General features: G+C 59.6%; 54 protein-coding genes, 3 tRNA genes and 3 pseudogenes (1 of these 60 running past the window's edge). 26 read left to right on the forward strand and 34 right to left on the reverse strand.

The features are described 5' to 3' along the window. Positions 1 to 696: 696 nt before the first annotated feature. A pseudogene (locus EN818_RS33800) lies at positions 697 to 876 on the forward strand (IS3 family transposase); the annotation flags it as partial. Positions 877 to 929: 53 nt separating this feature from the next. Here the strand turns inward: EN818_RS33800 and EN818_RS25110 are convergent. The 3 genes and pseudogenes from EN818_RS25110 to EN818_RS25120 all read right to left on the reverse strand — a co-directional run. Next, positions 930 to 1,622: a hypothetical protein gene (locus tag EN818_RS25110; RefSeq protein ID WP_135905568.1), complete on the reverse strand. Its 693-nt coding sequence runs from the start codon at positions 1,620 to 1,622 to the stop codon at positions 930 to 932. Next, a complete protein-coding gene (locus tag EN818_RS25115; protein WP_245521426.1) occupies positions 1,619 to 2,227 on the reverse strand; it encodes a hypothetical protein in 609 nt (202 codons plus the stop codon). The genes EN818_RS25110 and EN818_RS25115 overlap by 4 nt, the downstream gene beginning before the upstream one ends. A 430-nt stretch (positions 2,228 to 2,657) precedes the next feature. Continuing rightward, positions 2,658 to 3,609 (reverse strand): annotated as a pseudogene (locus tag EN818_RS25120) (integrase arm-type DNA-binding domain-containing protein); the annotation flags it as partial. Positions 3,610 to 3,892: 283 nt separating this feature from the next. On the opposite strand from EN818_RS25120, the pseudogene EN818_RS25125 reads away from it, so the two are divergent. After that, positions 3,893 to 5,084 (forward strand): annotated as a pseudogene (locus EN818_RS25125) (IS481 family transposase). Positions 5,085 to 5,128: 44 nt separating this feature from the next. Here the strand turns inward: EN818_RS25125 and EN818_RS25130 are convergent. The 10 genes from EN818_RS25130 to EN818_RS25175 all read right to left on the reverse strand — a co-directional run bounded on the left by EN818_RS25130 (position 5,129) and on the right by EN818_RS25175 (position 11,454). Further along, positions 5,129 to 5,204: transfer RNA gene (locus EN818_RS25130), tRNA-Phe, on the reverse strand. A 226-nt stretch (positions 5,205 to 5,430) separates the two neighbouring features. Continuing rightward, positions 5,431 to 5,652 (reverse strand): DNA gyrase inhibitor YacG, encoded by a 222-nt coding sequence (yacG, locus tag EN818_RS25135; protein ID WP_095807915.1) that lies wholly within the window; start codon positions 5,650 to 5,652, stop codon positions 5,431 to 5,433. 29 nt (positions 5,653 to 5,681) lie between these two features. Next, positions 5,682 to 6,308: a Maf-like protein gene (locus EN818_RS25140; protein ID WP_135905573.1), complete on the reverse strand. Its 627-nt coding sequence runs from the start codon at positions 6,306 to 6,308 to the stop codon at positions 5,682 to 5,684. 131 nt (positions 6,309 to 6,439) lie between these two features. Further along, entirely contained in the window at positions 6,440 to 6,658 is a 219-nt protein-coding gene (gene infA / locus EN818_RS25145) for a translation initiation factor IF-1 (RefSeq protein ID WP_006200926.1), read from the reverse strand. Positions 6,659 to 6,745: 87 nt separating this feature from the next. Then, the gene (locus EN818_RS25150) at positions 6,746 to 7,198 is read right to left on the reverse strand and encodes a low molecular weight phosphatase family protein (protein WP_281036013.1); all 453 of its coding nucleotides are present in this window, start codon (positions 7,196 to 7,198) and stop codon (positions 6,746 to 6,748) included. A 178-nt stretch (positions 7,199 to 7,376) separates the two neighbouring features. After that, a complete protein-coding gene (locus EN818_RS25155; RefSeq protein WP_095807919.1) occupies positions 7,377 to 7,862 on the reverse strand; it encodes a UPF0262 family protein in 486 nt (161 codons plus the stop codon). A gap of 2 nt (positions 7,863 to 7,864) precedes the next feature. Further along, positions 7,865 to 9,157 (reverse strand): histidinol dehydrogenase, encoded by a 1,293-nt coding sequence (hisD, locus tag EN818_RS25160; protein WP_135905575.1) that lies wholly within the window; start codon positions 9,155 to 9,157, stop codon positions 7,865 to 7,867. Positions 9,158 to 9,166: 9 nt separating this feature from the next. Beyond that, positions 9,167 to 9,601 carry a DUF2948 family protein gene (locus EN818_RS25165; protein ID WP_135905577.1) on the reverse strand — a complete coding sequence of 145 codons (435 nt, stop codon included), beginning with the start codon at positions 9,599 to 9,601 and terminating at the stop codon, positions 9,167 to 9,169. Positions 9,602 to 9,797: 196 nt separating this feature from the next. Then, positions 9,798 to 11,090, reverse strand: a complete 1,293-nt coding sequence (murA, locus tag EN818_RS25170; RefSeq protein WP_135905579.1) for a UDP-N-acetylglucosamine 1-carboxyvinyltransferase — start codon at positions 11,088 to 11,090, stop codon at positions 9,798 to 9,800. Between the two features lie 139 nt (positions 11,091 to 11,229). Further along, positions 11,230 to 11,454: a hypothetical protein gene (locus tag EN818_RS25175; RefSeq protein ID WP_189523836.1), complete on the reverse strand. Its 225-nt coding sequence runs from the start codon at positions 11,452 to 11,454 to the stop codon at positions 11,230 to 11,232. Positions 11,455 to 11,678: 224 nt separating this feature from the next. On the opposite strand from EN818_RS25175, the gene EN818_RS25180 reads away from it, so the two are divergent. The 4 genes from EN818_RS25180 to EN818_RS25195 all read left to right on the forward strand — a co-directional run bounded on the left by EN818_RS25180 (position 11,679) and on the right by EN818_RS25195 (position 15,565). After that, positions 11,679 to 11,753, forward strand: a tRNA-Thr gene (locus EN818_RS25180). Between the two features lie 235 nt (positions 11,754 to 11,988). After that, entirely contained in the window at positions 11,989 to 12,825 is an 837-nt protein-coding gene (locus EN818_RS25185) for a hypothetical protein (RefSeq protein ID WP_135905583.1), read from the forward strand. Positions 12,826 to 13,536: 711 nt separating this feature from the next. After that, positions 13,537 to 14,616 carry a hypothetical protein gene (locus tag EN818_RS25190; protein ID WP_135905585.1) on the forward strand — a complete coding sequence of 360 codons (1,080 nt, stop codon included), beginning with the start codon at positions 13,537 to 13,539 and terminating at the stop codon, positions 14,614 to 14,616. Further along, the gene (locus EN818_RS25195) at positions 14,603 to 15,565 is read left to right on the forward strand and encodes a site-specific integrase (RefSeq protein WP_135905587.1); all 963 of its coding nucleotides are present in this window, start codon (positions 14,603 to 14,605) and stop codon (positions 15,563 to 15,565) included. Before EN818_RS25190 ends, EN818_RS25195 begins: the two co-directional genes overlap by 14 nt. Positions 15,566 to 15,979: 414 nt before the next feature. Here the strand turns inward: EN818_RS25195 and EN818_RS25200 are convergent, their stop codons facing one another. Continuing rightward, positions 15,980 to 16,192: a hypothetical protein gene (locus tag EN818_RS25200; protein WP_135905589.1), complete on the reverse strand. Its 213-nt coding sequence runs from the start codon at positions 16,190 to 16,192 to the stop codon at positions 15,980 to 15,982. Positions 16,193 to 16,502: 310 nt separating this feature from the next. On the opposite strand from EN818_RS25200, the gene EN818_RS25205 reads away from it, so the two are divergent. Further along, positions 16,503 to 18,212 (forward strand): AAA family ATPase, encoded by a 1,710-nt coding sequence (locus tag EN818_RS25205; RefSeq protein WP_135905591.1) that lies wholly within the window; start codon positions 16,503 to 16,505, stop codon positions 18,210 to 18,212. A 16-nt stretch (positions 18,213 to 18,228) separates the two neighbouring features. On the opposite strand, the gene EN818_RS25210 is transcribed toward EN818_RS25205, so the two are convergent. Continuing rightward, positions 18,229 to 19,464, reverse strand: coding sequence for a hypothetical protein (locus EN818_RS25210; protein WP_135905593.1), 1,236 nt, complete (start codon positions 19,462 to 19,464; stop codon positions 18,229 to 18,231). Positions 19,465 to 19,494: 30 nt separating this feature from the next. Between EN818_RS25210 and EN818_RS25215 the strand changes: the two genes are divergently transcribed. Beyond that, a complete protein-coding gene (locus EN818_RS25215) occupies positions 19,495 to 19,836 on the forward strand; it encodes a hypothetical protein (RefSeq protein WP_135905595.1) in 342 nt (113 codons plus the stop codon). A 206-nt stretch (positions 19,837 to 20,042) separates the two neighbouring features. Here the strand turns inward: EN818_RS25215 and EN818_RS25220 are convergent, their stop codons facing one another. Further along, a complete protein-coding gene (locus EN818_RS25220) occupies positions 20,043 to 20,732 on the reverse strand; it encodes a DUF2726 domain-containing protein (RefSeq protein WP_135905597.1) in 690 nt (229 codons plus the stop codon). A 233-nt stretch (positions 20,733 to 20,965) separates the two neighbouring features. On the opposite strand from EN818_RS25220, the gene EN818_RS25225 reads away from it, so the two are divergent. From EN818_RS25225 to EN818_RS25240, 4 genes are all read left to right on the forward strand, one after another. Continuing rightward, on the forward strand, positions 20,966 to 22,399 hold the full coding sequence (locus EN818_RS25225; protein ID WP_135905599.1) for a hypothetical protein: 1,434 nt from the start codon (positions 20,966 to 20,968) through the stop codon (positions 22,397 to 22,399). Between the two features lie 189 nt (positions 22,400 to 22,588). Further along, on the forward strand, positions 22,589 to 26,221 hold the full coding sequence (locus tag EN818_RS25230) for a DNA methyltransferase (protein ID WP_135905601.1): 3,633 nt from the start codon (positions 22,589 to 22,591) through the stop codon (positions 26,219 to 26,221). A gap of 29 nt (positions 26,222 to 26,250) precedes the next feature. Continuing rightward, positions 26,251 to 27,174: an HNH endonuclease gene (locus EN818_RS25235; protein ID WP_135905603.1), complete on the forward strand. Its 924-nt coding sequence runs from the start codon at positions 26,251 to 26,253 to the stop codon at positions 27,172 to 27,174. 14 nt (positions 27,175 to 27,188) lie between these two features. Further along, positions 27,189 to 28,091 carry a hypothetical protein gene (locus EN818_RS25240; protein WP_135905605.1) on the forward strand — a complete coding sequence of 301 codons (903 nt, stop codon included), beginning with the start codon at positions 27,189 to 27,191 and terminating at the stop codon, positions 28,089 to 28,091. 9 nt (positions 28,092 to 28,100) lie between these two features. On the opposite strand, the gene EN818_RS25245 is transcribed toward EN818_RS25240, so the two are convergent. Then, on the reverse strand, positions 28,101 to 28,436 hold the full coding sequence (locus tag EN818_RS25245) for a helix-turn-helix transcriptional regulator (RefSeq protein ID WP_135905607.1): 336 nt from the start codon (positions 28,434 to 28,436) through the stop codon (positions 28,101 to 28,103). 262 nt (positions 28,437 to 28,698) lie between these two features. On the opposite strand from EN818_RS25245, the gene EN818_RS25250 reads away from it, so the two are divergent. The 3 genes from EN818_RS25250 to EN818_RS32485 all read left to right on the forward strand — a co-directional run bounded on the left by EN818_RS25250 (position 28,699) and on the right by EN818_RS32485 (position 31,226). Next, positions 28,699 to 29,205: a hypothetical protein gene (locus EN818_RS25250; RefSeq protein ID WP_135905609.1), complete on the forward strand. Its 507-nt coding sequence runs from the start codon at positions 28,699 to 28,701 to the stop codon at positions 29,203 to 29,205. An 857-nt stretch (positions 29,206 to 30,062) separates the two neighbouring features. Continuing rightward, positions 30,063 to 31,151, forward strand: coding sequence for a site-specific integrase (locus EN818_RS25265; protein ID WP_135905615.1), 1,089 nt, complete (start codon positions 30,063 to 30,065; stop codon positions 31,149 to 31,151). 3 nt (positions 31,152 to 31,154) lie between these two features. Then, positions 31,155 to 31,226, forward strand: a tRNA-OTHER gene (locus tag EN818_RS32485). Between the two features lie 1,486 nt (positions 31,227 to 32,712). Here EN818_RS32485 and EN818_RS25270 read toward each other — a convergent pair. From EN818_RS25270 to EN818_RS25295, 6 genes are all read right to left on the reverse strand, one after another. Then, positions 32,713 to 32,949: an NAD(P)H-dependent oxidoreductase gene (locus EN818_RS25270; protein ID WP_135905617.1), complete on the reverse strand. Its 237-nt coding sequence runs from the start codon at positions 32,947 to 32,949 to the stop codon at positions 32,713 to 32,715. Between the two features lie 26 nt (positions 32,950 to 32,975). Continuing rightward, complete coding sequence (locus EN818_RS25275) at positions 32,976 to 33,452, reverse strand: DoxX family protein (RefSeq protein ID WP_135905619.1); 477 nt, start codon at positions 33,450 to 33,452, stop codon at positions 32,976 to 32,978. An 11-nt stretch (positions 33,453 to 33,463) separates the two neighbouring features. Next, entirely contained in the window at positions 33,464 to 34,249 is a 786-nt protein-coding gene (locus EN818_RS25280) for a DNA-binding domain-containing protein (protein WP_135905620.1), read from the reverse strand. Next, the gene (locus tag EN818_RS25285; protein ID WP_135905622.1) at positions 34,236 to 35,261 is read right to left on the reverse strand and encodes a DUF692 domain-containing protein; all 1,026 of its coding nucleotides are present in this window, start codon (positions 35,259 to 35,261) and stop codon (positions 34,236 to 34,238) included. Before EN818_RS25285 ends, EN818_RS25280 begins: the two co-directional genes overlap by 14 nt. Positions 35,262 to 35,303: 42 nt before the next feature. Further along, positions 35,304 to 35,573 carry a DUF2282 domain-containing protein gene (locus EN818_RS25290; protein WP_135905624.1) on the reverse strand — a complete coding sequence of 90 codons (270 nt, stop codon included), beginning with the start codon at positions 35,571 to 35,573 and terminating at the stop codon, positions 35,304 to 35,306. Between the two features lie 238 nt (positions 35,574 to 35,811). Next, positions 35,812 to 36,666: a hypothetical protein gene (locus EN818_RS25295; protein ID WP_135905626.1), complete on the reverse strand. Its 855-nt coding sequence runs from the start codon at positions 36,664 to 36,666 to the stop codon at positions 35,812 to 35,814. Positions 36,667 to 37,024: 358 nt separating this feature from the next. On the opposite strand from EN818_RS25295, the gene EN818_RS25300 reads away from it, so the two are divergent. The 5 genes from EN818_RS25300 to EN818_RS25320 all read left to right on the forward strand — a co-directional run bounded on the left by EN818_RS25300 (position 37,025) and on the right by EN818_RS25320 (position 40,906). After that, on the forward strand, positions 37,025 to 37,300 hold the full coding sequence (locus EN818_RS25300) for a hypothetical protein (RefSeq protein WP_135905628.1): 276 nt from the start codon (positions 37,025 to 37,027) through the stop codon (positions 37,298 to 37,300). 203 nt (positions 37,301 to 37,503) lie between these two features. Continuing rightward, positions 37,504 to 38,418, forward strand: a complete 915-nt coding sequence (locus tag EN818_RS25305; RefSeq protein ID WP_135905630.1) for a LysR family transcriptional regulator — start codon at positions 37,504 to 37,506, stop codon at positions 38,416 to 38,418. 188 nt (positions 38,419 to 38,606) lie between these two features. Beyond that, on the forward strand, positions 38,607 to 39,107 hold the full coding sequence (locus tag EN818_RS25310) for a cupin (protein WP_135905631.1): 501 nt from the start codon (positions 38,607 to 38,609) through the stop codon (positions 39,105 to 39,107). 89 nt (positions 39,108 to 39,196) lie between these two features. Further along, positions 39,197 to 40,399 (forward strand): MFS transporter, encoded by a 1,203-nt coding sequence (locus tag EN818_RS25315; protein ID WP_135905633.1) that lies wholly within the window; start codon positions 39,197 to 39,199, stop codon positions 40,397 to 40,399. A 42-nt stretch (positions 40,400 to 40,441) separates the two neighbouring features. Next, complete coding sequence (locus EN818_RS25320; RefSeq protein ID WP_135905635.1) at positions 40,442 to 40,906, forward strand: DUF302 domain-containing protein; 465 nt, start codon at positions 40,442 to 40,444, stop codon at positions 40,904 to 40,906. Between the two features lie 57 nt (positions 40,907 to 40,963). On the opposite strand, the gene EN818_RS25325 is transcribed toward EN818_RS25320, so the two are convergent. Then, positions 40,964 to 41,875 (reverse strand): LysR family transcriptional regulator, encoded by a 912-nt coding sequence (locus EN818_RS25325; protein ID WP_135905637.1) that lies wholly within the window; start codon positions 41,873 to 41,875, stop codon positions 40,964 to 40,966. A 254-nt stretch (positions 41,876 to 42,129) separates the two neighbouring features. On the opposite strand from EN818_RS25325, the gene EN818_RS25330 reads away from it, so the two are divergent. From EN818_RS25330 to EN818_RS25350, 4 genes are all read left to right on the forward strand, one after another. Further along, positions 42,130 to 42,912, forward strand: coding sequence for a 3-hydroxybutyrate dehydrogenase (locus EN818_RS25330; protein WP_135905639.1), 783 nt, complete (start codon positions 42,130 to 42,132; stop codon positions 42,910 to 42,912). A gap of 22 nt (positions 42,913 to 42,934) precedes the next feature. Next, positions 42,935 to 44,086, forward strand: coding sequence for a patatin-like phospholipase family protein (locus tag EN818_RS25335; protein ID WP_135905641.1), 1,152 nt, complete (start codon positions 42,935 to 42,937; stop codon positions 44,084 to 44,086). A gap of 107 nt (positions 44,087 to 44,193) precedes the next feature. After that, positions 44,194 to 45,513 carry an NAD(P)/FAD-dependent oxidoreductase gene (locus EN818_RS25340; RefSeq protein ID WP_135905765.1) on the forward strand — a complete coding sequence of 440 codons (1,320 nt, stop codon included), beginning with the start codon at positions 44,194 to 44,196 and terminating at the stop codon, positions 45,511 to 45,513. 606 nt (positions 45,514 to 46,119) lie between these two features. After that, entirely contained in the window at positions 46,120 to 46,821 is a 702-nt protein-coding gene (locus EN818_RS25350) for a peroxiredoxin-like family protein (RefSeq protein ID WP_135905645.1), read from the forward strand. Here the strand turns inward: EN818_RS25350 and EN818_RS25355 are convergent. The 4 genes from EN818_RS25355 to EN818_RS25370 form a co-directional block, all read right to left on the reverse strand. Further along, positions 46,805 to 47,710, reverse strand: a complete 906-nt coding sequence (locus tag EN818_RS25355) for a LysR family transcriptional regulator (protein WP_135905647.1) — start codon at positions 47,708 to 47,710, stop codon at positions 46,805 to 46,807. The genes EN818_RS25350 and EN818_RS25355 overlap by 17 nt on opposite strands. Positions 47,711 to 48,013: 303 nt before the next feature. Further along, entirely contained in the window at positions 48,014 to 48,241 is a 228-nt protein-coding gene (locus tag EN818_RS25360) for a hypothetical protein (RefSeq protein ID WP_135905649.1), read from the reverse strand. A 1,028-nt stretch (positions 48,242 to 49,269) separates the two neighbouring features. Continuing rightward, positions 49,270 to 49,569 carry a hypothetical protein gene (locus tag EN818_RS25365; RefSeq protein ID WP_135905651.1) on the reverse strand — a complete coding sequence of 100 codons (300 nt, stop codon included), beginning with the start codon at positions 49,567 to 49,569 and terminating at the stop codon, positions 49,270 to 49,272. Next, a complete protein-coding gene (locus tag EN818_RS25370; RefSeq protein ID WP_135905653.1) occupies positions 49,566 to 50,303 on the reverse strand; it encodes a hypothetical protein in 738 nt (245 codons plus the stop codon). The genes EN818_RS25365 and EN818_RS25370 overlap by 4 nt, the downstream gene beginning before the upstream one ends. A 140-nt stretch (positions 50,304 to 50,443) precedes the next feature. On the opposite strand from EN818_RS25370, the gene EN818_RS25375 reads away from it, so the two are divergent. Further along, a complete protein-coding gene (locus tag EN818_RS25375; protein ID WP_135905656.1) occupies positions 50,444 to 50,722 on the forward strand; it encodes a helix-turn-helix domain-containing protein in 279 nt (92 codons plus the stop codon). A gap of 25 nt (positions 50,723 to 50,747) precedes the next feature. Here the strand turns inward: EN818_RS25375 and EN818_RS25380 are convergent, their stop codons facing one another. Next, positions 50,748 to 51,494 carry a GGDEF domain-containing protein gene (locus EN818_RS25380; RefSeq protein ID WP_245518870.1) on the reverse strand — a complete coding sequence of 249 codons (747 nt, stop codon included), beginning with the start codon at positions 51,492 to 51,494 and terminating at the stop codon, positions 50,748 to 50,750. A gap of 248 nt (positions 51,495 to 51,742) precedes the next feature. Continuing rightward, on the reverse strand, positions 51,743 to 52,438 hold the full coding sequence (locus tag EN818_RS25385; protein WP_135905658.1) for a thermonuclease family protein: 696 nt from the start codon (positions 52,436 to 52,438) through the stop codon (positions 51,743 to 51,745). Between the two features lie 138 nt (positions 52,439 to 52,576). On the opposite strand from EN818_RS25385, the gene EN818_RS25390 reads away from it, so the two are divergent. Then, a complete protein-coding gene (locus EN818_RS25390) occupies positions 52,577 to 53,113 on the forward strand; it encodes a hypothetical protein (protein ID WP_135905660.1) in 537 nt (178 codons plus the stop codon). A gap of 49 nt (positions 53,114 to 53,162) precedes the next feature. On the opposite strand, the gene EN818_RS25395 is transcribed toward EN818_RS25390, so the two are convergent. The 4 genes in view from EN818_RS25395 to EN818_RS25410 are tightly spaced (each overlapping or abutting the next) and all read right to left on the reverse strand, a layout consistent with a single transcriptional unit that may run on beyond the window. Then, positions 53,163 to 53,696, reverse strand: a complete 534-nt coding sequence (locus tag EN818_RS25395) for a hypothetical protein (protein ID WP_095807928.1) — start codon at positions 53,694 to 53,696, stop codon at positions 53,163 to 53,165. After that, complete coding sequence (locus tag EN818_RS25400) at positions 53,693 to 54,322, reverse strand: L,D-transpeptidase (protein ID WP_135905662.1); 630 nt, start codon at positions 54,320 to 54,322, stop codon at positions 53,693 to 53,695. The genes EN818_RS25395 and EN818_RS25400 overlap by 4 nt, the downstream gene beginning before the upstream one ends. Next, entirely contained in the window at positions 54,309 to 55,472 is a 1,164-nt protein-coding gene (locus tag EN818_RS25405) for an AAA family ATPase (RefSeq protein ID WP_135905664.1), read from the reverse strand. The genes EN818_RS25400 and EN818_RS25405 overlap by 14 nt, the downstream gene beginning before the upstream one ends. Beyond that, on the reverse strand, positions 55,469 to 55,919 hold the 3' portion of the coding sequence (locus EN818_RS25410; RefSeq protein WP_245420480.1) for a TadE/TadG family type IV pilus assembly protein. It continues 149 nt past the right edge of the window; only the last 451 of its 600 coding nucleotides appear in the window; its start codon lies beyond the right edge, outside the window; it ends in the stop codon at positions 55,469 to 55,471. The genes EN818_RS25405 and EN818_RS25410 overlap by 4 nt, the downstream gene beginning before the upstream one ends.

Here is a 55,919-nt window from a genome sequence, read left to right on the forward strand (position 1 = left end):
GCCGAGGAATGGAAACGACCGCCGCGCGAGTGGTTCGAGGCCAAGACCCAGTTCGCCGTCGTCTTCGGCGAAAGGTTCGTCGGCCAGTGACGAAACCGGCCTCGCGCACAGAATTCCTGACAGTCCCCCGATGACCGACGACATGATGAACCTGCGCGCGCTCGTGGAGAAGACCCCCGATGCCGATCTCCTGCGCGATCGCCGCCGACGTGGTCGAGGATCGGACGCACCATCAGCTTCGTCACTGACCGACGCGTCTCGACAGGCAGCGCCTGCCATCGCGGCGCCTCCATCATCATGTCGGTGTCGTTCAACCTGGAGAACAGATCGAACTGGTAAGTCGTGGGCTTGCGCGGCATGGACCTCTCCCCGATTCGAGTCGTGAGAGTCCGATGCTGCGCCGATCTTCTGAGATTGCGACGGCACGCCTGTGTCATGGAGAAGCTCAGCCAAGGCGACAAGCACGGCAAGATCGACCTGCGCGGCAGCCGTGATGCGCCAGCTCACGCCAGCCGATCGGTCGAACATCCACGCCGGAACCTCCAGCCACCGGTCCGACGCTTGGCCGGAAAGGCTGCAGCGGAAAATCGTCACATCACCCTTCTTGATCACTTCATGGGTATGGACCTGCAGCCCGGCCCACGGATGCCACGGATAGCAAAGCTCGCGTTCAATCCCAGTCCCGTGGGTGTTATGTACAACACCGCGCGGCCGCACTCCCAAATCGCCTGGCAGACACCGGCTGAGTTCGCCGCCACCTTCAATCCGCGACGGTCGCTCGCGCTGCGCTATGCCAAAGGCTCCACGCCAGCGACCGTCGCTTCACCCGCCCAGCAGGGCACAACCCACGCCGGAAACGAACTCAAAACTGGATAGAAACTGGGGGCAACGTCAGGCGCTCAGCGGTTAGCAGACCACCCTCATCGCGCCTATCCCTGCCATAAGGGCAATCCACTTTCTGCGGCGAAGTCTCTGTCCTCTGCGTAGATCGGCTCGCCTCTTTGCACCACCCGTCGAAGCAAATCCGCATCTTCTTCGGCATGATATCGAAAGGCGTTTCGGGTGTCATATCCATGCCCTGCTTGGGACAGGGAAAACCCGCTGACCACAACAGGGGTGAAACCAGCGAAACGCGCCAGTATGATCGCGAAGGCTCCGGTGGAGATTTTCCGGTGCCAGCCGCCGGAAAGATGATATTTGCCGCTAAGCCGCCAAACGATGTTGGCTAGCTGCCACTTGGTAAGTGCCTGCAAGGTGTCATAGCGATAATTGAAGGTGCAGCAACTGGCTTTCAGCTTGTCCTCAACCTCCTGCCAGACCGGGATGATCAGATGCTTTGCCTGCCGTCCTTTTAACAAATCACGCTTGTAGATATCCTGCCCACCCGCGCCGATCAAAATGCCGCGGCGGATCAGCGCGATATCAGGAATGGGAAGGCCGAAGGTTTCCGCCAAAAGCTGGGAAGCGTTGACGGTCACAAGTGCCCAATGGGCATCATGTCCCCGCGGGAGGCGAAAATTCGGCGCCGACCCCATCACCAGGGCGGGACCCGTCACTCTGGGCAAGCGAAGAATTGGCTTTGGGAAGATGGGCAAGAGATGATCCGAGAGCGGAATTTTCATCCGGGAATCTGAACCGCATGTTCCTCATAGGCGCGCAGGATCTTTTCTTCTCGGCTCCACAATTCGTCCCATTGCGTCGCGCCCGACCAGCCCGCAAACCAAGGACCGCCGAGCGTGTAGTGCGCCAGCGAGACATCGGCGGGATTGAGTTCCGAAGCCGAAGCCCCTACCAGGTAGTTCCATGCCAGGGGCAATTCCCCGATCTCATGGTCCTCAAGCCATTTGAAGGCGTGGAGGTCACGTCCGGGCAACGTATTAAGCATCTCGTTGGTCAGCCGTTTGTTGGCGGGATGGTCCAGGTTCCACAAAACGACCGACGACCAGTTCTTGCGGCGATAGAACGTCTGCGTTTGTCCGTCCATCTTGACCGCTTCGGATTCGCGCTGCTGGTGCTTAACCGCCATGATCGCGTAGGAAGGATCGACCAGGTCGAGCAGCTTGACCGGGTCCTGCAGAAACAGGACGTCACAATCGCAGAACATGGCCCAGCCGCCTTGCCGCAGAAACGGAACGGCAAAGCGCGATATGGCAAACTCGGTGGCCATGGGTGCCTCGGAAATTGGGCACCAGAGCTTACCATCACGGACCTCGATCGGTCGGTTCATGATTCCCTGGGCTACAAGGTCTTTAAGCACGAGGGGCCGTATCTGCAACGGCGTGCTTGTTCGCCGATAGGCGCTCCATCGTGCTACGTCTAGAACTCGGGATTCGCGCGGATCATACCCGATGTAGATTGGTATCATGGCAATTCTATACTGCTTGTGAAATCTCGGATTAGCATGGTAGCACTGCAAGCGGAAATGGCAGCACCGATCCTGGGAAATGGGCGTGGCCGTCTGCTGAGATTGATCGTGGCTACCGCTTCTGCCGCGCTGCCACTTTTTTCAAAGCACGAACCTGAAAGTATCTGACCCATTGGTTCAGTCAAGGTTTGGCTTCAATTCGCAGGAAGTCGCGCGTGAGCGAACTCCAATTGAGACCGACGAGAGAGACGACGTAGAGGCCTCGGCTTCGGTAACCCCAGCCTCTCTCGCGGCGGCGCAGGGCGGCGTTAAGCGTATTGTCGGAAATCGGACGCGAACCCGATCGAACACTAGGAAACAGCAGCGAACCGCCACCAGAGATTTTCCTAAGTGAGGTTAGGGAGTTAACAGCCTGCCTTGAAAGGGCTATGCGGTGCGGCCGTCGCATTTTCATGCGTGCGTCAGGATGATCCACACCGAGCTTTCGAAATCGAACTCGTCCCATTCGGCCGCACGCAACTCGCCGGGGCGGGGAAACAGCAGCGCCATCAGTTTCAGGGCCGCTCGGGTTGTGGGCTGTCCGTCAAATGCATCGATCGCTCTCAGCAAGCCTCCCAAAGCCTTCGGCTCGGTAATCGCGGCACGTGGCGTGACTGTTGGACTGATGAGTGCACCCCTCAGGGCGATCGTCGGATCTGCCTCGGCGCGAGCGGTCGCGATTGCGTATCGAAACACGCTACCAAGGGTGGAGCGTAGTCGCCTGCCGACTCGTATCGGCCGCGAACCTCCACGCGACGGAGGGCGGTAAGAATCATGGCCCGATCGATCTCCCGAATGCACTTGTCGCCAATTGTCGGGTAGGCAAAGTCGAGCAGCCATTTGACCTTGTTGATCGTCCGGTCGGCACGTCCCTCCTTCTTCTGTTTTTCAACGTATTCGTCCGCGATTGAGCGAAAGGTGTCTTTTGACGAACTAGCTTTCTGGAATTTGCGCTGCTGGGCCGGGTCGGCACCAGCCTTGAGGAGGCGTTTGGCTTCATCGCGTGCTTGGCGGGCATCAGCGAGAGAAATGACAGGATAGCTGCCCAGAGACAGCAGCTTCTGCTTCCCGTCGAACCGGTAGGCGAGGCGCCATAGCCTTGTTCCCGACGGCTGCACCCATAGCTGCAGCCCGCCGCCGTCGGATAGCTTCTGGAGCTTGGACGCGGGCCGGGTGTTGCGGCATTTCACGTCGGAGAGAGCCATTGTGGGACCTCCTGTTTTGGCGCTTCGATACCAACAGGGTCTCAGATACCAACAAAAATACCAACACCTCGCCCCGTTGGACGAAGTTTGCCGAACTGCGATGAAATTCGCCCAAGCGGATCTTTCGTGCCGAAAAAGGAAAGCAGATTCAGCAATTTGCGGGGGCTGAAGCGTAGAAGCTTCGGCGAAAGGGAGCGCCGGGAGAATGAGCGACCTGAGACATAGGTGACGATTTGTACCGGACACATGGGTAACACTTTTCGGTTTTTGCCGGGAGGTGTTGATGCCGTGGAGAGAGTGTTCGGAGATGGAAGAACGTCTTCGCTTTGTGGCTCGCCTTCTGGAGGGAGAAGGCATGAGCCAGGTGTGCCGGGCGTTCGGGATATCGAGGAAGACCGGCTACAAGATCTTCAACCGCTACCAGGATGAAGGATTGGAGGCGCTTTGCGACCGTTCTCGGCGGCCGGTGCGCGACGCCAACCAACTGCCCGACCAGATCGAGCGGCTGATTGTTGAGACCAAGCGGGACAAGCCGCACTGGGGCGCCAGGAAGATCAAGGAACTGCTGATCAGGAAGCTCGCCGGCGATGCGCGCATTCCTGCCAAGAGCACGGTGCATGCGGTTCTCGACCGCCACGGCCTTGTGAGCCAGGCCCCGCAAGAGGAACCGGGCGAACAAGGCCATGGGCACGCCGTTGTCGCAAGCCGTCCAGCCCAATGATCTATGGTGTGCCGACTTCAAGGGCGAGTTCAAGACCGGCGACGGTCGCTACTGTTACCCCCTGACGGTCACCGACCAGGCGTCGCGTTACCTTTTACTGTGCGAAGCGCTTGAATCGACAAAGGAGGCTCCGGTCATCGAAGCCTTCGTGCGGCTCTTCAAGGAACGCGGCCTGCCCGCCGCCATCAGAAGCGATAACGGCCTGCCGTTCGCCTCGCCCAACGGGCTCTACAATCTGTCGCGACTGTCGGTTTGGTGGCTGCGGCTGGGCGTCAGCCTCGAGCGCATCCAGCCGGGCTGTCCACAGCAGAACGGCCGCCATGAGCGCATGCATCTGACGCTGAAGAAAGAGGCTACGCGTCCGCCGGGCATGAACGTATTGCAGCAGCAGGCAAAGTTCGACGACTTCGTGAACGAATTCAATGCCGAAAGGCCGCACGAAGGCATTGCCATGAAGGTGCCGGCCGAGCTCTACACGCCCTCTTCAAGGCCCTACAGCGGACTGCCCGAGCTGATCTATCCCTTCCATGACAAGGACATCATGGTCACCGCTTGCGGCCGCGTCTGCATGCATCGCAAGAAAATCAACATCTCGATCGTGCTCGCCGGCCAGAGGCTCGGCATCACCGAAGTCGACGACGGCATTTGGCTCGTCTCCTTCATGCACTATGATCTCGGATATATCGACCTGGAGCAGAGAACCTTGCAGACCATCGACAACCCGTTCGGCACGAGGTTGTCACCCATGTCTTAGGGACAAGCTGTTACCTATGTCTCCGGGTCGGACAGAAAAGGGGATGGTGCCCAGAGGCGGATTCGAACCACCGACACGCGGATTTTCAGTCCGCTGCTCTACCAACTGAGCTATCTGGGCCTGTACCGGCTAACGGGATCGCGCGCCGGGTTTCTTGGGGCGCCGGGCGGCACCCCTTGAAAGCGCGTGGGTTATAGCACGGGAATTGGGCCTGTCCAGAGCGATTGCAGGAAAAGTGCGCAGCGGTTTTCTGTCCGCAAATGCGTAAAAACAATCACTTAGCTTGGCTGCCGATTTCATCGGGAAAGAAAAATCGCCGCCAAACGGCTGAACGCCGGGTGAGCGCTCACTCCCCGTCTTCAGGCGAGGGGCCTTGCGCCGGGCTGTCGCCCTCTTCCTCCTCGCTGTCACGCCCGGGGATGACGTAGGCGCCCTTCAGCCAGCGATTGAGGTCGATGTCCTTGCAGCGCGCCGAGCAGAACGGATAGTGCTCGCGCGCCGAAGGCTTGCCGCATTCGGGACAGGGCCGCTTCGGCCTGAGCGGCGTCACCTTGTCGTCAAGACTCATGCTGGTCCAGGCTCATGGGTGATCCAGGCTCATGGCCGCGCGGCTTGCCAGTTCCGGTAAGCCTTGAACCCCTCGCCCGAAAGCAGCGCGACGCTTTCATAGAGCGGCAGGCCGACCACATTGGTGTAGGAGCCGACCAGCTTGACCACGAAGGAACCGGCCAGGCCCTGCACCGCGTACCCGCCTGCCTTGCCGCGCCACTCGCCGGAAGCGACATAGGCGTCGATCTCCTCGCGCGGCAGCCGCTTGAAGCGAACCCGCGTCTCCACCAGCTTCTGGCGCAGCTTGCCGCCCGGCGTGATCAAGCAGATGCCGGAATAGACCCGGTGCGAGCGGCCTGAAAGCAGGCCGAGGCAGTTGACGGCGTCATCGATCGTCTCGGCCTTGGGCAGGATGCGCCGCCCGACCGCCACCACCGTATCGGCGGCAAGAATGAAGGCCGGTGCGGCCCCTTCCTCGCTCTTCAGCGATTCCAGCGCTTTCTCGGCCTTGTCCTTGCACAGGCGTTTGGCCAGCGAGCGCGGATGCTCGGCGCGCAGCGGCGTCTCGTCGACATCGGCAGGCAGGATCCGGTCCGGCTCGATGCCGGCCTGCTGCAGCAGTTCGATGCGGCGCGGCGAACCCGAGGCAAGCACGAGCTTCGGCAGGCTGCTCATGGGAGCATGATGCCGAAAATTGTGAAGCGGTTCTCGGAGGACATCATGCTCCACTCTTTGATTTGGAGCCGGATTCAGATTCCAGGCCTGACAGGCCTGAAATCATCCGGCTCCAGATTCCCGCCAGGCTGTTACTTGAAACGATAGGTGATGCGGCCCTTGGTCAGGTCGTAAGGCGTCATCTCGACCAGGACCTTGTCACCGGTCAGCACGCGGATGCGGTTCTTGCGCATGCGGCCGGCCGTATGGGCGATGATCTCGTGTTCGTTTTCGAGCTTCACGCGGAACATCGCATTGGGCAGCAGTTCCGTGACCACACCTGGAAACTCGAGGACTTCTTCCTTCGGCATTCGATACCTTTGCTTGGATGGCGGTTCCGGCGGCCGGCCGGAATTTGCGGCGGAACCTATATGATAATCGCCCGCTTGTGAACAAGCTTAATCGGCTGGGCCATTCACTCCCGTAGCCGCAAAACGCTTGCTGATACGGGCCTTCAGCCGCTCGCGGACATCGCGATAGGCGGCCATGATGTGGTCGCGCGTGCCGCCTGTGTCGGTCGGATCCGGCATCGGCCAGTATTCGACCTCGACGGCGAGAGAGCGCGTTAACTCGAGCGCGGCGTGGTGCGCTTCCGGCGCCAGCGTCACGATCAGGTCGAAATAGTCGTCTTCCAGCTCGTCCAGCGTTCTGGGTTGGCGCCCGCCGAGCGTCAGGCCCTCCTCGGCAAGCACGGCATCGACGAAGGGATCGCGCTCGCCGCCGCGCAGGCCGGCCGAGGCGACGAAGGTGGTGGCGGGCAGCATCCGTCTGGCCAGTTGCTCCGCCATTGGCGAGCGCACGGCGTTCATGCCGCACACAAACAGGATCGAATGAGGCAGCGCGGCCAGCACTAGAGCATGATCCCGAAAAGTGGGAACCGGTTTTCGGAGAAGATCATGCTCCAACAAAACAGCATGATCCCGAACCGGCGGTCAGCGAACGCAAAAAGTGGGAACCGGCTTTCGGAGAAGATCATGCTCCGCCAGAGAGTTAGATCAGGATGGCGGTTCACCGAAAAGTCATCCTGATCTAACCCCGCCAATGCAGCACGCAGACGAGCGTGAACAGCCGGCGCGCGGTGTCGAAGTCGATCTCTATCTTGCCCGCCAGCCGGTCCATCAGCGTCTGCGAGCCTTCGTTGTGCAGGCCTCGCCGGCCCATGTCGATCGCCTCGATATGGCTGGGCGTCGAGGAGCGGATGGCCTCGTAATAGCTCTCGCAGATCAGATAGTAGTCCTTGACGATGCGCCTCAGCGGCGTCAGCGACAGAATATGGGTGACCACGTCGGCGCCGTCCTCGCGGCTGACGGCAAAGACAAGGCGCGACTCGGCCAGCGACAGCTTGAGCCTGTATGGGCCGGCCCCATCGTCGTTGAGCGGGCGAAAACTGTTCTCCTCGATCAGGTCGAAGATCGCCACCGCCCGCTCGTGCTCGACATCGGGCGTCGAACGGCCGATCGTCTCGTCGAGCTCGACGTCGATGAGCCTGTCGCGGTTTTGATGATGGCCGGACATCGCTACATGTTCAACCGTATGCCGACGGACCGCCCATGCGCCTCGAGCCCTTCCGCCTTGGCGAGCGCGATCGCCGCCGGCGCCAGCAGCTTGAGCTGCTCCGGGCCGAGCTTCAGGATGGAGGTGCGCTTGACGAAGTCGAGCACCGACAGCCCCGAGGAGAACCTCGCCGAGCGTGCCGTCGGCAGCACGTGGTTGGAGCCGCCGACATAGTCGCCGATGACTTCCGGCGTGTGCCGGCCGACAAACACGGCGCCGGCATTGCGCATTCTGGCGAGGAAGCTCTCCGCGTCGTCGATTGCGAGCTCGACATGCTCGGCCGCGATGCGGTCGACCAGCGGCAGCGAGGCCTCGAGCGTCGGCACCAGGATCACGGCGCCGAAATCGCGCCAGCTCGCCGCCGCCGTCTCGGCGCGCGGCAGGCTCTTCAGCTGGCGCTCGACCGCTTGCTCCACCGCCTTGCCGAACCCGGCGCTGTCGGTGATCAGGATCGACTGCGCCGACACATCATGCTCGGCCTGGGCCAGCAGGTCGGCGGCGATCCAGTCCGGGTCGTTGTCGGCGTCGGCCACCACCAGCACTTCCGACGGCCCGGCGATCATGTCGATGCCGACGGTGCCGAACACCTGGCGCTTCGCCGCCGCGACATAGGCGTTGCCGGGCCCGACGATCTTGGCGACCGGCCTGATCGTCTCGGTGCCATAGGCCAGCGCCGCAATCGCCTGCGCGCCGCCGACGCGATAGATCTCGGATACGCCGGCCAGATCGGCCGCCACCAGCACCAGCGGATTGATGACGCCGTTCGGCGCCGGCACCACGATGACGATCCGCTCGACCCCGGCGACCTTGGCCGGCACCGCGTTCATCAGCACCGAGCTTGGATAGCTGGCTGTTCCGCCCGGCACGTAGAGTCCGACCGCCTCGATCGCCGTCCAGCGTGAGCCGAGCTCGACGCCCGCGGCGTCGGTGTAGCGGTCGTCCCTGGGTTTCTGCCGCTCGTGATGGGAGCGGATGCGGTCGCGTGCGAATGTGAGCGCCTCGATTGTGGCCGGGTCGGCGGCTGCGTAGGCACCGGCGATGTCGCTGCTGGAAACGGCGACGCCGAGCTTGCCGAGATCGGCCTTGTCGAAGCGGAGCGTGTAGTCGGCGAGCGCCTTGTCGCCTTCGCCGCGCACGCGGGCGATGATATCGCGCACGGCGGCGTCGACATCAGCCGAAACTTCGCGCTTGGTCGACAGGAAGGCCGAGAAGCGCTGCTCGAAATCGGGATCTTGCTGATTGAGTGTGATGGCCATTTGATACGCTCAGGCCCTGTGGAGGGGACGTGACGTGGCTTCCCAGGCGCCACCCACATCGGCAAGCCTGGCTTCGATGCACTCGACGTCGAGCATGATTGCGCCGCCGCCCGCAAACACCAGCTCGATGATGCCGGCCGGTCTGCTGATGGCGACGAAGCTGATGGCCAGCAGCGACAGCACCTCGTCTGGCTTGTTGCGCGCAATGCCGCTGGTCTTGACGCCGAGCACGCGGTCGAAATGCAGCACGCTGCGCCGCCGCTCGTTGTGCTGGCGCAGAAAGCCGGACTTCGCCTCCCAGACGAAGCGGTTCATGGTCAGCACGAAGCGCTTGGCTGCCGGCAGGTATTCGAGGTCGGACACCTTCATCACGGCGTCCTGGACATGGGCCGAGACAATGCCCAGGTCCTGGTCGTCGAGCGCGATGAGCTTGAGAGCGGCCATGCGGAATGCGCACCTGAAGGTTGGTGGTTCAAGCCTCTGTTAGAGCATCATCCCGAAAAGTGGAAACCGGTTTTTCGGCAAAAGATCACGCCCAAACAAAAAGCCGGAGCCTTTTGCTCTCGTTTGATCGAGACGAAAACGCTCTAGGAGGTCTTTGCCGCTGGTGCAACCTGCCCGAAATGGGTGCGGCGAAGCGTCAGCCGGAAATCCGTTCGATCACCGCGCCGCAGCCGGAGAGCTTCTCCTCCAGCCGCTCGAAGCCGCGGTCGAGGTGATAGACGCGGTTGACCGTGGTCTCGCCTTCCGCGGCAAGGCCTGCAATCACCAGCGATACCGAGGCGCGCAGGTCGGTCGCCATCACCGGTGCGCCCTTCAGCTTGGCGACGCCGTCGACGATTGCCGTCTGTCCGGAGAGCGTGATGTGGGCGCCGAGGCGGGCGAGTTCCTGCACATGCATGAAGCGGTTCTCGAAAATCGTCTCGGTGATGCGCGACTTGCCCTTGGCCATCGTCATCAGCCCCATGAACTGCGCCTGCAGGTCGGTCGGGAAGGCGGGGAAGGGCGCGGTCGTCACGTCGACCGGGGAGATCCCGGCACCGTTTCGCTGCACCCGGATGCCGGCGTTGGTCGGCGTGATCTCGGCGCCGGTCTCGGCGATGATGTCGAGCGCGGACTGCAGCAGGTCGGGCCGGGCGCCTTCGAGCACGACGTCGCCGCCGGTCATGGCCACCGCCATGGCATAGGTGCCGGTCTCGATCCGGTCCGGTATGACGCGGACACGCGCGCCGGACAAGGCCTCGACGCCCTGGATGGTGATGGTGGAGGTGCCGGCGCCATCGATCTTGGCGCCCATGGCGACCAGGCATTCGGCGAGATTGACGATCTCGGGCTCGCGGGCGGCGTTCTCGAGCACCGTTTCGCCCTTGGCGAGCGACGCCGCCATCATCAGCACATGCGTGGCGCCGACCGATACTTTCGGAAAGACGAAGCGGTTGCCCTCCAGGCGGCCGTTCTTCGTCTTGGCCATGATGTAGCCATTGTCGACGTCGAGTTCGGCGCCAAGCGCCTGCAGGCCTTCGAGAAACAGGTCGACCGGACGCGTGCCGATGGCGCAGCCGCCGGGCAGCGAGACCTTGGCCTGTCCCATGCGGGCAAGCAGCGGGCCGATCACCCAGAACGAAGCGCGCATTTTCGACACCAGCTCGTAAGGCGCGGTGGTGTCGACGATGTTGCGGGCCGAGAAATTGATAGTGCGGGAATAGCCTTCCTGCTGCTTTTCGCGCCGGCCGTTGACCGAATAGTCGACGCCATGGTTGCCGAGGATGCGGATCAGCTGCTCGACATCGGCCAGATGCGGCACGTTCTCCAGCGTCAGCGTGTCGTCGGTGAGCAGCGATGCGATCATCAGCGGCAGCGCCGCGTTTTTCGCGCCCGAGATCGGAATGCTTCCGGCGAGCTTGTTGCCGCCGACAATTCTGATGCGATCCATGAAACAGGTCCCCTCGGCCGAATGGCCGACTTCAAATCGGTTGAGTATGTCCGGCTCTAGACGATTGGCCGGCATGGTTCAAGAAATAGGATTTCCCCGCTGCCCGGCCAGCGTGGCCGTTCAGTGTGGCTGATTTGAGTTAGTCTTTCTGCATTTTTTCAGCAGTCGGCAGCCCCTCCGGCCGTTTGTCGGCGTCACCGGCGCGCTGCCTTTCAGCGTCACCGGCGCGGTGCCTTTCAGCGTCGCCGGCGCTCCGCGAGCGCGCCTGCGCCTTGCGTTTTTGCAGATTTGCGCGCAACGCCTCGGCGAGCCGCTCCTTGCGCCCGTCGCCACTGTTTTTCTGTGGATTTGCCTTGTCGTTCATCGTCCCGTCCAGATCGGCGGCCAGCCGGCAGCGGCTCAGGGATAGCCAACATTGTGGCGCGGCCATGTCGCAAAGCTGGCTGGGAGCGGCTTTCAGGGCCGCTGCATTCCCATGCGGACCACCCAGAAACCGTGCAGTCGTTCAGGACCGCGGCATGCGACGCTTTGGGTTTTTCTTGGCCTTGCGCTTGCCGGTTCGATATGGCAGAAGCGCCGCCATCGCAGGCTGCGGTAGCTCAGTGGTAGAGCACTCCCTTGGTAAGGGAGAGGTCGAGAGTTCAATCCTCTCTCGCAGCACCAGCTTTCCCTTATTTTTCAATGGTGTGGAAGCTAACCACTCCCTTTTCCCCACGGGTCGAACACAGAACATTCCCCGCGTTTTCCCCAACAATACGGGGAAAATCGGGGGAGAACGTTCATGGACCGTTCTTGGCAATTCGTTCCTAGGCCAGTGCGGAAGGTTGCAACCTGACGGTTCCCGACGAGTGAAATCAATTTCAGAAGGGGGCTAGTCTCTATGACCTGCAGCCCGAATGTGACAGCCCTCAAAAAGCTGATCGCGTCCAATATCGCCAAAGACCCCTACAACTTTGATGGGTTCCTGTGGTGCAGCATGTCCCACCGCGAACGCGGCCAAGCGTTGGGAGTTGATGAGAGGACTATCCGCAGGCTGATCAAGGACAAGTCGTTCGTCTTCGATACTACGGGGAACATAACTCTGGTTCGCATCGCGGAACCGGGAGAGAAACCGACGCCACGCACCTATGCCAAGAAGATGGTTGCGTTCGTTCGCCGATATCTGGCGAAACACGTGCCCGAACAGCGCACGAAGCTACAGGTCGAAAAGAAGGCGCTCAGCGATGCCTTGGATGGCCCGGCAGACGTTGCGAGGTTGAACAAAGCCCTAAGCTTGTCTCTCACCCCCGAAGAGCTTCACGACCTGCCGGATGATGGGAAGTTGGAAATGGTTGAGGCCAGATTGGTCAAGGTCCTCAAATGGATACCCAATTTACGCGAACGCGAAACCCGCGATGATTTCGGCTGTTTGATCGGATTGGCCAAAGTCTGGCCCGAGGGCGTGCAGGTGGAGATTTTGGAAATCGTCTTCGCCAACTGGAGGGAATTTATGAGCGGAGTGAAGCTAGTGCAGCACCTCGAACGCGAAGCGAACCGGAAGATAAAGAAGGCAGACCCAACGGCGAAAGTGACCGAGGTGCGGGGGCTGTTCTTCGAATATCCCCACATCCCGACTATACGAAAATACTGGAAGGTCGCGCTGGACATGGTAACCACCCACTATCAGAACACAGGGAAGAACCCCCCGCCGAGCTTCAAGGCTCTCAATCCGGGCCTTTGGAAGCACTTGAAATGAGGCCGGGGCGCGGAATGTCCGTTTCTTCCTTCTCCAGTATATAGAACTGTTAGATGGTCAAATTAGATCATTACATATTATACAGGGGACTAGAAAAAGAAACGGACATATGTAGTGATCTAAGTTCCCGTCTCGCCAAGGCTCACGGGAACCACCATCACCCGAACACAAACCAGATTTCGGGAAGAAGGTCGCTTCGCTCCCTGCCTCCCCGTTGGGTCGGCCTTCCTCACCCCATAGCCCCTAGGTTTCACCAACGCTCGGGGGATGTAGCCAGAGACATTGCAATGGCCCGAAATGGTTTCGGGAGACATCTCCGGGAAAGCACGTTTTACCTCACGGCAGAAATCAGCAACCCCAAACAGGGAAAGGTAATTCATGTCGTTGTGGGAAACCGAACTGCGTATGTCCCGCGCGAACGAATGCGGGCAGGAGGCTAGGGACATGCCGAGCAACAATTGCGGTCCCGAAGGTAATGTTCCCCTGTGGTGTGAAATCAATTTCACATGATGACCCGATCAGTGTCTGACCAGTAGTTCCTTGCAGAAAGACTATGCATTTCTGACGGGCATCGACTTCAACCTTTCCGACCGTTTACCAACGGGTGCTGGAAGCAAAAAAGCTGAAATAATAGTTCGCATGCTCTGGCTTTGTTCCCCACGCTGGCAAGCGGGGCCAAGGTTCTGGCCTCCCCGAAACAGGGAGACCGAAATGTTCCAGCCGCTATTCGACGCCACCGATCCGACCTTCCGAGCGCTCGCATCCGACCATAAAGCTCCGACAGTCGAACCGCTCCCCATATCGCCATGGGTAGCAATGTCCGCAATGCAGAAGGGGATCAGACGCGGTGATGTCGAACTCGCGTTGAGCGCCGCCATGACGCTTCTGCGCTCCGATCCGGCGAAGCTTTGGCGGCGTTTGGCCGGGATCGCGGTGGAAGACGTGGGATTGGCCAACCTCGATTGCGTTGCGTTGGTATTCGCTGGCACGTTGGGCAAGACCTTTCGCCAGTCGTTCGGCGGAGAATGGGCCGTGGCGTCGCTGTTGGTGAAGCAGGCATGCCTATCAAGAAAATGCCGTGCGGCTGATGACCTCCTAATCGCCCTGTCGCATCATCACGAGCTTGACGATCTACGGAGCACTCTGGCGCGCGAAGACTTGTCGGAGCACCTTTCCCGCATCGAAGGTCGCGGAGCGCTTCTGGGGGCCTCTCTGGCGGCGCTACACGCGTCTGGTGTCAGGTGGACGGGACAGGCAGCGAGCCAGAAGGCAGACCCCAAGGCGCTGTTCGCCACCATAAGGTCTGCCGGGATCGACCACGAGATTACGGGGCTGGCCGAGCAGGGATGGCGTCGAACACGGGAAGCGCTTCCGGTCCTGCTGCCACTTCTGACCCTAGCCCTTCCATTCGGGAAGCTCCCTGTCCAAGACGACGAACTCCCGTATATAGTGACCACTCGCAGCGGTCTGCCGACTTATTGCTATGATGGCTTTAGCCGTGAAGGCCTGACAACGCTGGCTCGCTTCCTGAAACGGGATACGACCACCGGGCGATGGTTCCGAAAGCATGTCCCCGCTCAGTACCGTGTGGGAGTGTTGCATGGCGCTGTATTCAGGGTCGAGGGCGGACTGGTTCGGCAGCGTGTCCAGTGGCCTTGCGCCGTCACGCTAAGGCGTCTGGCCGACAGCGGGTATCACGGCATGAAGCTGCCCGACCCTGATGCGTTGCTCGACATGATCCGGGACGACCTTCCCGTGCTGGACGAGGAGCGCGCCGATGTACAAAGTTGAACGCCATACCGACACCGGAACGGTGCCGCACGTCCTCACGAACCAAAACGCGTTGCCGCTCGCTGCAGATGTGCAGCGCTTCGTCACGGCTTCACTGGCCGACGCGAGCAAGCGGGCTTACCGACTGGACATCGCACACTTTGAGGCTACTGGCAGACGGCTCCCCGCGACCCCGGAAACGGTCGCAGCATATCTGGCCGAAGGCGCGGAGACCCATGCCGTCGCGACCTTACAGCGGCGGCTGGCCTCGATCAGCAAAGCCCATCGTGCCATCAACGCCGATGACCCGACCAAGAGCGAGTTGGTACGGGCGACATTGCGCGGTGTGCGCCGGACCATCGGGGTCAAGCAACGGCAGGCACAGGCCCTTCTCCGCAATGACCTGTTCGCGATCCTCGACCGTCTGGGAGACCGCACCAAGGATATCAGGGACCGCGCTCTGCTGTTGTTAGGTTGGGCTTGTGCCTTGCGCCGCTCCGAATTGGTTGCGCTGGATGTGCAGGATATCGCGTTCACAGGCCAAGGCGCACTGGTGACGATCCGAAAAAGCAAGACTGATCAAGAGGGCGCAGGACGTGAAATTGCTATGCCATTCGGGCGCACGAGGCATTGCCCTATTGCCGCTCTGAAAGCATGGCTTGAGGTCGCGGGCATAGAGACCGGCCCGATCTTCCTCGGCATGGACAAGCACGGCCACATCCTTCCCGAGCGCATATCCGGCGAAGCGGTAAGCGATGTCGTCAAGCTTCGTGTCAGTGAAGCCGGTTACGATCCTGCCGTTTTCTCCGCTCACTCCCTGCGGAGCGGCTTTGCGACCTCCGCCGCAATGGCGGGAGCGACTAACTACAAGATCAGGCAGGTGACGGGGCATCGCAGCGAGGCTGGCCTTGCGCCTTACCTTCGCACTGTTGATTTGTTCACGGACGCAGCCCTTGAGCGGGTTCTGTAGCGTCAAGTGATACCTTGAGCTTGTCGTTCAGGCCAATATGGGCGGGACATAGGTAGCCTATCGCGTAAGCTTCAAGAAGCGCGCGCAGGCGTGGGTTTTCAATTTCCAGATATCGGAAGCAGCAGCCGTTTCGAAGTTGAGTTCGGTCGCCCACGAAATACAAGTTTACAAATGAGGACTGCCCCGCCAAATGGTTCACAAGACGCTGGCGAAGTCCCTGCCTCCCTCTGCTCGACTTGCCAACATGGAGGGCCAAGCCGTCTGACGCATAAATCACGTAAACGCCATGACCTGACGGGGCATCAAGGGAGTTCCTGCTCAGCGGGAATTGGTGGAGGGTCGAAGAAACCAACTGGTTGAAAAGAGCCAAGATTTGGCCTCGCTCACCGGTTCCCTCAGGGATGCCTTTTGCAGTCACTGGGCCAGTTCGCAACGTAAAAGCCGACCGAGATGGGCGACCTGCAGCGCTTGCGAGCGCTCAAGCACGACAAGTATTTCACGCGACTTTTCAAGAGGCAGATTGAGGCCGCCGAGCCTGTTGATTAGCGCTCGCTGCCGGTCAAGCGTAACTTTCCCTTCCCGGATATGCTGCTCGACCATTTGCTGCACTGTCTCGCCGTACTGCATCCGAAATGGATATCAGCTTTCTCACGCTTGTGATAGCGAGCAGCGGACACGGCTCAATCAAGTGCGCGATGTGCGTCTCAAACAGTCGAGCCTCATCCGGGATAACAACAATTATCCAGAGCTAGAACTAACACCGAAACATGCCTTCCTTAAGCGATAGCCAGTACGGGAGTGGCGGATTTTTCGCTAGTCCAAGGATAGGCAGCCGCGGACAGCCGATTAGGGCAGTTGCAAGTCATATGATTGGTGATTGATGGAGATGGGTTTCAAGATAGTCTAGAGCTTGTATTCGCTATGTAGGGGCGAGCACATGAGCACCACGACGGTCAGCTTTCGGTTGAGTGAAATCCAGCTCTACGATTTTCGCGGGGCAGACAGGCTTAAGGTCGAGTTTCCATTAATGCAACCGCTCTACCTCGTAGGGGCGAACAACGCAGGAAAATCGACGGTGTTGGATGCTATCGCATTGGCGCTCAAGGGAGGCGGCTTCCATACGTTTTCTCCAGATGGCTATGACTTCCATCACGGGGCAGACAGCGGACGGGCGGAGGAGTTCCATATTTATCTCAGGTTCGAGGCTGATAGAGGCAAGCTGCCTGCCGTCCAAGGGATGGGTTCACCAGCTTTCGTTCATGGCGTCCATGTCCAAGGCCGAATAACTAGGAAGGGGCCGGAGCACAGTCATTACCTCATAGACGATGCTGGCAAGACGATCTCATTTTCGAGGACTACCCCGGTGAAGGGTGAGGCAAAGGACGCATTTGCAGGGACGGGAGTGGGGTTCCGTCCCGTAAACGCTCGATTGGATGACATTCGAGATTTTCTTCCCGAAGTCTGGGTGCTTAGGCCCAACCAAATTGACGCATCTCTTTACGAATGGAAGACTGGCCCGCTACGTCGCTTGGCGACCCTGCTGTCAAAGAGATTTCTGGAAGCCGATTGGAACTTCAATTGGCGAGGCGGGACCCGATCCATGCCAGCTGGCATTCAGCACGCCCACCAATTCCTAACCGACGCGGTTAGAGAGTTTCCGTTTTGGAAGGACGATCTGAGACCCAAGCTTGAGAAAGCGCTGGGCCATTATCTCGGTGATCGCTCGTCCTTTGCTCTTACGCCTGATTTGGCGTCGATTGAGGAGTGGCTTGTTCAGCAGCTGACTGTTGCCTTTGCAGTGGAGGCCAACGCGCCGTCGATCCCGATTAGTCGCATGGGGGACGGTGTGCAGAGCTTGGTGCGGTTGGCCGCTCTGGACGTTATAAGCCAATATCCTGAAATGATGAGAAATGAGCGTGTTGTCATTCTCTTCGAGGAACCCGAAACTCACCTTCATCCTCATCTTCGCCGCAAGCTACGTGTGACCCTTGAGCAACTGGCTGAGCGCGGTTACCAGATCGTGGTGACAACACACTCGTCCGAGTTCATTTCCTTTGCCGACAAACAGCGAATTGCCCGTCTCTCGCGAACACCGGACGGCGTCAGATTGCACCCGCTTCTGCCTAGCAACATCAAACAGGAGATCAAGCAGCAAGAGCGCTTGGAGCGCGGACGAGCTACGCTGGAAATCCCCTTCTCTCGACGTGTTTTGATGTCGGAGGGCAAGACCGATGAGCTTGCGTTTCGTCTGGCGTTCGCAGCGCTCGGCTTTGATGCCGACGGATGCTCCCTTGCCATCGTAAGAGCCGATGGGGCAGCCGGCCTTCCTCCACTTGCAGAACTCACGCGGGCTTTTGGCCTCCCATGGTTCGCAGTAATTGATGACGACTTGTTACCCGACGGGACCAAGAAGCCGGCGACCGACAAGGCCACGTTAGAACTCGAAAAATTGCGCACCGAGGTTGATAGGGTTCAGCAGATGAAAGGCGCACTGGAAGGAGCTTTGAACTTGTCGCGTCACGGCGACAGCGCAGAAGTCTACAATCGCTTAAAGGGCATCAGCGAAGAGGTAATGAGACGGGAGTACGCGGCGTTTGCGGCGCTATGTGATAACGTTCGCAATTGGTGCTTGGCAACCTCTTCATAATACGCAACCCACACCGTCATTTTTGGCTTAGATTTCCCAAGATGTCGTCCATTATGAAATCTTTGGGATTTGTCCAACTGCGCTCCATAAGGACGCGCTTGATTAGTTTGCCCAGTGCTTTCAAAAAGCGTTCCTCCGACGCAAAGTGGTGGCTGAATGCGTGAAAGGATGAGTAGTCAAAGGTCATTCCACCCCCCTTTAAATGAGCAAGGGTTTCGCAGGCTTCGACGTATGGTTCGCTCGTGTCATCAAACAATTCTTTCACAACGGCGATGCCAACAAGCGGTCTTGGTCCGATTGAAAGCTCCGCCTCATGTCCTCCGATCAGCAACTTGGCGGGTTGGGTTTTTAAGAGATACCGTGCAGCTCCACCAATCTGACGAACCGCATCATCTATTTGAGAAAGCGATTTGCGCCGCTTACGGTCCAGCTTAGTCCGACTGGCTTTTTCTGTATTCGGACTGTCTTTCGCTTGGATCAATAGGATGTGGCTGTCCGCTATCACAAGCACATCCAAAATCTCCTTGTTTGTGTCGGGCCGCAGGGGGTTGATTACAATCTGATCTCGCTTGAAAACGCGCCGCAGTGCCGACGCGATGTCGCGCTCTTGGAAGTAACCGGGTTCTTCGCGAGTGAGACTGTCGCGTCGGTATCCGGCGCTACCGAGATAATCGTTGTGTTCGGGTGTCGCGTCCATGACAAAGATGTCCTCAGGCGCAAGCGCCTCCTCAAACTTCACCTTGATGGAACGCCGGTCGTCAAGTGGCGTCCGATTTCCAAACCACGAATGTAGATTGTCCAAGATGCTGCGTGCGGTCGCGGGATGGTATTCTAGCAACTTGAACTTTTGCTTCCTCTTCAGGCAGCTCCCCTCGTCGTGGAGAGTGACGCGGTAGCTCATCCATTCGCGGCTGTGCTCATCGAAAAAGAAAACGTCAGCCTCTTTGTATGTGAGGAGCTCCAATAGGTCTAAGCTGTGCTGGTCGTTGGCGAACAAGCCAGTCGCTATGACAAGGGGTTCGTCCTCATCATCAAAGAATGCGGTCATAAGCGAGACCGTTCCCCCCGTGGTGGACTTCATTGGTGCGAGGTAAAATGAGAACCCGCCATTCGTTCTGGCGGCTAAAATCGCCTCCTTTGAAACCTTAACTACCAGCGAAAGTTTGCCCGTCTCCGCCTGCCTGATCGGCAACAGACCGGCTGCGAAGGACTTTATGGCCGGGAGAACGTGGGGATGCAGTATAGAAAGCATACGAGTTTTCAACCATTGTGTAGAGAAAACATGAACGACACGCGCCCCGTTTCACCCTGCATTGACCAGACCCAAGAGGATATCGAAACCTACTATCGGAACGCTGAAATCGGACAAATCGCTGTAGTTCGGCACACCCAGCATCATATACTCTTATATCGAGTTTTGGAGATTGAAAGCCGCGATCCTCCCTGCATCTACGTCCGTAATGCGGGTGCGTTCTACATGAAAAGTGGGAAGAACCGCCATCACCCGACAGGGCAGACCTCGCTTGTCGTCCCCACTCATGAAGTATTGGCATGGGCCAATGAGCATCCGCGCGGCGAGCTTGGGTATTCGGTCTACCGTCCGGTCGGGTTCTTCGGGAGGTGAAATCTTTTCATCACGCGTCCGACCCGTAGCTTGCCGCAGTAGTGGCAGGAGCAAGCGGATTTTTGAAGGCCTAAGCCAACCGCCGTCATGGCAGGGGCGAGTAGCTGGGGAAATTTTTGGAAATTTGTCGCTGGTTTTGACAGCTACAGCCCCGACTTGCTTATAGCCATCGAAGCACCCAATTCGCTCGGCTTGTGAAATCAATTTCACAGGTCGCCGTGGGCGGTCCGCTCACTTTCGGGAGGCACTGGTCTATGGACGAGTTTTTCGACTAGTCGCCTAAGCTCCGATGGGGTGGTGTGACCGCCTATAATCTCGTGATATCCGATCCCAGCCCGTCGTAGCGCTTCCTTCTTAACCGCATCACGCGCCGCTGCCGAACTCTGATGGTGGGCATGTCCTTGATATTCGAGAGCATGTCGAGGGTGGCAGTTCTCGTCGACAAGAAGAAGGTCAACCCGCTTCGCATTGATGCAGCTATACGCGTCTGCATCCGTGCTGCGAAGTATCTCACCCAATGACACTTGGGCCATCACCTGCCATCCCGGATTGCAACTGATCACCATACGGTCAAGCTCTTTGAAGACGCGCACCTCGCTCCTATTAAGGAGTGGCTGAATGGTGAATTGTGCTGTCATAACAATCCGCAACTGGTCTGCAGGATCAATTATTTTCGGCGGCGTGGAAACAGGCTTCGGTGTGGGCCGCAGGCCGCTAAGGATATCATCGCCTCCGCTGCGCTCTCTCGCCCAGCGCTTGCGCTTCCTTTCCCTCCATACTCGTCTACGCATCGTTGAACGGAAGCGCTCCAAGGCCATACCCACGAGGATACCGGCTAACAGAATGCCGAATAGCGGAAGAATTTGCTGCGCTTGCTCACTAAGTTGGGATGGCATGCCGGAAAGCTACCTCCGCGATGTAGGACATTCATTGGCACCGGGAGTTCGACTATAGCAGCAAAGGATCAGGCGGTGTGAAAGTCCACGTCCTCGGCATTCCCGGCGGGAGCACGCGTCTTGCGGCTCCAATACGCATATAGTTCGTGGACTAACGACAGTTGTCATCTATAGCCTATTGCCGTAGCACCCAAGATCTCGCAGAGTGATCAAAAGGTCATGGGGGGCCTTAAATGACCACGTTCTCAAATCCTTTGCTGTTCTCACAGCACTTCAACATCGACCCTGCGGCTTTGGCAGCGGCTGGCCTGATCGATCCATTCCTGACAGTTGATACGCAGCTGTTCATTGATCCGATCCTTTTGGACAAATCCGGCAATAAGCTGATCCGAGAAGATGCATACCAAACCTTTTGTACTCATTTTCAGCGGGTCGTCCGTTTGCTGGCGATATGCAAACGGGAAGGCGATCCTGCTTGGAAAGCTGCTCAGTGGCAGATGAGCTTACGTGAAGCGCCCGCGAACGGCCTCGGCTACGGCACGAGTGACCGTCCCGGAAATTCGCGCCCCGAAGAACTACGCGACGCGATGCTCCGCACTGCAAAGGAGATTGTGGAACTCGGAGCGGAAGACCCCGAAATGATTTCGCTTATGGGCTTTTTCGAGGAAGACGTTGGACCTGACACGATAAGCGACCTGACGTCCCGCGTAATCCAGCCGCAACTTGCCAAACTTACAAGCGAGTTCTGCGGTCCACTCGGCATCCCTATGAGGACTTCTGAGGCAACCCCGGACATCGCGTTGCCTCATTACACCAATGCGAACGGAAATGAGCGGGCGATTGTACTTGTGCCTTCCGACATTGTTCGGGAGCTACCTATTGCTAGAAGCTGGGACGACATTGAAGCTGCGATCAACGCGAACACATTGATCCGGCAGCGTGTAAATGCCCTGCTTGCAAGCATTGCCCAGCCAACAGTGGCTGACCGCAAGGACGCTTTACGCAGTGCCGCGATGCAGTCGAAGGATGTCTTTGAGGCTTTTATAGCAGCTGTAAAAGAGAACGCGACCTACTACGACCCAAATATCGACGCGCTCGGCTACTACAAGCTCAAAGAGATACTGCAAAGCGGTCAAGACACCTTTAAAAGTGAGCGGAAATACGATGTTGCCGAGGGGATCGATGAAATCAAGAAGGTTGTCCGCGATACCATCGAACGCTTCGCTCATCACATTGAGAAGGGCAATCTATGGGAAGCGCTTTGGATTGGTGACAAGCCTAAGAAGGAGAGAGCTGCGCAGCTGATCTATTTTGCGATGTCGGACTGCTTTTGCGAGGCAAACGACATCGACATCTCGCCGGAAGCGAATATGGGCGGCGGACCTATCGACTTCAAATATTCCAAGGGATACCACGCTCGCGTCCTTGTCGAGATGAAGCGTTCGTCAGGAACGGTCGTTCATGGCTACGAAAAGCAGCTGGAAATTTACAAGGACGCCTCCCGCACCAATCACGGCTTTTTCGTAGTGCTTGACTATGGAGGTCTCGGCAAGAAGCTCGATACCATTCAAAATATCCGCAATGAGCGCTTGGCACGCGGAGAGCCAGCTTCTGAAATTGTGGTGATTGACGCGAGCAAAAAAGCTTCAGCTAGCAAGAGAGAGTAGACAACTGCTGCCTCGCCATGGGGTTGCCATGTCAGCAATGCAGATCAGATCGCGCTACCCATTTACGTTTGGCGGATTTTCGGCGCAGGGCGGAACCAGACGCCGAACAGCCGCAGCCCCCGGCCTCCCCATCGCGGCAACGAGTGATTTGCATTGCCATCCACGGATCGCGACGGGTAGTTTGCCGTAATGGGGGAAATTCAGATCGACACCGAAAAACTTAATGCTCTGATCGCTGAGGCACGTGCCTCTGGCGGCTCTGAGCTGGCCAACTATCAGCTTTTCATTGAGCGCCTATGCGTCGCGCTTAATCTGCCGCGCCCCGCCATGGCGCAGGAGCAGAACGAACTAAACGACTACGTCTTCGAGCGCCGGGTTGATTTCAAGCATCCCAATGGAACGCGCTCGGCGGGGCGGATCGACTGCTATCGACGAGGATGTTTCATCCTAGAAGCAAAGCAATCCGGTAAGCGTCAGGGTGCCAAGATCGATCCCGGCCAGCTGCTGCTGATCCCGGAAGACGCAACCCAGCGCAAGCCCGGTCAGGCCAAACGGGGCACCCGTGGCTGGGATGTGGTCATGCTGGCTGCTCGCAAGCAGGCCGAGGACTATGCCCGCGCCTTGCCCATCGAGCATGGCTATCCGCCTTTCCTGCTGGTGGTTGATGTCGGTCACACAATCGAGGTTTTCGCCGACTTCTCCGGTCAGGGGAAAAACTATGCCCATTTTCCCGACCGTCAAACCTTTCGCATAGGCATGGATGATCTTCGCGACGGGAAAGTTCAGGCGCGGCTGCGAGCCATTTGGACCGATCCGCTGTCACTCGACCCGACCCGCATATCGGCGGAGGTCACGCGCGATATAGCGGAACGGTTGGCCAAGATCGCCAAGCGGCTGGAGGGTAAGCACGACGCGAAGGATGTCGCCGAGTTCCTCATGCGCTGCCTGTTCACAATGTTTGCGGAGGACGTGAAGCTCATCCCGGAGAAGGGCTTTCAAAAGCTGCTGGGGCAGATGAAGGATACGCCCGAACACTTTGTGGCGGCGCTAGAGAGCCTATGGGCGGTTATGGATGGTGGCGGCTACGCGCCGCACCTCAACGCCACCTTGAAGAAATTCAACGGCTCACTTTTTAAGAAGCGGGCAGCGCTTCCGCTAGACAAAAGCGAAATCAACGAACTCTGGATCGCGGCAAGCAAGGACTGGTCGAACGTCGAGCCTGCTATCTTCGGCACGCTGCTTGAGCGAGCACTTGATCCGCGCGAACGGTCTAAACTCGGAGCGCATTACACGCCACGTGCCTATGTCGAACGTCTGGTAGTCCCCACGATCATCGAACCGTTACGCGCGGATTGGGAGCTGGTTAAGGGCCAAGTAAAGGAGTTGCGCGACAAAAGTGACCACGCCGGAGCTTTGGCGGCAGTCAAGGCGTACCACCACACACTCTGCACGACACGTGTGCTGGACCCCGCCTGTGGCACCGGCAACTTCCTCTATGTCAGCCTTGAGCTGATGAAGCGGCTCGAAGGTGAGGTGCTAGAGGCGTTGGACGATCTTGGCGAGGACCAAGCGCGGTTCGCCATGGAGGGTGAGACTGTCAGTCCGCGCCAATACTACGGGTTGGAACTGAACCCGCGCGCGGTGCCAATCGCCGATCTTGTGCTGTGGATTGGCTATTTGAAATGGCAGCTCAAGACCGCCGGTCTTATGTCGATCACCGAGCCAATCTTGCATGCCTACGGCACCATCAAGCAGCAGGATGCAGTTCTATCCTATGACCGACAGGAGCTATTGCGAGACGCAGATGGGCGGCCCCTATCGCGCTGGGATGGGGTGACCAAGAAGCACCACCCAATCTCGGGGGAAGAAATCCCCGATCCCGATGCGACCGTCCCCCTCTACACCTATGTGAACCCGAAGTGTGCGCCATGGCCGGAAGTCGAGTTCATTGTTGGCAACCCGCCCTTCATCGGCGGCAAGGATATGAGGCATGAGCTTGGCGACGGCTACGCCGAAGCCTGTTGGGCGGCCCGACCTCACTTGCCGGGCGGCGCGGATTTTGTGATGCATTTCTGGGACGAGGCCGCGTCGCGACTTCTTCGGAAGCCTCTCAAAGACCAGACGAACCCGCTAAGGCGCTTTGGTTTCATTACCACCAACTCCATTACCCAGACCTTCTCCCGGCGTGTCATCGAGCGCCACATGGCGGCCAAGGAACCCCTGTCACTGGTTTTCGCAGTTCCGAACCATCCGTGGATGAAGGCGACGGACAAAGCTGCCGTTCGTATCGCCATGACAGTGGCAGTGCGAGGGGAGCATGAGGGCGTGTTGGCCGAGGTTGTGTCGGAGGCGGAGCTGAACACTGATACTCCGCTGGTGGTGCTTGAAGTGCATGAAGGCAGGTTGCGTTCAAACCTCAACTTGGGCGTGAGTTTAGCAGTCCTACTTCCGCTCTCAGCTAATGCTGAGCTGGGCATCAAGGGCTTCATGCCCTATGGCCGCGGCTTCATGATCAGCGCGAACGTCGCGCAGTCGCTTCAAGCTGATGATCCCCACATAATCGGTCAATACATTCGGAAATATGTGAACGGACGCGACCTCAATCAGAAGAGCAGGCAAAGCTTCGTGATCGATTTCCATGGTCTGGGGATTGATCAAATCCGCACGTCCTATCCGCGAACTTATCAACACCTTTTGCAGAATGTGAAGCCAGAGCGAGATCAAAATCCGATGGACTATCGGAGGGAAAAGTGGTGGCTGTTTGGCCGTCCGGGCAACCAGTTGCGTGACGGATTGGCTGGACTTGATCGCTATATCGGCACCACGGAGACTAGCCGCCATCGGCTGTTTCGCTTTGTGGACGGCGACACGGCCCCTGATCAAAAAGTTCGTGTCGTGGCCTCTCCTCGCGCAGACATCCTTGCGGTTCTGTCATCCCGTGTTCACGTAACGTTTGCGCTTGCCCGTGGGGGTTGGCAGGGCGTCGGTAACGACCCTGTCTACAGCCATACGACTTGCTTCGACCCCTTTCCGTTTCCGCTCACTGTAGAACGTGGGCCTCTTGGGGACGACTTTCGTTTCGCCCAGCATGAACGCATTGGTGAACTAGGTCAGCAATTGGACACTTTCCGCAAGCAGCAGCTCACCGAGCACTCATTCCTCACCATGACAGCTCTGTATAATACGCTAGAGCGGGTTCGAGAGTTGGAAAACGTCAGCGACGTGCCGCCGCTGACTGACGCAGAGCGAGAGGTTCATCAGGCCGGGCTGGTCTCGGTGCTCGCGGAAATTCACGACGACATAGACCGCGCTGTGCTTACGGCCTACGGTTGGGGTGACCTCATCCCGACACTGGTCGGAAAACCCGGTGCGACGCTCCCTTCTCTTCACAAGACAGAAGCGCAGGAGCAGGCTGAGGAGGATCTGCTTACGCGGCTTGTCGTGCTCAATCAGGAACGGGCAGCAGAGGAGAGACGTGGGCTAGTGCGTTGGCTGCGCCCCGACTACCAGATACCGAAGCTGGGCGTAAAAGCGCCGAAGGTGGAGGGCGAACACGTCGGCACGCTCGACATCGAACTACCCGACAAGGTGGACCGCCCGAAATGGCCGACAGACGGTCTGGAGCAGATCAGGCTGGTTCGGGACCTTCTCGCGAAGGCCCCAGCACCAAGCCCGTCCGAAGCCATCGCCACGGTGTTCGATGGAAGGAACACTGCGAAGCGTCGCGACCGGATTGAGGAGGTTCTGGAGACGCTGGTCGCGACCGGCCTTGCCCGAACCGGCGAACACGAGGGGCAACGGAGATACTTCCTGCCGAGATAGTTGAAAGCGTGGTGTAAAGCGGAGGCATAGTGGCCATTAGGATCGTAGTAGCGGTGACAGATGGCGACTGGTTCACCCAGTTGCGTCGCCAATCCGATCTCGCCGAGGTCAACTTTTGGTCTCCTTCGCCGAAGTCCTTCCGAGCGCTGCAGCCCGGCGAGTTGTTCTTGTTCAAGCTCCATGCTCCAATCAACATGATTGTTGGCGGCGGGGTCTTCGCCTCATCGACGATCATGCCTCTGTCGCTTGCATGGGAAGCATTTGGGATCGCCAACGGCGTTACCAGCCTCACAGAGATGCGGTCTCGCATCCTGCGATATCGCAAGGTCGATCCCGCGACAGCAGTACCGATAGAGATCGGGTGCCGTATCCTTACACAGCCCTTCTTCTTCCCTGAAAGCCAGTGGTTTTCTCCGCCAGCATCGTGGTCACCCAACATCGTCAGCCTTCGTGGCTATGACACTGCGGACCCAGATGGGAAAGCGCTGTGGGAGGCCGTACAAGCCGCTATGGCCCCTTCGGTTGGTCCACATTCGCTTGCAGAGGAGCAAGCGCGTTACGGTGAACCGACGTTGATCCGCCCACGCCTTGGCCAAGGAGCATTCCGCCTCGTCGTCACAGACCTCTATGGGCGACGGTGCGCGATCACCAAGGAGCGCACCCTACCAGCTTTGGAAGCTGCCCACATACGGCCATACGCGGAAGGCGGAGAGCATTCCCCGAGCAACGGCATCCTTATGCGACGGGACATCCATAGCCTCTTTGATCAAGGCTATGTAACGATCACCACTGATCACCGTTTCGAGGTCAGCCGCCGCATCCGAGAAGAGTTCGAGAATGGGCAGCATTACTACGAACTGCATGGATCGGAGATAGCATTGCCGAGAGATCACGTAGCCTTGCCTGAAAAATCTGCCCTGCGATGGCACAACGAGAGCCGGTATCTGGGCTGAAGGCTTGGCATCTAATGACCCCTGACGATATCCCCGATGAAGATCTCCTCTACATCGTAGGGCAAGCCGACAAAGAGCTGTGTCAAGCTGGGATAGACATCAAGCACCGAATTCTGGAAGTGCCAAGGCTGGTGATGAAACGCTTCGGCTATCCGGGCTACGTGATAGCCGGTCGAGGGAAGCCGAAAATTCTGGAACGGATCGACAGAGCGTTTGCGTCTATCTACCGGAAGCAAGACCTTGCTGTCGGCGGCCATATTGGCGTGTTCATGTATCGCGACATCTTCGCTCGCATTGCAGTTCCGCACGTGTTTGGAACTGTAAGCATAAACCCGTTTGAGTGTATCGATTTGACACCCGTCCAACTCCGCATCATTCAATCCGAGCCTGAAGAGATGGAGGTACTTATTGATCAATTCTCGGACGTGGCCGACATTCAGTACGGAACGCAGGAAATCAAAAGCACTTTCGCGAAGATTGAACTCGTCTCACGTTTTATAGGGCTGGCAAGGCTTCATCTCCACGCCGCGTCAGCCGTCCTTACCGGAGGCTATGATTATAGAGGAGCTGTCCAAAGTTCCCTGCTCGCAAATGAACTTGCCTTGAAAGCTGGCGCAGCGGCGAATGGACTGAGCGAGAGCCAAATCAAAAGGAAGTTTAATCACGATGCGAGCAGCGCGGCCCAGTTCATAGCTGCCCATTGGTCGTCATTCGATCTTGGTCGCGTGCTACGAGTGATTGCCATGCAGCCCCAATACGTTCTCAACCGATATGCCGCCACCCAGCCACAAAGGAGGGATGTGGGCCATCTTGTAATGGGCGTGCAATACATCGTCAGCGAAGTGGTTCGCCACCTGTCGGATCGGGATTTTAGGAAAGATATTCGACCACCTTTTGCGCGCCGATATCCGGCCTAACGTGGCCGCCTAGCTCTTGTTTCGGAGCGCGGCCTCGACCACGCCGCTGATCCAGCGAAGCTCATTTGCCGACAGCCCGGCCAAGCGAGTTGTCAATTCAACCAGCGGACCGCGCCTTAATGCCCCAGTGGGGATTTCGGGGCTGAATAGCTCGGCGGGATCGACCTGTAGCGCCTCAGCGATCCTTTCGATCATAGGAAAGCGAGCGCCCGTTGCACCGACCTCTATCTTGGAGATCGTGTCGATGCTGACGCCAGCCCTTTCGGCCAGTTGCTCCTGTGTGTATCCGGCGCGCTTGCGGTGCGCCATTACCAGCCGTCCGAACCGCTTCCGAAGGTCTTCCATCCGCTTCTCCACACCGTCAGGTGTAGAGGTGGCTGAACGCTCGCTTTAGGGACGATTGCCCTTAGTTTTCTGAAAACTTGCAATCTGTTTGCAAGAAACGGCAAGTCAGCTACTATTTTGCCGGGTTCAGTAATTTCGGTTGGGTTTGCGCGGAGGGATTTCCCAAGCGCCTAGCGTGGTGGGGCACGCCGAAATGGGTCAGCTAGCGATTTGGGATTACCTAGTCATGCTAGTCCTTGGGGCCCTTCCACTAGCGCTTGTGGTGCTGGCGATAGTCAAACCGCGTGCTTTTGGGAAGGTTGTTCTAATAGGGGCAATTGGCTCTGCCGGGCCGATCTCTTTTGCAGCGGTTAGTTTCATCGCCAAGCTATTGCCCGCCAGCCAACCCGTCGCGGATGCTGATACCGCGTCTGCTTCAACCGATGCTTCAGTGGCCGTGTCAAGAAAGACCGTTTCGGTAGCCGACCCCACCCCTCCAAAACCTTCCCCTCCACACCCATCCAACCCATTCGCTAAGGTCGCTAAGGAAGACGCTCCAGCCTGCCTACTGCCGGGCGACGTTGATAAGTTTGATAGTCTCAGATGGGCCAATCGCGACGATCTGGCGCTTAAGCTCGATTGCGTCATCATCCCGCAAGGCGCGGAAGTCATACCCCTCGATAGCTTTGCCGACTTGCAGCAAGTTATCTGGGAAAAGGATGGAAAGACCATCGAGCTTTGGTCTCGAAAGTACAACTTCAGATACAACTTCACTCGCAAGTCGGATTAGGCATCAGCGGTAAACGCTCCTAAGGGCGTCTTTGGTGTTCGAGCCGGGTGAAATCAATTTCACTTCTTCCGTCTCGGCAACAGGTGTTCAGTCCGGGCATTGATATCGTGGACAGTCCGAGCCAGCATCCGAACTTGCGATTTCAGGTCGGCTAGGTCACTTTCCACGCTACTAGTTGGCTCGCCTACCGTGAGCTTAGCTTCGGCGTCGAACGACGCCCTCAACCGGGCGACAATCTCCGCCGTCATCGTCCTTTGGTTAGACCTTGCAGCCGCGCCGATCTCATCCCGCATGCCATCCGGCAGTCGGACGATGACCCTGTCCCTGTCGGGGCTTGGCGGTCTTCCCATGGTCTCACCTATGGACTGTCTAGGGGCAATTTGACTTGCCGACTGATCTGGATATCGTATGCCAATGTGACATACAAAACTCATGAGAGGCAAGACAGTGAACGTGTCGAAGCAGCCGAAAACGATCTTTCGAACCCCGCCCGATCTAAAGCAGTGGCTAGTCGCTCGGGCAGAGCGGAACGGACGGTCCATGACCTCCGAACTCATTCAAATTCTTAAGGCCGCCCAACAAGCCGACCGACGCGGGACGAAGGCTTCGCGATATGCGTGAGCGCGTATTTTTTGCAGCAGCACTTTGGTCATCGAGAGGGTAGGCTAAATGGGGCTTAGTGTGATCGTCAAAGGACCAAAGTTCCGAACGGCCAAACAACTTGTGGCGGACGGAACTTTTCCCGTCTCCGAAGCCACCCTCCTGAAACTGGCGAAAGAACACGGCATAGGGCGCAAAATGGGCCGCACCATTGTGTTCTCGACCGAAGATGTAACCAAGCTGTACGAGGCACTCCCATGTCCCTCAAACTCGTCCGCCGCCCCAAAAGCCCCAACTGGATCATGCGCGGCACCATCAGGGGACAGAGTGTTGAAGAAACTACAGGCACTTCTAACAAAGAAGCCGCCGAGGCCATCCGGGTCCAAAGGGAAAACCAAATCCTAACGGAAAGCATTTACGGCAAGAAGGCAACGGTTACCTTCGCCGAGGCCGCGCTCGACTATTTGGAACATGGCAGGGGGGAAAAGCGGTTTCTGAAACCGCTTGTGGATCACTTCCGAACGACCGTGCTTCGGGATATCGAACAGCATGCCCTAGATGTTGCCGCGAAGAAGCTTTATCCGAGGGCGGGACCGGCCACGCTCAATCGGCAGGTTTATACGCCCATGGCGGCAATTCTCCGCCATGCTGCCCGCAAGGGGTGGTGTGCGATCCCGACGCTGGAGCGTCCCAAACAGCCCAAGGGAAAGGTGAGGTGGATGAAGCCCTACGAAGCCGACCGGCTCATCGACGCTTGCGCCCCGCACCTTCGTCCTCTTGTCGTCTTCATGCTCTACACGGGAGCAAGGGCAGGCGAAGCCGTATGGCTGGATTGGTCAAATGTCGATCTAATCAAACGACAGGTGACATTCCCGAAGACCAAGAACGGGGAGCCGCGCAGCGTTCCGTTGCATCCCCGCGTTGTCGAGGAACTTCGCAAATCGAACCGCCGCAAGGGCGCGGTGTTCGTCACCCATAAGGGCGTGCCCTACGAGCGCCCCGACCCTGACAAGGATACCGACACGTCCGCAGGAACGCGTATTGGCGGTGCCTTCTTCGGGGCATGCAAGCGAGCTGGCCTTGGTTGGACGCTCCCGGGCAAGGATGGGAAGCCGGTCTTCAAAACGGACATCACCCCGCACGTCTGCCGCCACACATGGGCGTCGTGGCATTATCAGGCGAACCGAGACTTCACAAAGCTGCAAGAACTTGGTGGATGGAAGACCCTCGTAATGGTGATGCGCTACGCTCACACCAACGTGGAGACGCATTCGGAAAGCATCAACGCCTTGCCTTGGGGAAAATCCGGGGACCAGATTGGCAAGAAGCCGAAAAAGGCCGCGTGATGAATACTTTACTTGTGATCCCCAGTTCCCTTGGTAAGGGAGAGGTCGAGAGTTCAATCCTCTCTCGCAGCACCAGATTTCCTATAAAATCAATTGGTGCGGATGTGGGGCGTCTAGTGGCTCTGCTCGGTTGAACTTGTGCCCCTCGGCGCGAAGAAACATGTCCACGCGACTCTCTGATAAGTCTCGAACTTCATATAAGGAACGATCGTTCGATGGAGTGTCACTAGCCGCTCACAGATGTGATATCGATCATCCGGCGCGGCCTGGACACGTTCTCTGGGAATAGACCACTCTGCCCCTTGTGTCTCGTTCACGTAGGCGGGGGGTGGCAGCCTGACAAAATAGCCGTCTTTAGTCTCCCTGACGTCCCTTGAATCAATAGGGTGGCAATCTTTGTCGCCGCAGCAATCAAAGTGGAGAACCGGGTCAGTCGTGCCAGTGTACCAATCGTGAGCGTGCGCCTGGCCGGCCAGGACAAGCCATATCAATGCAACAGGCCTTCTGAACTGCGCCATGGGATATGCCCCTCGCATTTGCCTAGCACATTAGTGAATGCTAATCTACGAGATGAGATCGCGTCGACCGGCAGACGTCCAACGGGTCACCTGACGTGAACGCGAAGGGCGCCGTGGCGGTGACGGCTAACGGGCGGGCACCTCGATGCATGTGGTGAGCACGCGACAGCGCGCAGGGCTAGCAAGCGTGGTGGCCGCGGCTGCAGCCCTTGAGAGTGGTATTGCCCTACCCCACAGCACCGATCGGAGCTGGACCTATCCGCCAGCATGCTGTCATGGCGATGCAGTCACTGGCGAATGCGCCAAGATTCCTGCCAGCACGGTGACGCCGCGGCCGGACGGCTATTTCATCATTCTGCGGCCGGGCGATCGAGCCGGCCCGGCGGTCCATCAGCCTGCTGCACATGCAAATCGGCTGATCTATAAAGCCATGGTGTGATCGCGCAGGCGCTTGGCAAGCTTTATGCTCCGTCTTTTTTGTGGTCGGCAGTAGGATTGACCCCACCGCAGTCCCGGGTGCACTTCTGCAACAGCCGCAAATCATTTAGCGGTCCCTAACATTGGTTAATGCGTCCTGAGAGACAAAGCCGAAGTTTTGGCAAGTCACCCACGCGGCGGGCATGGGTGAGGCCCGACCTGCAGCCCTTTGCGCAGTCCTCTGCCGCATGGGCGCAAGTCGGGCTTTTTTGACAAGCTCGGAGAGCCTCCGACGGGATTGCAGACGAGAGCTACTCTCGCCGGCGGCGATACTGGCCGGCCGGCGGCGGTCTTGTCGCGGGTGAGGCTGTTGGCATGGTTCACCTCGCCCAACAAGCAGTGAAGGTTTCATGCTGCAGCTGCAGCAATTCTTCCGTGCGGACGCCCCGCTTTGTGTTCATGGTCTCCTCAGGAAGTCTCGCCTTGGCGCTCGGGGCCGGTGCGAAGCAACGGCCATTCGATCTCACATCATGCCCATTGGAGCCGGGACGAGCAGTTTGTCTCGGCGGACATCGTTCCGCTGTGAGACATCATCCCGTCCTGGGCCATCATTTCGCCTTGCGACATCATTCACCTGGGGCTGCTTTCACGCAGGTCATCACGGCGACGGTGATGGTTCCTGCATTGTCAAGATCGTCCGTGGGAAGCTTCATTCGAACTCGCGCCTCAATGTTACAAAACGCGCAAAGATCGGAGACGACCACCTCGTGTCCTGCCGCAGACAGCGCGCCCTGCAGCGCGCGGGTCAAAGCGCCATTGAGGCTGTTGGGCTCGGGCTGGGCGTCAATGATGAAGATGCGCACCGTCCTTTCCCCACCCGGACAGAAATTCATTTCCCAGATGCCGAAAGGGTTCGCTCGGCGAGATAGTCGAGCGAGAAAACACCTGCGCCGCGGGCCAGCACCAAAAGCAACAGCGAGGCCCAGAGCAGATGCTCCGCCCAGTTCTCCGGATAGACAAAGATCTGGATGACGCAGACGACACCGAGAAGCATCAGCGCCCCCAAACGCGAGAAGGCTCCAAAAAAAAGCAGCACCGAGCCGGTGATTTCGGCCGTCGTCGCCAGTGGCGCTGCGATCGACGGATCGATGAACGGCAGGTTGTATTCGCTGGCGAAGAGCTGCAGCGTGACCGGCCAGGACGCCAGCTTGCTCTGTGCCGATTGCCAGAAGACATGCGCAACAGCGACGCGCGCGGCGAGTTGGACCAGCGAGAGCGGGATGTGTTCGGGCAGCTTGATCACACGCCTGTAGAAACCGACCAAACCGGCCTGGCTGATCGAGGAAGGCTCTGAAATAGCGGTCATGATCGTCTCCATCAGTTTGAGAGGGAATGCATGGTGATGCGCACGTTTGTGACGAGCCCGTCGGCAAACAGGCGCACGAGCGCGGACACGAGGTCGAAGTTCGGTTCGAGCGCATTCGCGCGGCTTGCAGCATGTTCAAGGCCGAAGCCGTGCTTGAGAGAATGGCGGAAGGCGAAGTCTGCGCGATCGAGAAGGACGAGTCGAACGTTGTTCCCGGCCCGCCACACTGCCACGCGTTCAGGGCGTCTCGTCCAAGTGCAATGCTCGTCGACTGCCGGGCCCTGCTGGTGCGCCGTCCACACCGACAGGATCGACCAGTGTGAAACGATCAGCCTGAGCGACGGCTGCAGCAGGATATCGGGCGAAGGCCCCAGGTCGATTTTGTCGTAGTCCGCAAGGGTGCGAGGTGGCAGCGAAGTCGTATCGAGCGCCTCGGCGATGGCCCATTCGAGCCGAGCCGTTTCGGCGACGATCGGTAAGTCGGACAGCGTGTCGATCGTCTTGAGGAAGCGTGGGAATCCGGCGCCATAGCGCGCAAGGCGCGTTTCAACCGGCGGATGGCGTCGAATGAACTCGCTCGCCACGTATCGGAAGAACCGTTCGTCCACAAGGCGAACCGTGACCGGAAAGACCGCCATCAGCACTGCGGTGAGCGAACTGCGTGTGTTGTTCTGGTAGATGCGCAGGCGGGCCAGTGGATCGGCCTTGCCGGCGGTCAGCATTTTCGCGGAGACCAATGGTTCGATGGCAAGCACCGAACGCGCCATGGTGGTCTGCAGGTGTTCAAGCGGCAACATCGTATCTTCCCTCCAGCGGCGTTAAGGCGTTGGACAACAAAGGTCCGGCCTTGGCGGCAGCGAATGCTGCAAGCACAGGCATGCTGGTCCTCACATCCGCAAAGGGGGTAGGAAAGGCGGGCCGGGGCTTGGCTGCCGCGGCCTGCCTTGCAGTCTGCCTGCGGTTGAACATGATCGAAGCGGTCAGCATGTCGGCCCACATTGCCTCGCCAAGCAGCACGTCGAGAACCGGAACGTCGGTATCCCATTCGATCAGGGTGGGGCGCGGCCCGAGCCGGGTTATGGCGTGCTCGTAGAGCGTCCAGACCGCTGGCGGAACCCGGGAGCCGTGATCATCGATGAGCACCGTATCGGCTCCGACCTGATTGATCGCATGCCCGGCGAGATGGATTTCGCCGATGGCCTCGGCCGGCAGCGCATCAATGAAGGCTTTGGCGTCATACTGCAGATTGTGCCCCGAAACATGGACGTTGTTCACGTCCAGCAACAGGCCGCATCCGGTTCGCCTCACGAGCTCGGCCAGAAACTCGGCCTCGTTCATCGAGGAATCGGCAAAGGCGAGATAGGCCGACAGGTTCTCGATGAGAACACGTCGGCCCAGCGTGTCCTGGACGGTCTCGACATTGCGAGTCACGATCGCCAGCGCCTCTTCGTCATAGCGCAGCGGCAGCAGATCGTTCAGATAGGCGTTGTCGGCGACGCTCCAGGCGAGATGTTCGGAGACCAGATCCGGTTGGAAGCGCTCGCACACCTTGCGCAGCCTCTCCAGATGATCGCGATCCAATCCTCGTGCGCTGCCGAGCGAAAGGCCGACGCCGTGTACCGACAGCGGATAGGTCTCGCGTAGTCTTTCCAAAGCCTCGACGCCGGCGCCGCCGCCCATGTAGTTCTCGGCATGAACCTCGAGCCATCCGGCGGAGGGACGCCTGGTCAGCATCTCTGCGATATGGGGCGAACGGAGACCGATGCCCGCCGATGCGGGAATTGCGAGGGGCAAGAATACGGCGGACATCGTCTTCTCCGTTCTGGTTGGTTGGCTCGATCTGTGGATTGCCTAGGCTTTCGGCTTGTCGCTGCCGCCGGCAATCTTTGCGCAGGAGCCGGCCGGCACGTAGAGCCAGGAATCCGGCTGGTTGTCCGCCGTCGACGTGCCGGCACATGAGTGGGATGCGGTCTGGCAGTCGTTCTGGCCGGCCTTGACCACGCCGTAGCACTTCTCAAAAGCGAAGCTCGGCTGCGCGGCAGGGCCGCTATGAGCGGCGGAGGCGGCGAGCGAAGTGGCAGCCGCGAGAGCCGATCCGATGAGGGTCTTGGTGTTGATCACAGGCTTGTCTCCTGGTTGGTGTTTCGAGAAAAAAGACCGGCCCCGGGGCCCGTCTGGAAATCAGTGTCCCCGATCGGGATGCAGAGCTGAAATGCTGTCTCGGCATGGAATTGATACGCAGCCACTATGTCCTGGAGGTCGACGCGAAAAAGCCCTCCGGCCGGGCACCGGAGGGCTTGGCGCCTGCATTCGGGAGTAGCGAAGCAGACCGCTGCCAGACGGGAGGAGACGCCTAGACCTAGCGGCTTGCGCAGGTGATGGTCGGACACTCGTCGATGCCCCAAAGATCGGCCGCAAGCCAGTCGCCCGCTCGCTGCCGCCCGCGGTCACGCATGTCCGTCAGTTCGCCCCAGTCGACCCACGGTCTAAGGAAAAGCGTTGCCCCTCTTCGGTGCTGAGTATCGAATATCGTATGGACCGGAGCGCACTCGATCGCGCAGCCATTGGTGGCGCGATCGTGATCCGGGCATGGCGCCGTGAATACCGACGGCCTGGCGGAAATGATCAGCTGATGTCGCGCTTCGGCCGCCTGGGCGGCCGGCATTTGCGAGAGATCGCAATCGCCCCAATAGCTGTCGCCATCGACCTCAACTGCCGGAAAGAGGAAAGGGACGGTCATCGCAGCCACAATCGCGTTGATCGACAATCCTTTGCCGCAGAAGGCTCTCAAGGCATCCGTCCGGGCATTGGTTGCTAGAATGCTGAGCATCACCGGACAGCTTCGGCTGCGGATACGCTCGATATCTGTGGATTGTTCCAGTATCGACCGAAGCAGACTGCTCCTGTCAATATGGGACATCGAGGCGTGGCTGACCCGTCGCCAGAAATTGGCGAGCGCCATCTGCGCGCCGCGCGTGCCGCCGATGGCCAGCCCATAGGCCAGGACCGCTGCCTCGGCCGCTCCGAAACCGGACGCGGTAATGGCGCTCAAGCTGACATTCGGGTCGTCCAGCAGGCGGTCGAGCACGCCCCAGGCGAACGCGCCGTGCGCATCGCCTGCAAGGACAATGTCGACAGGAAGGCGGTCATTCGAGCGAGAATTTGGCTTGGCAAAGTGGACCTGCCGAGTTTCTGCTGCGGACTGGACGGGCATAGCTTGGTCTCCATCCCGAAATCGCCGGCTGGGCGACTGGCGGAGAGAGTGCCGCAGCTTCTTCTAGGGACAAAATGCCGAGGTGGCATGAAGTCCATAGGCAGATTGCATCGGCTACCTATCCTCATGCGCCGGATGCTTCGCTCCCCATGATGACGCAGGTTCCATCAAGAAGATCGAACAAACATCTCGGGATGCAGCACCGGCATAAACTCCATACGCACACGGCATAGGCGAGACATCTCACGGTTGCAGCAAGTTCACCTCGGCAAGGAGGAACCACAGCGTTTCAAACTCCTGCAGACCACCAGCGACGTCGACGATCGGGCGTTGCTCAACTCCAGAGAAGGATCTTTCCATGAACATCAAAGCTATCTGCCTCGGCGCCTTTGCACTTTCCGTTCTTGGCGGTGTTGCGTTCGCCGGCGCACTTGATGAACCCTCCAATATGCAGCCCTTCTACACCGACGCCGGCATGAAGACGATGAAACCCAAAGCCGAATTCAAGGCGGCCTGGGATGCCATGGCCAAGGACAAGCAGGACGCGATGATGAAGGAGTGTCAGGATGCCGCGATGAGCAAGCCCTACGCCGAATTCTGCGCCAACCTTCAGGCGCTCGGCGGCGCCAACTGAGGGGCCTGCGGCGTCCGCATTGACGTGATGGCGGGCGTAACGCTCGCCATCACTCTTCTCTGGGTGGCCACCGCATGCCGCGGCAGCGGCGCCATGACCGATCGCTATCGACTTCATAGCCGCAGTGCATTGGCAGCCGCAGAGTCTTTGCGGCAGGGTCCACAGTCACGAAAGGCCTCGTTTGCAATTCGGGACAAATCGCCATGGACATTCATCACATCCGCTATTTTCTCGCCGTCTGCGACACTCGCAATTTCACGCGCGCCGGCGAAAAGTGCAACGTCACCCAGCCCGCGCTGTCGCGCGCGATCCAGCAGTTGGAGGATGAGGTCGGCGGATTGCTGTTTCGCCGAGAGCGGAACCTGACCCACCTTACGGATCTGGGCGCTCTTCTACGGCCGCGGTTTCAACAGATCCTCGATGAAGTGACCGGTGTTCGACAGGAGGCATCGAGGTTCCTCTGCCTCGAAAACGCGAATCTAAAGGTCGGCGTCATGTGCACCATCGGCCCGCGCCGGTTCACCGGCCTGCTGGCCGACTTCAACCGGCGCCAGCAGGGCATACAACTGCAATTGGTGGAAGGCGTGCCCGCCTCGCTTTCGCAATTGCTGGAGGCTGGTGAAATCGACGTCGCCATCATGGCGTCCAGCAGCAGCTTCCCGGAGCGGTTCGATGTCACGCCACTCTATCGCGAGCGTTTTGTCCTGGCCTTCCCCAATGGCCATCGGCTGGCCCGCAACGACAATGTCGCCATCTCCGAGCTTGACGGCGAGAACTATCTCAGGCGGCTGAATTGCGAGTATCGCGATCACCTCGCCGGCCTCTGCACCGATCGCGGCGTCAAGCTCAGGATCTCATATGCGAGCGAACGCGAGGATTGGATTCAGAACATGGTTTCGGGCGGACTGGGCATCTGTTTCATTCCGGAATTCAGCGCGGTTATCCCAGGCCTGCAGGTCAGGCCCGTTGTCGATCCCGAAGTTTGGCGCGAGGTCTCCCTGGTCGTTGTGGCGGGACGCCGGTTCTCGCCGGCGACCTCCACCTTCGTCAACAGCGTGAAGGCGCATAGCTGGCCGGAAAGCGGCATCGATCTGTCGGTGAGGAAAACGGCTGCATAGCAAATTGAAGAAAAGAACCGAGGCCATGACCTATGTCGTGCGCGCACTCCTTCGCCAGTATGATGATCCACCATAGCTTTCAGGTATCGAATTAAGAGCCAGTCAGCATTTCTCTTTCTTCGAGGCTGCCGTCACTCTCCTCCTATGCCCCGCTTCCGCGATTGGGCACCGACAAAGGAGAAATCGACATGGCTTCCAAGACTATTGCATTGCGGGTGCCGCTGAAGCTGGCGCTGACACTCGGACTTCTCACGGCGACCGCCGCGTTTTCGGTGGCCCCGGTTTTCGCCGGCGACTGCCCTGCCGGCCAAGCCGCCACCACGGACATCCAGGAACATCCGAGCAAGCCCGTCGGCGTGACGGACACGGTCCTTTCGGCGATCGACCTCAGCCCGAAGGGCGAAGCCTGGAAGGGCAACATGCTGCGTCTGCGCAAGCTGGTCGTTCAGCCGGGCGGCGTGGTGCCGTGGCATGAGCACACGGTTCGCCCCGCCAACATTATCGTCGTCGAAGGCTCCATCACCGAATACGCCAGCACCTGCAAGGTCGGCATCGAGCATCCGGCCGGCGACGTGACCGCCGAGTTCGGCCAGCTCGCCCACTGGTGGAAGAACAACGGGAAGGTTCCGGCGGTGCTCTACTCAGCCGACGTTCTGCCGCCGGCGATGCATAACGATCACATGATGTGAGCTGCTTTCGCGACCAGCGGATCCAAACAGCAGCAACAAACAGCGCGTCCTCAGGCGATCGCCCGAGGACGCATGGCCAGGAGTCTGTGATGACGACCAGTGAACATACCGAACTAATGGGGCTCCGCAGGGTGGCTGCGGAGAGCTGGCGCTTTGGGCTGATCGCCCTGATCGCGTTCCTGACGCTCGTCGACCTGTTCGCCACCCAGGCCATCTTGCCTTCGCTGGTGGTTAAATTCGGCGTCAGCCGCGCCACGATGGGCTTCGCCGTCAACGCCAGCACCTTCGGCATGGCGGTGGCCGGTATTGCCGTCGCTCTCTTCGGGCGCGGCATCGATCGCCGCAACGGCATCTGGATCAGCCTGGCCATCCTAGCGATTCCGACGACGTTGCTTTCGCAGACGGACAATATTGTGGTCTTCGCCCTGCTGCGTGTAGCCCAAGGCCTGTGCATGTCGACTGCGTTCACGCTTACCATGGCCTACCTCGCGGAGCATTTTTCGGCGCGGAAGACGACGAGCGCGCTTGCGGCGTATGTGACGGGCAATGTTGGCAGCAACTTTTTCGGCCGATTGATGTCGGCTGCCGTCGCCGACATGTTCGGCATCTCCACCAACTTCCTGACCTTCGCCGCCCTCAATCTGTCCGGCGCGGCTCTTGTCTGGTTCACGCTGCAGAAGACCTCGGCAATGATGCATGCCGACGCGGAGGGCCGGCCTGCCCGCGCGGCTTGGAGAGTTCCGCTGCAAAACGCTGAGCTGCGTGCCTGTTTCGAGATCGGCTTCCTGATCCTCTTCGTCTTCATCGGCACGTTCACCTATGTGAACTTCCAGCTCGTCGCGGCGCCGCTGTCGCTGACGCCGATGGCACTGGGCGCGGTCTACTTCGTCTTTTTGCCATCAATGCTGACCACTCCGCTCGCGGGGCGCGTGGCCTCAAGCCTCGGTCCGAGAATGGGGGTCGGCGCAACGCTTGGACTGGCGATCATCGGTTTGCTTCTGCTGCTTGTGCCAAATCTTCCGATCGTTCTCGCCGGGATGGCGCTGGTTGCCATTGGCACCTTCCTGGCCCAGGCGATAGCCACAGGACATGTCAGCCGGACCGCGTCGCGCGATCGCGCCGCTGCGAGCGGTATCTACCTCGCGTCCTACTATGCGGGCGGGCTCGCCGGCAGCTTCCTCATCGGACAGATCTACGACGGTGTCGGCTGGACGGCATGCGTGGCCGTGCTGGCCGCGGTTCTCGCCGGTGCGATCGCGATCGCGCGCGTGCTGCGAACGCCCAAGCCCTGAAACCTAAAACCGCAACTCAGTTATCCAACCAAGGAGACCGACATGACCAACCATCTCAAAACTCTGCTTGCAGGCGTCGCCATGCTGATGGCTGTTGCCCTGCCGGCTGCCGCTTCGGACGGCGTCGTCACGGTGAAGAGCGACTATTCCGTCGCCGAAACCGTCGCCCGCATCAAGAAGGATGTGCTCAAGAAAGGCATCAAGTTCTTCGGTGTCATCGACCAGGCTCAGCTTGGCAAGAATGCGGGCAACGACGTAAGGCCGTCGCGGCTCGTCATGTTCGGCAATCCGGCACTCGGCACGACGTTCATCACATCCAACCCCGAGGCCGGGCTCGACTGGCCGGTGCGCGTGCTGGTCTACCAGACCGCCGACGGGTCGGTTTACGCCGCCTACAGCGATTTCGACTGGATCGCCAGGCGGCATGGCATCACGGATCGACCCGCACAGTTCAAAATGGCGACCGAGGTCATTCAGTCGGTGACTTCAACCGTCAAGAAGAACTGACGGACGGAAACGTAGCCGGATATCGAATAGGCATTCGACGATGCTGCCCCGAGAAATCTATTCGGCGGCGGACAATGCCCTTGCCCGCTCGCCGAACCATTTCTTCTGCGTTGCTTCGCGGACTAGCGCGCCAACCGCGGGCGAATGCCTGCGGCCGCGCACCGTAACGAGATTGACGTCACGCCAGAATTCCGGCTCCGTGATCGGCAATGCCGCCACGCCCGGGTGCTTGGCGGTGTGCTCCGGCATGAATCCGAAACCGAGGCCGGCAGCGATCATGGCGAGCGTCCAGTCGTCGCGATCGCTCCAGTAGACCGGGCTGACGGTAACGCCCTGGTGGGAAAGGATGGCGTCCGCGTAGCCGGCGAATTCGCAGTTGTTGCGGTGGATGTAGCTTTCGTTGCTCATGTCCTTCACCCGCACAACGCGCTGGTTGGCAAGGCGATGGGCCAGGTGAACAGCCATCACCATCTGCTCCTGGAATAGCGGCAGGGAGTGCACTTCTTCGTCGGGAACCTCTGAGGGCAACGCGTAGATGGCAGCCTCGAGCTCGCCCTCGAGCAGCCTTTTCCTGAGGCTCACCGCGTCGGCATCGCAAAGATGCAACTCGACCCCAGGGTGGTGCGCGCGCACAGCCGCGATGAGCTCGATGATTTCGTCCGGAGCGATCGTGCTCATGATGCCGACCTTGAGCGGCATCTTCTTCAGGGTCACATATTGCTCGGCAATCTGCTTTGCTTGGCGAGAGTTCTCGAAGACGCCATCGAGATAGGTCTCAACCATGCGGCCGAGCTCGGTGAGGTGGGTGAAGCGGCGCTCACGGTGGAAAAGTGGCCCACCGAATTCATCTTCCAAAAGCTTGATGGCGCGCGACAGCGCCGGCTGCGTGACATTGCACTGCTCGGCCGCCCTGGTGAAATTCAGCTCCTTGGCGACAGCCAAGAAGTATCGGACCTGGCTGATCTCCACTGCACGCTTCCCTCACTGGTCGCGCATACGGCACCGCCCGCGTTGCAGCGCAATCTTACTAGCTGCCGTTACGTCAAACAACCCGACCGGACGATCGACGTCCGAGCTTCGAGCCAACGATCTGACCGTCAGCTATCGAATCCATGTCTCAACGGCATTTCCGCAGCTTGCGGCGGCTCCCCATACTGTTCCGCAGATCCAGAGCCCGGCCCGCAATTAGTTTGCGCCTGGGGGTCAAACACAAGGAAACAACGATGCTCCAAGGCAAGACAGCACTCATCACAGGCTCGACCAGCGGCATCGGGCAAGGCATTGCCGAAGCCTTCGCGGCGAAAGGCTGCAACATCGTTCTCAACGGCTTTGGCGACGCCGCCGAGATCGAACGTCTGAGGACCAAGCTCGCGGCCGATCATCGGGTCGTCGTTCGATACGACAATGCTGACATGAGCAAGGGCGACGCGATCACCTCGATGATGGACAAGGCCATCGCGGAGTTCGGCGCCGTCGACATATTGGTCAACAATGCCGGCATTCAGCATGTCGCGCCGATCGATGACTTCCCGGTCGAGAAATGGGAAGCCGTCGTGGCGATCGATCTCATGTCCTCGTTTTATACGATCCGGCGCGCCTTGCAGGCGATGAAGGCGCGCAAATGGGGTCGCATCATCAACGTGGCCTCGGCGCACGCGCTCGTCGCCTCTCCCTACAAGTCCGCCTATGTCGCGGCTAAGCACGGTGTTGCCGGCCTGACCAAGACCGTCGCGCTGGAGGTTGCCGAACAAGGTATCACGGTCAACGCTGTTTGCCCCGGCTACGTGCTCACGCCGCTCGTCGAGAAGCAGATACCGGACACGGCCAAGGCCCGCGGGATCACCGAGCAGCAGGTGATCAAGGATGTTCTGTTGGCTGCTCAACCCACCAAGCAGTTCGTCAGCGTCGAGCAGGTTGCCGCGCTCTGTCTGTTCCTGGCGTCGGACGACGCGGCCTCGATCACGGGCGCCGTGTTGCCGATCGAAGGCGGTTGGACCGCCCACTAGACCTGCACGAGGAGCGAACGCCATGAACAAGATCACGCAGAATCTCTCCGCCTCGCAAGCAGAACCGGCGACTGGACACCAGAGCGACGTCAAGCGTCAGACCGTCCTTGTCCTTCAAGGCGGCGGCGCGCTTGGCGCCTATCAGGCCGGGGTCTACCAGGCGCTGGTCGAGGGCGGCATCGAACCGGACTGGGTCATAGGCACGTCCATCGGCGCCATCAACGCCGCGCTGATTGCCGGAAACCAGCCCGGCGATCGTCTGCCCAGGCTTCAGGAATTCTGGGATGGCGTCAGCCGGAGCAGTCCATTCGATGAGTTTTTCCGGATGATGGTTCCGAGCAACATCTTTGCCAACATGGGCACGGTGATGCGCGGCATCCCGGGGTTCTTCGAACCGAATCCGAGCGCCATGTTTGGAGTAAACCGCGAGGTCGGTGTCGAGAATGCCTCCTATTACACGACGGATCCGCTCAAACGGACCCTGAACAACCTGGTCGACTTCGACTACCTCAACGGTCGCCACACACGGCTGACGATCGGTGCGGTCAACGTCAACACCAGCGAGCTCAAATACTTCGATACGCGCGAGATGATTCTGTCGGCGGCGCACATCATGGCGTCGGGCGCTTTGCCGCCGGCGTTTCCGGCGGCCTGCATCGACGGTGAGCCCTACTGGGATGGCGGCATTTATTCGAACACGCCAATCGAGGTCGTGCTGGACGAGCGTCCGCGGCGCGACGCACTGATCTTTGCCGTCAACATGTGGCAGCCCCGCGCCACCGAGCCGAAATCGATCTGGCAGGTCATGGGCCGGCAGAAGGACCTACAATACGCCAGCCGCGGCCGGAGCCACGTTGCTCGGCAGGAGCAACTGCATCGATTGCGGCATGTCGTGCGCGAGATGGGAAAACTCGTCCCGGAGGAACGACGCGACGATCCAATGTTCAAGGAACTCGCCTCTTATGGCTGCCCGTCGGTCATGCACCTCGTCCGCCTGCTTTCGCCGCGACTGGACGGCGAGGACCACACCAAGGACATCGACTTCACCCGCTCGGGCATCCGCACCCGCTGGCAGGCCGGATACGAGCACGGGCAGCGCGTCCTCATCGATAAGCCCTGGGAATGCGAAGTCGACATGCTTCAGGGCATCGTGATCCACGAATCCCAAGAGTGATGCGCCGCGCCGAGGAAGATACGGAGACACCGATGCAGATCATCATCCCCGGCATGCGGTTGATCCCGGAAGCCGTGCTCGCCAACGACGCGGCGCTCTTCCGCACGATCCCGGAGACCCCCTCGCACGCGGACAAGTCACTGCATCGCGTGGTCATTGTGGGCGGCGGCGCCGGCGGCCTGGAACTGGCGACACGCCTCGGCCGCAAATTCCGCAACCGGCGGCTTTCCGTCACGCTTGTCGACCGGAACCGCACCCATATCTGGAAGCCGCTTCTGCATGAGGTGGCATCCGGCGCCTTGAGCGCATCGCATGACGCGGTTGAATACATCGCCCATGCCAGCCGCCACGGCTACCGCTACCGCATTGGCGAGGTCGTCGGCATCGATCGCGCCAAGCGCCAGGTCTTTGTCGCGCCCAGCTTCGACGATGACGGTCGCCAGGTCATCCCGCCGCGCGTCCTGGGTTACGACACACTCGTCATGGCAGTCGGCAGCGTCAGCAATGATTTCGGCACGCCGGGCGCCGCGCGCCACGCCATTTCGCTTGACACCGCCGACCAAGCCGCCCGGTTCAACAAGCGCATGATCGACGCATGTCTGCGCGCCAGCGCGCAATACGAGCAGCTTTCACCAGGCCAGCTCCATTGCGTCATCGTCGGTGCCGGAGCCACTGGCGTCGAGCTGGCAGCCGAACTGCACAGATCGATGCGGGAAATTGCGTCGCACAATCTCGACAACATCGATTTCGAGAGATTGATCCGCATCACCATCGTCGAGGCCGGACCACGAATCCTGCCTGCTCTTCCGGATCACGTCGCACGCGCTTCGGCGCGACTGCTCGTCAAGCTGGGTGTGCAGATACGATGCGGGATCAAAGTGACCGAGGTGACGGAGGATGGCGTCCGGCTCGGCGAAAACCTGTTCGTGCCGGCCGAACTCGTCGTGTGGGCCGCGGGCATCAAGGCGCCGGACCTGCTTGAAAATTTCGATGGGCTTGAGACCGATCGGATCAATCGGCTGATCGTCGACGACACATTGCGTGCGGCCGCAGATGAAAAAGTGTTCGCGATTGGAGACTGCGCGCACTGCCGCCTGCCAGGCGAAGACAAAGCTTTGCCGCCCCGTGCCCAGACAGCTCATCAACAGGCTGGCCATATGGTGAAGGTGGTCGCTGCGCGAATGGCGGGACGGGCCGCGCCGGCATTCCGCTACCGCGACTACGGCTCCCTCGTTTCACTCGCCGATTACGGTGCGTTCGGCAGCTTGATCGGCGGACTGAAAATTGAGGGCCTGCTTGCGAGACTTGTTTATCGCTCGCTGCACCGGATGCATCTCGCGACGGTCCATGGGCTCGCGAGGACGGCATTGGCTTCGATCGGCCAGATGATATCCAGGCGTGCAAGGCCCCGGATCAAACTTCACTAGCGGGTGGAAGGGGAGCTGCAATGGAAAATATGATGTTGTGATCCTGGGCGAGGCAATGCTGGAACATTGCCACAGCGGGAATGCTCCAGAGCGAGGCTGGAATATGACTGTAGTCGGGTCGATGCCTCCGCCCATCGACGACGTTGCGGCCGACAACGCCACCTTCATAGGCGTCGGCCTGACCGGAGCCAGGGCAAAGAGCAGGGTCTTTCCGTCAGGGTTCATGTGAACGACATGCGAGGTTGGCTCTCCGCGAGAACCTTTGCCGAGGCGGTCGCATGGTCGAAGGTCATTGTCGAGGAGCCGACGTATCGGATCGTCGGAGCACATCTGGTAGGCGATGCCGGCGAGGAGTTGATCCACATCTTCGCGCTTGCCAGGAAACATGGCATACCCGCACGGAGTCTGTCGGAAATGGTGGATGGCTTCCCCACCGGTTTCGTCGGATATCGGAAGCACGATGTAACGCGCCGGTCTCGGACGGCGAATGGAACATGAATCTGGCCTCCGCCGATGCTCGTGATGCATCGAGACGATGCAGGAAAAGCATGGCATTCGGCCGGGGGTCTCTGTGGTAGGCTGCATGCTGGGTGTGAAAGTGCGGAAATGGCCGCCGATGACCAGGTAAAATTCGAAGAGTCCGTCCAGGCTGCCATCGAACTTGATGCGCCTCTCAATGAACGTCTGGCGGTAGTCGCCGCGGCGGTCCGGCGTCTGAACGCTGAATTCGCGGACGCCGTGGACCGGCTGGTGGATCGCCTGGAGAGACAGGGGGCCGGCGCCATGGCGCCGGCTGCGGGCGAGTTGATGCCGCCTTTCCTGCTGCCTGATGATGAGGGGAAGCTGGTCAGCTTGGCCGAGATCCTTGCAAAGGGCCCGGCGGTCATCACTTTCCAGCGCGGGCACTGGTGCCCCTACTGCCGCTTGAATGCCATCGGAATTGTGGAGGTGCAGCGCGAGATTTCGGAGCTGAACGGGCAGGTTGTCGTGATCATGCCGGAGCGGCGCAAATTTGCCAGAGCCATGAAGGCCGCGGTCGCCGCGCAGTTTCCGTTCCTGATCGACATGGACAACGGCTACGCCCTTTCGCTCAACCTCGCGATCTGGGTCGGGGCGGAGATGGAGCGATTGATGGGCCTGGGCTTCGATATTCCCAATTATCAGGGCAACAGCAGCTGGTTTTTGCCGATCCCAGCCACCTTTGTTGTCGGAATGGACGGGATAATCACGGATCGCTTCGTTGATCCGGATTACCGCAGGCGGATGGACATTGACGACTTGATCTCGGCGCTCAGGCGGGCTCGGTAACGCCAAAGGACGACCAGTCGGCCGACCGCAGCAGGTTGAGCAGCGTCGTCGCGACCGGCGAACGTTGCCTGCCGGCAACCGCGTAGACGGAAACGATACGCGAAACGTCGAGATCGCGAAGCTTGAGCCGGCGGGTGTTCGAGGATCGCGGTGCCGTTAGCGACACGAAGCCCACCCCGGCGTTGGCTTCAAGCAGAGCCAGAAGGTCCTGATCGGTCTCGACTTCATGCGCGGTTCGAGGCGTAAGACCCTTGGCGAACAGGGAGTGCGACAGTTCCTCGCCCGTCTCCCAATCGATCCGACTGAGCACGGGTTCGGCGGCAAGCTGAGCCAACGCGACGTCGGCCTCGTTGCGCCGGGCCAGCGGATGATCGGCATTTACAGCGAGTTCAATCTCTTCCCGAAACAGCGGCCATGTGTCCAGGCGATCCCAGGCCTGTCCCAGGGGGCCCGCAATTGCCAACTCGACGTCGCCACTCTTCAACGCGTCGACGACAGCAGCGGGCGAACCACGATTGATCTTGAGGTGGGCACCGGGATAGGCTCGAAAAAGCTCCGTGAAGGGCGAAACCAGCAGCGCTATGTTGATGCTGTTGGATATGGTGACGTTGAGGGGTGCCACGTCACTGCTTTGCACCGCCTTGGCAAGCGACTTGGCGGAAGAGGCGGCATCGTAACACTGTTGCAGCAGGGGCAGCATTCGCCGCCCAAGCTCGGTAAGGTGCGAGTGCTGACGCTCGCGCCGCAGGAGCTCCCCGCCAAGTTCCTCTTCAAGCGTCTTGATCGCGCGCGTAAGAGCCGGCTGAGTGACGTTGCATTCCTCGGCCGCTCTCGTGAAATTCAACGTGTTAGACAGGGCCAAGAAATAGCGGACCTGCTGCATCTCCATGAGATTTCGCCCCCTCCGCGAAATTCGATTCTTCAGGCACAGCCAATTTCGGCCATGCTATCGCAACAGGAGGCGAAGGCAAAGGCGCGCCGTTTCGAGGGAACTCACCGTCCGTGGTCGAGCGGCATGGTCTTTTCACTGGACGTCACAACGTTACAAATTGAGCCTAACGTGTTGTTATAGTTATCTAGATTTCAATCCTTCTCTCGCAGCACCAGCTGATTCCTTGCGCAAATGGTTTCGTGAGTGCCTGGATCCAAGTGCAGCTTTGAGGTGAGTTGGGGTTCCTCAGGTGCGAGTTAGTCAGTGGTAGCGGTCGCTCGGGATCTCCATAACTGCGACGTGGTCGAGGTTGGCGTATCGCGCCCTGTAGTAGCCGTCGCCCTCAATTTCAGCGAAAGTGTGCGGCGGAACCCGAAAGATCGCAGCCGCCTTCATTGCGAAGAAAGTATTAGCGGCTTCTTGGTCCAAGAAGTTCCACTCATCCTCTCCCTCGTCGTACGTGACACGCACAAAGGAGACCATGCGCATGGCTTTTTCCTCGCCATATCTGCGATTATAGCCTCACAATCCTTCCTCAGATTTTCAGGAGCCTCGCCTGTCTCAAACTCGTCTAAAGCTCGATAGACTTCCTGAGGATAATATACCGGCATTGCCTCAACGTCATCACCAACCAAGTCAAGGATTTGATGTATCGAATATTGATAAGAACAAGTTTATTATCAAGGGTAGAGCAATAAATCCAATCATATATTTATGGCGTCTGCGGAAAGAAATCAGATTTTGTAGCTGATCCAGAAGGGGTAAGCGTGCACTTTCAGCTATTTGATATTTTCGAATACCGGAAGCCGTTCGCAGACTCAGGGTTCCATATCTTGTCTCCATATCGAAAGCTGTAAACGGTCTCATGCGGCACTCCTCTTCATAGGGACGCTCCTCATTATAGAGCGGATGTTCAATTGAGCTGTTCTCGTTTCGCACCGGCGACCATAAGGGACACCTCCTCGTCGCCATTGATCTGAGCTGCTCCATCAAAGAGGTCGCGCCGAGCATCAAACGTCCATCTTACGACCAGCACCGAAACGCTTTCAGGCCATTTAGTCCGCTCCGGTTGTTGGCGAGAGCGCATTTTGACTGCCCGCCTGATGGTACAATTCGGACGGGACATACCTGCGATCGGTGACCCCGTGATGCACAGATTGTAGTGAAGGGCGCTCCTAAAGATCCGCGAAGTATTCCTTGTTTCGGGCAAATCCGGAATGACCTTTACGCCGCCTTTTGCCGCCGTTTCTACTCAGACAGGCGGATTGCCGCGGCCATGTGCGATGCACCCGGTTCGTCGCACCATTTTATTTCTGCAGCCGCTGAAAGCAGATGCCGATGGATCGGGCAAGCTGGGCACGCCGGCGAGACATCCGACTCAACGCGGACTGTCACTATCTGCCCACCAACATGATGATCGGCAGGGTGAAGGCCACTCTCGATTTTGGGCTCGCCACGCCTAGACGTGGCGGGCGCCTCGGTTCTAAAGCTGCCCGTCAATGCTGCATCCATTGACGTTAATGGAAGGGATGCTGGTGACCGCCTTCCACCATGCGTTGCAAATCTGACTGGGATGGGTCAGCCTCAAGGCGCTTAAAAACTTCTAACCAAAAACGATACTCGCACGTATCTCCCTCACAGTGCGCCGACAGGGCGGACCAGGCAACAACCGTTGCAGCCCCCTCGCACCAAAATTCTTTTGCCACCTCGACGGCTTCGGCGACGGACCAATGTAGGAACGACGCGGACACTGCTTTCCCGCCCGTGTGGCGAGAACTTTTGATTACGATGGGCAATTTGTCGTCTCGTTTCTTCATGCTGCGTCCCCTTTCGCTCCGTTTGAGATGCCAATAATGCACCCTCTTCGCCGACCGCATTTTGAAGTGCCCAGCCTGTTCGTAAGTATCTGCTCCGGCATAACCTCTTGCCCGATACGGATCACATCCCCGAGCACAGAGCGAATGTGCGGCCAAGGAAACTCAGCACAGGCTTCCGCCGGTTCCCCTTCGCTCAGCACGGCATCAAGCTTGGCCGCCACACCCGCAAGTGAAGCAGCCGGTGTCTCCAGCAATAGCTGAAGCAGGTTCTCCGCTTGGTCCGCCGCCTCGCCTTCAGCGATCAACGCTGCCGAATAACCAATTTCCCTATCAGCGGCTTCCCAGCGCTGTTGATGGGTCTCCAAGTCAGCCTTGGACTTTGCGCGGACCGCCTCGTCTTCTGGTCCTGAGCCGAGTACTTCGTTTAGCGCCTGGATTGAATGGAGTCTGACGCTCGTGCCGTCGTGCAGCGGAATCGTTGCGCAAGGAAATCCAATAGTTTCCACAAGATTTCGCTCCAGGCGCTGCTGCTGATGGCACAGCCGCTCAACCTCTTTGTGAGCTATTAGCCATTCGCGCCACGCCGCCACTGCAGGATCGGCTGATTGAACGGCTTCCGCATGGTCGCCGACAAGCTTCTTTGGCTGTCTTCCCTCTTTTGCGTTTGCCGTTATCGCAAGTACCCCCCTACGGGTGACGCGGGGCAAAGTCGTGGTATTGTCGGAATCAGCCATGATCCGAGCTCCCTGAAGCTTAGGCGTGGTCAGGCTGACTTAGGTGTTCCTGCACCTGGTCAGCCGCTCTGCGAACCGCTCCAGTATGGCTTCGGCACGCGAGAGAAAGTGATGGAAAAAATATCAATGCGATTTGGCCAATGTCAATAGAAAATCTATCAAATCAGGCGTCGGCGGTGACCACGAGACAAATCAAGGCCGCACGGGCGTTGCTGGGATGGTCTCAGGGAGACTTGGCTGAACGGTCAGCGGTGTCTGAACCAACAATAGCGCGTCTAGAGGCGGAGGATGGACGCCTCGGTGGTCGTCCCGAGACCGTGTCGAAGATCATCAGCGCGTTGGTAGTGGCAGGTATCGCGTTTATCCCGGAAAACGGTGGCGGGCTCGGTGTGCGCTTACTCAAAAAGCGTCCGCGGTAAAGCCGAGCTCAGTCTCGCTGCCGGATCAATTGGTAATCTGCGACAGCGCCACGTTTGTGTCGTCCTGAACCTCGAGCAACAGTTCCTCCGCCGATCGGTACATGTCGTCGAACGCCAGCTCATGCTCGAAGACGACGCCGCCGGCGCGGATGGCGAGCACGTCCTTTTCGCCTTTCGGGGCGAAATAGATCTGTCCCACCGCCTCTCGAATGCGTTCGCCAACCTCCTTGGCGTCCTGCTTCGTCGCGCCGGGGAGGAAGACGCCGAACATCGAGTTTCCGATGCGGCCGATGAGATCCTCCTTGCGCACCGAAGATCGGATAGCCGAGGCGATCAGCCGCAAGGCTTCGTCGCCCCACCCGAGGCCGAAGCGCAGGTTGATCGATGCGAGATGTTCGGGATGGATGACCAGAAATGCGCCGGAACGCGGGCCGGCCGGCCTTGCCGCCCTTCTGTCGACCATGGACGTGAACACGGCGCCGTTGAGGCAGCCGGTCAACCGATCGTAGGTTCCGGACCTGGTGAGTTCCTGGCGGTAGCGGAGGATCGCGACCTGTTTCCATCCGAGCAGGGCAAAGAGCGGCAGGCCGATGACGACGGGCACCAGCGTTGCGGTGACGACGCTGCGGCCGAATGGCGTCAACGCGTCGCTCAGCAGAAGCAGGTAGTTCAGGCCGAGCGACAGCCCGAGGCAGGCGGCAGTGCCCAGCAAGGGCAGCCAAACAATGTGCTTCCATGTCTGAGCCGGCGCGATCTGCGCTTTTGTGGTCACGGGCCAATCTCCTGTTGGACGCCTTGGCTTTAGAGAAGGTGTGTTACGATTTCGGTGTCAGCAAAACTTACAATTAGAAGGAACTCGGCATCTTTCTGGATCCGGCGCTCGCCGGCGGCTGCGGCCTCACTTCCGCTTCGGACGATTCGCGCGGCGCCAGAGCCGTTCACTAGAGTCGCTGAACGGCTCTGACCATTCTGCTTTCACGCAATTCAGGACGGAAAACCGAAGCTCACCTTTCTGATAGGCTATTGCGGCGGGCCGAAAATGCCCATTTCCGCGTTTCTGGCCACGGATTCGGCTTTGCCGTAGATGCCCGGCGGCGAGGCCATCGCCCAGCCGTTGGACACAAGCCAGGCACCGACATCCTGGTTGCCGAGCTTGCAGGACGCGGCGACGGCAAAGCGTTCGGCGTCCGGCGGCAGGACGCATTTCAGCGCCCGGCCGCGCAGCCAGGCGTGGAAGGCGGCACGGGCACGCTGGCCGCACGGCCAGCTGGCATCGCCGAACTGACAGATCCGGCCGGGATCGATGTCGATGGCGCCGCTGATGGCGACCGTGCGCCCCATTGCTTGGAAGGTCGCCGATGACGTGGCGATCGGCCGGTAGAGCAGCGTCTCGCGCCAAACCTGCGGCATCGGCGTCTTCGGCGGCGATGCGAGGCCGAGCTCGCCAAGCGGGGGACGGCGCTCGAGGCGCTCGATGCCGGCGGCGTCGAGCGGTGGCGGCGCAATGAGGTGCTCGGCGATCCTGCGCGCCGGCTGCGGCGGCCGGGCATCGCGAAAGGGCATGCGAGGGGCCGCTCGTTGCGCGTCCTGGGCCGGTGGAGGCGAGGGGGCAGCAGGCAGCCATTGCCTGCTCAGGATGATCAACAGCGTTCCCGCAGCCAGCCCGAGACTGCCGAGCGTCAAGGCAAGCCTGCCGGTCGACCTTACCTCGCCCACAAGGACCACCGCGCCTCAATTCCCACCATCGCATCATACATTAAGCGGCGGCGACATTGCTTGAAAAGCAAGGCGTTGCGTTAAGTGTCGCGCAACTTATGCGACATACACTCCGGCATCGGATGTCGAGGGGGTGACATGACGCGCAAGCCGCTACTGCTCTTTGCTTTCCCGGCCCTCATGCTGCTTGTCCTGGCGGCGGAGCGAACGGCGACCTTCCTGCTCGGATCCTATCCGGCCAGCCCCGTGATGTGGCAGGCCTGGGGCGAGTTGCGTCCCTTCTCGACGATGTTCTGGCAGCAGTTGGATTTCTATCTCGGCGGCTCGATGATGCTCGACGGCGCGATCATCCTCGTCGCTTCGGCCGCCTGCTGGATGGCGTGCTACGCAAAGAGGCCTGCCGGCTTCTTCCTCGCCAACCATGCGGCTTTGCTCTTCGCCGGGCTGATGATCGCGGGCGGCAGCCACTCCGAAACGGCGAGCACGATCGCTTCGTTCACGGCTCCGCATGGCTTCCAGTATTCGCTGATGATCGACTTCAGCTTCAAGAACAGCCTGGTTCTGTGCCTTGGCCTGGCGGCATGCGCTTACTGCCACATCGCCTTCCTTGGCGAAGCGCGGCAGCGCGCGGAAGCTCGGGCGGTCCGCATTCTCGCCCTGCAGCGCGACCTTTAATCTAGGCGAACACGGCCCGCGAGACACCGCCCGCGAAGGCCGACGGAAATCAGTTGATCTTCTTGTAATAGACCTTGCCGTCGGCCTGCTGGATGCGCTGGTAGGCCGGATTGGGGCCGGGAGGCGCGGTCATCCTGGGCGGCACGTCGCCGTTCTCGCCTGTCGACGCTTCCGCCATTGTCGTGCCGGCAAAGGCGGGCTGCGGCGCGCGCGGCATCTCGGCGCCGACGGCAGCCGGCTGGGACTGCTCCAGCCGGACGAGATTGCCGTTGATCTGGCCGAAGCTTGCCTGCAACTGCCGGTCCAGCGTCTCGAACCGGCTCTGGAAGCCGTTGTTGACGGTATCGATGCGGGCGCCGATCCGCTGCTCGAACTGGCCGAGTTGCCCCAGTCGCGCCTCGATCTGCCGCAGGTCGTTGACGCCGCGATAGAGGTAGACCGCGGCGGTCACGTTGATCGTCGTGACCAGTGCTGCACCCACCGCGATGGCGCCGATGGTCCTTGCCCGGCTCGGTTTGCTTAAGGTCGGCTCTGGCTGGCCAAGCTCGATTGCCGGAACGTCCGGCTCGCTGATCATCGTCATTCAACCACCACCTTTGCGCCCACCGCGACGCGCTTGAAGAGATCGATCACATCGGTGTTCGTCAAGCGAAAACAGCCCGACGTGCCGTCGAAGCCGACACCTTTGGGATCGTTGGTTCCATGGATGCGATAAAGGGTGTCGCGACCCTCGCGCGCAAGATAAAGCGCCCTGGCGCCGAGCGGATTATAGGGGCCCGACGGCACCATCGCCGGCAGCTCCGGCTGGCGGGCGCGCATCTCCTTCGGCGGGCGCCATTCGGGCCATTCGGTCTTGGCCGAGACCTTGACCGTCCCGGTCCAGCCGAACCCGTCGCGGCCGACGCTGATCTGGTAGCGCAGCGCGTGGCTTTGGCTCGTCACCAGATAGAGCGCCTTTTCTTGTTTGCGGATGACGATCGTTCCCGGCTGCTCGGCGCTCTGGAAGGCGACCGTCTTGCGCAGGCTGGGACCCATCGCCGGAAGCGGCGGCGCCGATCCGGCGGCGGCGGGCTCGCCGGCCGACACCAGCGCAATGCCGACGACGCAAACGGCGGCCAGCTGCCTGGCGACCGCAAGCCTCTGTCGCGACGCAATTCCGGACGGAAAACCGCTGCGCACTTTTCCTGGAATTGCTTCAGCGCTGGGCATTATCCAGCCGCTCTTTGAACATCGCCTTCAGGTCCTTGTTGAAGCGCGCGCGCCCGTCCACCTCGGTCGGCAGGATGGCGCGGTTCAGCGCGTCGGTCAGCAAGGCATTGTCGAGCGCCAGCGATTTGATGTGCGGCGCCTTGAAGATCTTCTCCAGTTCGCTGCGCGAGAAGTGATTGCCGAACCATTTGCGCTTGTGCTTGTTGGCGACCAGCGTGATCGAGACGCCGTTGCCGCGCAGCTCGCGGATCTTCTTGTAGAGCCGCTTGCCTTGCCTGAGCGAGGCGACGTTGAGCTCGAAGACGATGAAGATCTCGTCGCTCGTGCGCAGCACCGCATCGTGCCACGGCGTCTCGATGTTGGGCAGGTCGATGACGATATCGTCGAAGCGATAGGCGACGAGGTCGAGCAGCCGCAGCACGAAATCGGCGCCCTGCGGTTCGAACGGCAGCTGCGGCCGTTCGAAGGAATAGAGCGTCAGGCCCGACGGCCGCGACAGCTTGATGACATCCATCAGCTCGACGTCGAGCCGGTCCGGCTGGCCGATGATGCCGGTAAGGTCGAACTGGTTGAACTGGTTGAGATAGGCGCCGCAATTGGCGCTCTGGAAATCGAGGTCGACGAGGCAGGTCGAGGCGGCCCGATCTGGCGACTTCGAGGCAAGGTGCTCGGCCGCCGAGATCGACAGCGTGGTGGCGCCGGCGCCGCCGCTGGCGCTGATGAAGGTGATGATGCGGCTCTTCGTGCCTTTGTTGCCGGTGTCGTGGAAGGTGACGGCGTTGAGCAACTCCTTGGCGTCGAGCGGCTTGTGCAGCCAGTCGGATGCGTTCATGCGCACCAGCACGCGCGTCTGCTCGGAGGTGAGCTCGTCCGAAATCGCGATCAGCGGCACCGACGACCACGCCGCGCGCGCCTCGACGATGCCCGCATTGCCGAGCAACTCGCCGCTGCCGAGATCGAGGATGATGATGCCCGGCCGCGTATCGACCGGCGGCCCCTTCAGGAACTCGACCGCCTCCGAAACCCTGACGTCATAGATCGCCAGCGCGTCGAGCCTGGTCGTCACGTCGCGCTTGAAATTCGGATCGGAGGAAAACAGCGCTACTTGCTTGCGTTTTGTCGGTGTCACTCTGGTGTCTATGGCGTTCATGGCGACGTACTCTTCAAATCCTCGCCGGTTACAGTACTCAACATGGAAGGCATGGTCATATTACCGAACCCGAGCAGACCGCCCAGGAAGAAGAACTGGAAGTTGATGTTCTGCAGGTTGACGGTGATGGTTGGCACCGGGCCGCCCAGCCGCGTCTGGTAGCCGAGCCCAGTGGCCGCGTAGGTCACGACAACGTTTCTCCGCAGCAGGCCGGGGAAGAAGTGGCACATGCCAGGCCGTTGACTTGCTGCCTGCGCGGGACAGGTGTCATCGTTGGTGTTTGCGGTGTCACCGCGGAAGATGCGGCTGAAAGCGGTGGCGTTGAAAGTGCCGCCGTTAGTGCAGCCGCCGGTGCCGGCGTTGTCATAAGTGCAGACAAACGGACCATAGGCGCCGGCTGTCACAGGGGCGCCTGGACTCGAGGTTGGGGCGGCTGTTGTCAAGGCT

This window comes from Mesorhizobium sp. M3A.F.Ca.ET.175.01.1.1, assembly GCF_004791945.1.
GTDB lineage: Bacteria > Pseudomonadota > Alphaproteobacteria > Rhizobiales > Rhizobiaceae > Mesorhizobium.

Coding starts and splice junctions, on each gene's coding strand:
- EN818_RS25315 (WP_135905633.1), top strand. CDS start 39,197: ATGACGACCAGTGAACATACCGAACTAATGGGGCTCCGCAGGGTGGCT.
- EN818_RS25230 (WP_135905601.1), top strand. CDS start 22,589: ATGGGGGAAATTCAGATCGACACCGAAAAACTTAATGCTCTGATCGCT.
- EN818_RS25140 (WP_135905573.1), bottom strand. CDS start 6,308: ATGAGCAGCCTGCCGAAGCTCGTGCTTGCCTCGGGTTCGCCGCGCCGC.
- EN818_RS25310 (WP_135905631.1), top strand. CDS start 38,607: ATGGCTTCCAAGACTATTGCATTGCGGGTGCCGCTGAAGCTGGCGCTG.
- EN818_RS25365 (WP_135905651.1), bottom strand. CDS start 49,569: ATGAAGAAACGAGACGACAAATTGCCCATCGTAATCAAAAGTTCTCGC.
- EN818_RS25390 (WP_135905660.1), top strand. CDS start 52,577: ATGACGCGCAAGCCGCTACTGCTCTTTGCTTTCCCGGCCCTCATGCTG.
- infA (WP_006200926.1), bottom strand. CDS start 6,658: ATGCCGAAGGAAGAAGTCCTCGAGTTTCCAGGTGTGGTCACGGAACTG.
- EN818_RS25225 (WP_135905599.1), top strand. CDS start 20,966: ATGACCACGTTCTCAAATCCTTTGCTGTTCTCACAGCACTTCAACATC.
- EN818_RS25330 (WP_135905639.1), top strand. CDS start 42,130: ATGCTCCAAGGCAAGACAGCACTCATCACAGGCTCGACCAGCGGCATC.
- EN818_RS25110 (WP_135905568.1), bottom strand. CDS start 1,622: ATGAAAATTCCGCTCTCGGATCATCTCTTGCCCATCTTCCCAAAGCCA.
- EN818_RS25220 (WP_135905597.1), bottom strand. CDS start 20,732: ATGCCATCCCAACTTAGTGAGCAAGCGCAGCAAATTCTTCCGCTATTC.
- EN818_RS25400 (WP_135905662.1), bottom strand. CDS start 54,322: ATGCCCAGCGCTGAAGCAATTCCAGGAAAAGTGCGCAGCGGTTTTCCG.
- EN818_RS25320 (WP_135905635.1), top strand. CDS start 40,442: ATGACCAACCATCTCAAAACTCTGCTTGCAGGCGTCGCCATGCTGATG.
- EN818_RS25305 (WP_135905630.1), top strand. CDS start 37,504: ATGGACATTCATCACATCCGCTATTTTCTCGCCGTCTGCGACACTCGC.
- EN818_RS25265 (WP_135905615.1), top strand. CDS start 30,063: ATGTCCCTCAAACTCGTCCGCCGCCCCAAAAGCCCCAACTGGATCATG.
- EN818_RS25285 (WP_135905622.1), bottom strand. CDS start 35,261: ATGTCCGCCGTATTCTTGCCCCTCGCAATTCCCGCATCGGCGGGCATC.
- EN818_RS25155 (WP_095807919.1), bottom strand. CDS start 7,862: ATGTCCGGCCATCATCAAAACCGCGACAGGCTCATCGACGTCGAGCTC.
- EN818_RS25350 (WP_135905645.1), top strand. CDS start 46,120: ATGGCCGCCGATGACCAGGTAAAATTCGAAGAGTCCGTCCAGGCTGCC.
- EN818_RS25200 (WP_135905589.1), bottom strand. CDS start 16,192: ATGCAGTACGGCGAGACAGTGCAGCAAATGGTCGAGCAGCATATCCGG.
- EN818_RS25360 (WP_135905649.1), bottom strand. CDS start 48,241: ATGCGCATGGTCTCCTTTGTGCGTGTCACGTACGACGAGGGAGAGGAT.
- EN818_RS25275 (WP_135905619.1), bottom strand. CDS start 33,452: ATGACCGCTATTTCAGAGCCTTCCTCGATCAGCCAGGCCGGTTTGGTC.
- EN818_RS25205 (WP_135905591.1), top strand. CDS start 16,503: ATGAGCACCACGACGGTCAGCTTTCGGTTGAGTGAAATCCAGCTCTAC.
- EN818_RS25375 (WP_135905656.1), top strand. CDS start 50,444: ATGTCAATAGAAAATCTATCAAATCAGGCGTCGGCGGTGACCACGAGA.
- EN818_RS25405 (WP_135905664.1), bottom strand. CDS start 55,472: ATGAACGCCATAGACACCAGAGTGACACCGACAAAACGCAAGCAAGTA.
- EN818_RS25115 (WP_245521426.1), bottom strand. CDS start 2,227: ATGAACCGACCGATCGAGGTCCGTGATGGTAAGCTCTGGTGCCCAATT.
- EN818_RS25240 (WP_135905605.1), top strand. CDS start 27,189: ATGACCCCTGACGATATCCCCGATGAAGATCTCCTCTACATCGTAGGG.
- EN818_RS25355 (WP_135905647.1), bottom strand. CDS start 47,710: ATGGAGATGCAGCAGGTCCGCTATTTCTTGGCCCTGTCTAACACGTTG.
- EN818_RS25335 (WP_135905641.1), top strand. CDS start 42,935: ATGAACAAGATCACGCAGAATCTCTCCGCCTCGCAAGCAGAACCGGCG.
- murA (WP_135905579.1), bottom strand. CDS start 11,090: ATGGATCGCATCAGAATTGTCGGCGGCAACAAGCTCGCCGGAAGCATT.
- hisD (WP_135905575.1), bottom strand. CDS start 9,157: ATGGCCATCACACTCAATCAGCAAGATCCCGATTTCGAGCAGCGCTTC.
- EN818_RS25190 (WP_135905585.1), top strand. CDS start 13,537: ATGTTCCAGCCGCTATTCGACGCCACCGATCCGACCTTCCGAGCGCTC.
- EN818_RS25215 (WP_135905595.1), top strand. CDS start 19,495: ATGAACGACACGCGCCCCGTTTCACCCTGCATTGACCAGACCCAAGAG.
- EN818_RS25175 (WP_189523836.1), bottom strand. CDS start 11,454: ATGAACGACAAGGCAAATCCACAGAAAAACAGTGGCGACGGGCGCAAG.
- EN818_RS25165 (WP_135905577.1), bottom strand. CDS start 9,601: ATGGCCGCTCTCAAGCTCATCGCGCTCGACGACCAGGACCTGGGCATT.
- EN818_RS25395 (WP_095807928.1), bottom strand. CDS start 53,696: ATGACGATGATCAGCGAGCCGGACGTTCCGGCAATCGAGCTTGGCCAG.
- EN818_RS25210 (WP_135905593.1), bottom strand. CDS start 19,464: ATGCTTTCTATACTGCATCCCCACGTTCTCCCGGCCATAAAGTCCTTC.
- EN818_RS25370 (WP_135905653.1), bottom strand. CDS start 50,303: ATGGCTGATTCCGACAATACCACGACTTTGCCCCGCGTCACCCGTAGG.
- EN818_RS25300 (WP_135905628.1), top strand. CDS start 37,025: ATGAACATCAAAGCTATCTGCCTCGGCGCCTTTGCACTTTCCGTTCTT.
- EN818_RS25245 (WP_135905607.1), bottom strand. CDS start 28,436: ATGGAAGACCTTCGGAAGCGGTTCGGACGGCTGGTAATGGCGCACCGC.
- yacG (WP_095807915.1), bottom strand. CDS start 5,652: ATGAGTCTTGACGACAAGGTGACGCCGCTCAGGCCGAAGCGGCCCTGT.
- EN818_RS25195 (WP_135905587.1), top strand. CDS start 14,603: ATGTACAAAGTTGAACGCCATACCGACACCGGAACGGTGCCGCACGTC.
- EN818_RS25280 (WP_135905620.1), bottom strand. CDS start 34,249: ATGTTGCCGCTTGAACACCTGCAGACCACCATGGCGCGTTCGGTGCTT.
- EN818_RS25295 (WP_135905626.1), bottom strand. CDS start 36,666: ATGCCCGTCCAGTCCGCAGCAGAAACTCGGCAGGTCCACTTTGCCAAG.